Annotated in this window: 53 protein-coding genes and 1 pseudogene (2 of these 54 cut by a window edge); 34 read left to right on the top strand and 20 right to left on the bottom strand. The window is 63.3% G+C overall.

Annotated features, from left to right (window positions below; all coding sequences use genetic code 11):
• Window positions 1-559, top strand: the 3' portion of a protein-coding gene (locus AC3WLF_RS10320; protein WP_492320358.1) for a LysE family translocator. Its footprint begins 65 nt before the window's first position; only the last 559 of its 624 coding nucleotides appear in the window; the start codon falls outside the window, past its left edge; the stop codon is at window positions 557-559.
• A gap of 87 nt (window positions 560-646) precedes the next feature.
• Here AC3WLF_RS10320 and AC3WLF_RS10315 read toward each other — a convergent pair whose 3' ends face one another.
• Both AC3WLF_RS10315 and ffh read right to left on the bottom strand, forming a co-directional pair.
• Entirely contained in the window at window positions 647-1,189 is a 543-nt protein-coding gene (locus AC3WLF_RS10315) for a hypoxanthine-guanine phosphoribosyltransferase (protein ID WP_492320357.1), read from the bottom strand.
• Between the two features lie 55 nt (window positions 1,190-1,244).
• Window positions 1,245-2,639, bottom strand: coding sequence for a signal recognition particle protein (gene ffh, locus AC3WLF_RS10310; protein WP_010814737.1), 1,395 nt, complete (start codon window positions 2,637-2,639; stop codon window positions 1,245-1,247).
• A 141-nt stretch (window positions 2,640-2,780) separates the two neighbouring features.
• Between ffh and AC3WLF_RS10305 the strand changes: the two genes are divergently transcribed.
• From AC3WLF_RS10305 to AC3WLF_RS10265, 9 genes are all read left to right on the top strand, one after another.
• Window positions 2,781-3,719 carry a cytochrome C assembly family protein gene (locus AC3WLF_RS10305; RefSeq protein WP_492320356.1) on the top strand — a complete coding sequence of 313 codons (939 nt, stop codon included), beginning with the start codon at window positions 2,781-2,783 and terminating at the stop codon, window positions 3,717-3,719.
• Window positions 3,720-3,725: 6 nt separating this feature from the next.
• Window positions 3,726-4,028, top strand: coding sequence for a PP0621 family protein (locus AC3WLF_RS10300; RefSeq protein WP_492358171.1), 303 nt, complete (start codon window positions 3,726-3,728; stop codon window positions 4,026-4,028).
• Window positions 4,025-6,130, top strand: a complete 2,106-nt coding sequence (locus AC3WLF_RS10295) for a sensor histidine kinase (RefSeq protein ID WP_492358170.1) — start codon at window positions 4,025-4,027, stop codon at window positions 6,128-6,130. The genes AC3WLF_RS10300 and AC3WLF_RS10295 overlap by 4 nt, the downstream gene beginning before the upstream one ends.
• 25 nt (window positions 6,131-6,155) lie before the next feature.
• A complete protein-coding gene (locus AC3WLF_RS10290) occupies window positions 6,156-7,772 on the top strand; it encodes a sigma-54-dependent transcriptional regulator (protein ID WP_492358169.1) in 1,617 nt (538 codons plus the stop codon).
• The gene (ampD, locus tag AC3WLF_RS10285) at window positions 7,769-8,386 is read left to right on the top strand and encodes a 1,6-anhydro-N-acetylmuramyl-L-alanine amidase AmpD (RefSeq protein ID WP_010814732.1); all 618 of its coding nucleotides are present in this window, start codon (window positions 7,769-7,771) and stop codon (window positions 8,384-8,386) included. Before AC3WLF_RS10290 ends, ampD begins: the two co-directional genes overlap by 4 nt.
• A gap of 494 nt (window positions 8,387-8,880) precedes the next feature.
• Window positions 8,881-11,814 carry a ribonucleoside-diphosphate reductase subunit alpha gene (locus AC3WLF_RS10280; RefSeq protein ID WP_492358168.1) on the top strand — a complete coding sequence of 978 codons (2,934 nt, stop codon included), beginning with the start codon at window positions 8,881-8,883 and terminating at the stop codon, window positions 11,812-11,814.
• Between the two features lie 158 nt (window positions 11,815-11,972).
• Window positions 11,973-13,160: a ribonucleotide-diphosphate reductase subunit beta gene (locus AC3WLF_RS10275; protein WP_492358167.1), complete on the top strand. Its 1,188-nt coding sequence runs from the start codon at window positions 11,973-11,975 to the stop codon at window positions 13,158-13,160.
• Between the two features lie 126 nt (window positions 13,161-13,286).
• Window positions 13,287-13,565, top strand: coding sequence for a YuaX family protein (locus AC3WLF_RS10270; protein ID WP_492358166.1), 279 nt, complete (start codon window positions 13,287-13,289; stop codon window positions 13,563-13,565).
• Window positions 13,565-14,464: a TIR domain-containing protein gene (locus AC3WLF_RS10265; protein WP_492358165.1), complete on the top strand. Its 900-nt coding sequence runs from the start codon at window positions 13,565-13,567 to the stop codon at window positions 14,462-14,464. Before AC3WLF_RS10270 ends, AC3WLF_RS10265 begins: the two co-directional genes overlap by 1 nt.
• A gap of 293 nt (window positions 14,465-14,757) precedes the next feature.
• Here the strand turns inward: AC3WLF_RS10265 and AC3WLF_RS10260 are convergent, their stop codons facing one another.
• The 3 genes from AC3WLF_RS10260 to AC3WLF_RS10250 all read right to left on the bottom strand — a co-directional run bounded on the left by AC3WLF_RS10260 (window position 14,758) and on the right by AC3WLF_RS10250 (window position 17,818).
• Window positions 14,758-16,242, bottom strand: coding sequence for an AAA family ATPase (locus tag AC3WLF_RS10260; protein ID WP_492358164.1), 1,485 nt, complete (start codon window positions 16,240-16,242; stop codon window positions 14,758-14,760).
• A gap of 221 nt (window positions 16,243-16,463) precedes the next feature.
• Window positions 16,464-16,679, bottom strand: coding sequence for a SymE family type I addiction module toxin (locus tag AC3WLF_RS10255; protein ID WP_492358163.1), 216 nt, complete (start codon window positions 16,677-16,679; stop codon window positions 16,464-16,466).
• Window positions 16,680-16,975: 296 nt separating this feature from the next.
• Entirely contained in the window at window positions 16,976-17,818 is an 843-nt protein-coding gene (locus tag AC3WLF_RS10250; protein ID WP_492358162.1) for a PGN_0703 family putative restriction endonuclease, read from the bottom strand.
• A 327-nt stretch (window positions 17,819-18,145) separates the two neighbouring features.
• On the opposite strand from AC3WLF_RS10250, the gene AC3WLF_RS10245 reads away from it, so the two are divergent.
• The 3 genes and pseudogenes from AC3WLF_RS10245 (at window position 18,146) to AC3WLF_RS10235 (ending at window position 20,599) form a co-directional block, all read left to right on the top strand.
• Window positions 18,146-19,159, top strand: a complete 1,014-nt coding sequence (locus tag AC3WLF_RS10245) for a M35 family metalloendopeptidase (RefSeq protein ID WP_492358161.1) — start codon at window positions 18,146-18,148, stop codon at window positions 19,157-19,159.
• Window positions 19,156-19,620 carry a hypothetical protein gene (locus AC3WLF_RS10240; protein WP_492358160.1) on the top strand — a complete coding sequence of 155 codons (465 nt, stop codon included), beginning with the start codon at window positions 19,156-19,158 and terminating at the stop codon, window positions 19,618-19,620. The genes AC3WLF_RS10245 and AC3WLF_RS10240 overlap by 4 nt, the downstream gene beginning before the upstream one ends.
• Before the next feature lie 461 nt (window positions 19,621-20,081).
• A pseudogene (locus AC3WLF_RS10235) lies at window positions 20,082-20,599 on the top strand (DNA-binding protein).
• 386 nt (window positions 20,600-20,985) lie between these two features.
• Here the strand turns inward: AC3WLF_RS10235 and AC3WLF_RS10230 are convergent.
• The gene (locus AC3WLF_RS10230) at window positions 20,986-21,549 is read right to left on the bottom strand and encodes a hypothetical protein (protein ID WP_492358159.1); all 564 of its coding nucleotides are present in this window, start codon (window positions 21,547-21,549) and stop codon (window positions 20,986-20,988) included.
• Between the two features lie 2 nt (window positions 21,550-21,551).
• On the bottom strand, window positions 21,552-22,100 hold the full coding sequence (locus AC3WLF_RS10225; RefSeq protein ID WP_492358158.1) for a PAAR domain-containing protein: 549 nt from the start codon (window positions 22,098-22,100) through the stop codon (window positions 21,552-21,554).
• Window positions 22,101-22,396: 296 nt separating this feature from the next.
• Here AC3WLF_RS10225 and AC3WLF_RS10220 point away from each other — a divergent pair, with 296 nt between their 5' ends.
• The 4 genes from AC3WLF_RS10220 (at window position 22,397) to AC3WLF_RS10205 (ending at window position 24,635) form a co-directional block, all read left to right on the top strand.
• Window positions 22,397-22,837: a hypothetical protein gene (locus tag AC3WLF_RS10220; protein ID WP_492358157.1), complete on the top strand. Its 441-nt coding sequence runs from the start codon at window positions 22,397-22,399 to the stop codon at window positions 22,835-22,837.
• Window positions 22,838-22,943: 106 nt separating this feature from the next.
• A complete protein-coding gene (locus AC3WLF_RS10215; RefSeq protein ID WP_492358156.1) occupies window positions 22,944-23,396 on the top strand; it encodes a hypothetical protein in 453 nt (150 codons plus the stop codon).
• A gap of 56 nt (window positions 23,397-23,452) precedes the next feature.
• Window positions 23,453-24,436, top strand: a complete 984-nt coding sequence (locus AC3WLF_RS10210; RefSeq protein ID WP_492358155.1) for a phosphotransferase enzyme family protein — start codon at window positions 23,453-23,455, stop codon at window positions 24,434-24,436.
• A 31-nt stretch (window positions 24,437-24,467) separates the two neighbouring features.
• Complete coding sequence (locus tag AC3WLF_RS10205) at window positions 24,468-24,635, top strand: hypothetical protein (RefSeq protein WP_492358154.1); 168 nt, start codon at window positions 24,468-24,470, stop codon at window positions 24,633-24,635.
• A gap of 59 nt (window positions 24,636-24,694) precedes the next feature.
• Here the strand turns inward: AC3WLF_RS10205 and AC3WLF_RS10200 are convergent, their stop codons facing one another.
• Window positions 24,695-26,248, bottom strand: a complete 1,554-nt coding sequence (locus tag AC3WLF_RS10200; protein ID WP_492358153.1) for an acyl-CoA synthetase — start codon at window positions 26,246-26,248, stop codon at window positions 24,695-24,697.
• A gap of 348 nt (window positions 26,249-26,596) precedes the next feature.
• Between AC3WLF_RS10200 and AC3WLF_RS10195 the strand changes: the two genes are divergently transcribed.
• Window positions 26,597-28,807, top strand: a complete 2,211-nt coding sequence (locus AC3WLF_RS10195) for a penicillin-binding protein 1A (RefSeq protein ID WP_492358152.1) — start codon at window positions 26,597-26,599, stop codon at window positions 28,805-28,807.
• A 19-nt stretch (window positions 28,808-28,826) separates the two neighbouring features.
• On the opposite strand, the gene AC3WLF_RS10190 is transcribed toward AC3WLF_RS10195, so the two are convergent.
• The 5 genes from AC3WLF_RS10190 to dsdA all read right to left on the bottom strand — a co-directional run bounded on the left by AC3WLF_RS10190 (window position 28,827) and on the right by dsdA (window position 34,979).
• Window positions 28,827-29,120 (bottom strand): helix-turn-helix domain-containing protein, encoded by a 294-nt coding sequence (locus AC3WLF_RS10190; protein ID WP_492358151.1) that lies wholly within the window; start codon window positions 29,118-29,120, stop codon window positions 28,827-28,829.
• Window positions 29,121-29,200: 80 nt separating this feature from the next.
• Complete coding sequence (locus AC3WLF_RS10185; RefSeq protein ID WP_492358150.1) at window positions 29,201-30,385, bottom strand: IQM protein middle domain-containing protein; 1,185 nt, start codon at window positions 30,383-30,385, stop codon at window positions 29,201-29,203.
• A gap of 328 nt (window positions 30,386-30,713) precedes the next feature.
• Window positions 30,714-32,240 (bottom strand): M81 family metallopeptidase, encoded by a 1,527-nt coding sequence (locus tag AC3WLF_RS10180; RefSeq protein WP_492358149.1) that lies wholly within the window; start codon window positions 32,238-32,240, stop codon window positions 30,714-30,716.
• 33 nt (window positions 32,241-32,273) lie between these two features.
• Window positions 32,274-33,596: an MFS transporter gene (locus AC3WLF_RS10175; RefSeq protein ID WP_492358148.1), complete on the bottom strand. Its 1,323-nt coding sequence runs from the start codon at window positions 33,594-33,596 to the stop codon at window positions 32,274-32,276.
• A gap of 42 nt (window positions 33,597-33,638) precedes the next feature.
• Window positions 33,639-34,979 (bottom strand): D-serine ammonia-lyase, encoded by a 1,341-nt coding sequence (gene dsdA / locus AC3WLF_RS10170; protein WP_492358183.1) that lies wholly within the window; start codon window positions 34,977-34,979, stop codon window positions 33,639-33,641.
• Window positions 34,980-35,077: 98 nt separating this feature from the next.
• Between dsdA and AC3WLF_RS10165 the strand changes: the two genes are divergently transcribed.
• From AC3WLF_RS10165 to AC3WLF_RS10110, 12 genes are all read left to right on the top strand, one after another.
• Window positions 35,078-36,052, top strand: coding sequence for a LysR substrate-binding domain-containing protein (locus AC3WLF_RS10165; RefSeq protein WP_492351264.1), 975 nt, complete (start codon window positions 35,078-35,080; stop codon window positions 36,050-36,052).
• A 317-nt stretch (window positions 36,053-36,369) separates the two neighbouring features.
• Complete coding sequence (dapA, locus tag AC3WLF_RS10160; RefSeq protein WP_492351234.1) at window positions 36,370-37,266, top strand: 4-hydroxy-tetrahydrodipicolinate synthase; 897 nt, start codon at window positions 36,370-36,372, stop codon at window positions 37,264-37,266.
• Window positions 37,267-37,493: 227 nt separating this feature from the next.
• On the top strand, window positions 37,494-37,877 hold the full coding sequence (locus tag AC3WLF_RS10155) for a lysozyme inhibitor LprI family protein (RefSeq protein ID WP_492358147.1): 384 nt from the start codon (window positions 37,494-37,496) through the stop codon (window positions 37,875-37,877).
• A gap of 4 nt (window positions 37,878-37,881) precedes the next feature.
• Window positions 37,882-38,661, top strand: coding sequence for an N-acetylmuramoyl-L-alanine amidase family protein (locus AC3WLF_RS10150; protein WP_492358146.1), 780 nt, complete (start codon window positions 37,882-37,884; stop codon window positions 38,659-38,661).
• A 236-nt stretch (window positions 38,662-38,897) separates the two neighbouring features.
• Complete coding sequence (locus AC3WLF_RS10145; RefSeq protein ID WP_492358145.1) at window positions 38,898-39,836, top strand: LysR family transcriptional regulator; 939 nt, start codon at window positions 38,898-38,900, stop codon at window positions 39,834-39,836.
• A gap of 62 nt (window positions 39,837-39,898) precedes the next feature.
• The gene (locus AC3WLF_RS10140; protein WP_492358144.1) at window positions 39,899-40,822 is read left to right on the top strand and encodes a Bug family tripartite tricarboxylate transporter substrate binding protein; all 924 of its coding nucleotides are present in this window, start codon (window positions 39,899-39,901) and stop codon (window positions 40,820-40,822) included.
• Window positions 40,823-40,940: 118 nt separating this feature from the next.
• Window positions 40,941-42,176 (top strand): CaiB/BaiF CoA transferase family protein, encoded by a 1,236-nt coding sequence (locus AC3WLF_RS10135; protein WP_492358143.1) that lies wholly within the window; start codon window positions 40,941-40,943, stop codon window positions 42,174-42,176.
• Complete coding sequence (locus AC3WLF_RS10130) at window positions 42,173-42,988, top strand: enoyl-CoA hydratase/isomerase family protein (RefSeq protein ID WP_492358142.1); 816 nt, start codon at window positions 42,173-42,175, stop codon at window positions 42,986-42,988. The genes AC3WLF_RS10135 and AC3WLF_RS10130 overlap by 4 nt, the downstream gene beginning before the upstream one ends.
• A gap of 314 nt (window positions 42,989-43,302) precedes the next feature.
• Complete coding sequence (locus AC3WLF_RS10125) at window positions 43,303-43,776, top strand: cupin domain-containing protein (protein ID WP_492351228.1); 474 nt, start codon at window positions 43,303-43,305, stop codon at window positions 43,774-43,776.
• A gap of 359 nt (window positions 43,777-44,135) precedes the next feature.
• On the top strand, window positions 44,136-44,420 hold the full coding sequence (locus AC3WLF_RS10120; protein ID WP_492320328.1) for a hypothetical protein: 285 nt from the start codon (window positions 44,136-44,138) through the stop codon (window positions 44,418-44,420).
• 2 nt (window positions 44,421-44,422) lie between these two features.
• Window positions 44,423-44,944: a helix-turn-helix transcriptional regulator gene (locus tag AC3WLF_RS10115; protein ID WP_492320327.1), complete on the top strand. Its 522-nt coding sequence runs from the start codon at window positions 44,423-44,425 to the stop codon at window positions 44,942-44,944.
• Window positions 44,945-45,168: 224 nt separating this feature from the next.
• On the top strand, window positions 45,169-45,330 hold the full coding sequence (locus AC3WLF_RS10110; protein ID WP_492358141.1) for a hypothetical protein: 162 nt from the start codon (window positions 45,169-45,171) through the stop codon (window positions 45,328-45,330).
• Between the two features lie 58 nt (window positions 45,331-45,388).
• Here AC3WLF_RS10110 and AC3WLF_RS10105 read toward each other — a convergent pair whose 3' ends face one another.
• Window positions 45,389-45,937 carry an ureidoglycolate lyase gene (locus tag AC3WLF_RS10105; RefSeq protein WP_492358140.1) on the bottom strand — a complete coding sequence of 183 codons (549 nt, stop codon included), beginning with the start codon at window positions 45,935-45,937 and terminating at the stop codon, window positions 45,389-45,391.
• Window positions 45,938-46,284: 347 nt separating this feature from the next.
• On the opposite strand from AC3WLF_RS10105, the gene AC3WLF_RS10100 reads away from it, so the two are divergent.
• Together AC3WLF_RS10100 and AC3WLF_RS10095 are read left to right on the top strand one after the other, a co-directional pair.
• Window positions 46,285-47,619, top strand: coding sequence for an MFS transporter (locus tag AC3WLF_RS10100; RefSeq protein ID WP_492358139.1), 1,335 nt, complete (start codon window positions 46,285-46,287; stop codon window positions 47,617-47,619).
• A gap of 91 nt (window positions 47,620-47,710) precedes the next feature.
• Window positions 47,711-48,418 carry a FadR/GntR family transcriptional regulator gene (locus AC3WLF_RS10095; RefSeq protein WP_492320323.1) on the top strand — a complete coding sequence of 236 codons (708 nt, stop codon included), beginning with the start codon at window positions 47,711-47,713 and terminating at the stop codon, window positions 48,416-48,418.
• A 12-nt stretch (window positions 48,419-48,430) separates the two neighbouring features.
• On the opposite strand, the gene AC3WLF_RS10090 is transcribed toward AC3WLF_RS10095, so the two are convergent.
• The 4 genes from AC3WLF_RS10090 to AC3WLF_RS10075 form a co-directional block, all read right to left on the bottom strand.
• Window positions 48,431-49,933 carry a methyl-accepting chemotaxis protein gene (locus AC3WLF_RS10090; RefSeq protein ID WP_492358138.1) on the bottom strand — a complete coding sequence of 501 codons (1,503 nt, stop codon included), beginning with the start codon at window positions 49,931-49,933 and terminating at the stop codon, window positions 48,431-48,433.
• Between the two features lie 225 nt (window positions 49,934-50,158).
• Window positions 50,159-51,205: a TauD/TfdA family dioxygenase gene (locus AC3WLF_RS10085; RefSeq protein ID WP_492358137.1), complete on the bottom strand. Its 1,047-nt coding sequence runs from the start codon at window positions 51,203-51,205 to the stop codon at window positions 50,159-50,161.
• Between the two features lie 36 nt (window positions 51,206-51,241).
• Complete coding sequence (locus AC3WLF_RS10080) at window positions 51,242-52,012, bottom strand: class II aldolase/adducin family protein (protein WP_492320320.1); 771 nt, start codon at window positions 52,010-52,012, stop codon at window positions 51,242-51,244.
• 27 nt (window positions 52,013-52,039) lie between these two features.
• Entirely contained in the window at window positions 52,040-53,038 is a 999-nt protein-coding gene (locus tag AC3WLF_RS10075) for a tripartite tricarboxylate transporter substrate binding protein (RefSeq protein WP_492358136.1), read from the bottom strand.
• A 243-nt stretch (window positions 53,039-53,281) separates the two neighbouring features.
• Here AC3WLF_RS10075 and AC3WLF_RS10070 point away from each other — a divergent pair, with 243 nt between their 5' ends.
• Window positions 53,282-54,181: a LysR family transcriptional regulator gene (locus AC3WLF_RS10070; RefSeq protein WP_492320318.1), complete on the top strand. Its 900-nt coding sequence runs from the start codon at window positions 53,282-53,284 to the stop codon at window positions 54,179-54,181.
• Window positions 54,182-54,204: 23 nt separating this feature from the next.
• Here the strand turns inward: AC3WLF_RS10070 and AC3WLF_RS10065 are convergent, their stop codons facing one another.
• Window positions 54,205-55,197 carry a Bug family tripartite tricarboxylate transporter substrate binding protein gene (locus tag AC3WLF_RS10065; protein ID WP_492320317.1) on the bottom strand — a complete coding sequence of 331 codons (993 nt, stop codon included), beginning with the start codon at window positions 55,195-55,197 and terminating at the stop codon, window positions 54,205-54,207.
• A 283-nt stretch (window positions 55,198-55,480) separates the two neighbouring features.
• On the opposite strand from AC3WLF_RS10065, the gene AC3WLF_RS10060 reads away from it, so the two are divergent.
• Window positions 55,481-55,924 (top strand): thioesterase family protein, encoded by a 444-nt coding sequence (locus AC3WLF_RS10060; RefSeq protein WP_492320316.1) that lies wholly within the window; start codon window positions 55,481-55,483, stop codon window positions 55,922-55,924.
• A 55-nt stretch (window positions 55,925-55,979) separates the two neighbouring features.
• Here the strand turns inward: AC3WLF_RS10060 and AC3WLF_RS10055 are convergent, their stop codons facing one another.
• Window positions 55,980-56,006 carry the final stretch of a recombination-associated protein RdgC gene (locus tag AC3WLF_RS10055; RefSeq protein WP_492358135.1) on the bottom strand. It continues 873 nt past the right edge of the window, so the window shows 27 of its 900 coding nt (coding positions 874-900); the start codon falls outside the window, past its right edge; it ends in the stop codon at window positions 55,980-55,982.

Here is a 56,006-nt window from a genome sequence, read left to right as displayed (position 1 = left end):
GTCGTCGATCACCCCTGGTCCCAACAACACGATGCTGCTCGCCTCGGGCGTGAACTTCGGCTTCGTGCGCACGGTGCCGCACCTGCTCGGTGTCAGCATTGGCTTTGCGCTGATGGTGGGGCTGGTCGGGCTGGGGCTGGGATCAATGTTTCACGCCTTCCCGTGGACCTGGCAGGTGCTGCGCGTGGTGGCGACGGTCTACCTGATATGGCTGGCGTGGAAGCTGGCCACCGCCGGCGGCGTGCAGGACCAGCAGGTGGCGCGGCCGATGGGCTTCTGGGCCGCGGCGGCGTTCCAGTGGGTCAATCCCAAGGCGTGGGTGATGGCGGTGGGCGCGTGCAGTACCTACGTGCTGCACGGCAACCTGTGGCTCAACGTGCTGCTGCTGGCGGGGATCTTCGGGGTGGTGAACCTGCCCAGCGTGGCGATGTGGGCACTGTGCGGCTCGGCGCTGCGGCGCTGGCTGGCGCGTCCGCGGGTGCTGCGCGCGTTCAATATCGGCATGGCCTTGCTGCTGCTGGCCTCGTTGTGGCCGATCCTGGCGCCGCACCAGGCCTGACCAATGGGGTTGCTCCCCTCCCCATGAACCGATTGTGTGCTCCCTCTCCCGCTTGGGGAGAGGGAGCAAACCGAGAGGCGACCTAAATCACACCAGCGCGCGGATCGAGTCCAGGTTACGCCAGTAGCCCTTCGCATCCATGCCGCACCCAAACACATAGCGGTCCGGCACGGCAAAGCCGCAGAAGTCCGGATGCATGGGCTTGATCTTGGTCAGCGTCTTCTCGCACAGCACCGCGGCATGGAATTCCTTGGCGCCCATGTCCATGATGCGCTCGCGGATCGCGGCCATGGTCTCGCCTTCATCCAGGATGTCGTCCAGCACCAGCACCACGCGGTCCTTGACCGACTCGCGCGGGGCCACGCGCCACTGCATCTCGCCGCCCACGGTCTTGTTGTTGTAGCGCGAGAGGTGGATGTAGTCGAACTCCAGCGGGAAGGCCAGCTTGGGCAGCAGCATGCCGGTGAAGACCACCGCGCCGCCCATCACCGACAGCACCAGCGGGAAGGCATCGCCCATCTTGGCGGTGATTTCCGTGGCCATGCGGTCCAGCGACTCCTGGACTTCCGCGGCGGAGACGATTTCTTCGGAGTTGGCCCACAGCTCGCGGGCCTGTACGGCGCTCATCATGATGTCTTTCCTGTTCTTTTGCGGGGGAGGCAAGTCGGGGTGCGACGGACGGATTCTAGCGGTTGAAGAGGCCCTTCATGCCGCCCTTCATCGCGCCCATCTGGCGCATCATCTTCATCATGCCGCCGCCCTTGAGCTTTTTCATCATGGACTGCATCTGGTCGAACTGGTTGAGCAGGCGGTTCACTTCCTGCACCGGCACGCCGGCGCCCGCGGCAATGCGGCGCTTGCGGCTGGCCTTGATCAGCTCGGGCTTGGCGCGCTCGGTCGGCGTCATGCTGTTGATGATGCCTTCCATGCGGGCCACCTGCTTCTCGGCCTGGTCCATGTTGGCGCCCTGCGCCTGCTGGGCGAACTGCGCCGGCAGCTTGTCGACCAGGCTGCCCAGGCCGCCCATCTTCTTCATCTGGCCGATCTGGGCCTTGAAGTCTTCCAGGTCGAAGTCACCGGTCTTCTTGATCTTCTTGGCCAGCTTCTCGGCCGCTTCCATGTCCACGCCGCGCTGGGCTTCCTCGACCAGCGCGAGGATGTCGCCCATGCCCAGGATGCGCTGGGCCATGCGGTCGGGGTAGAAGGGTTCCAGGCCGTCCAGCTTCTCGCCCACGCCGACGAACTTGATCGGGCGGCCGGTGATATGGCGTACCGACAGTGCCGCGCCGCCGCGCGCATCGCCGTCCAGCTTGGTCAGCACCACGCCGGTCAGCGGCAGGGTGTCGTTGAAGGCCTTGGCGGTGTTGACGGCATCCTGGCCGAGCATGGCGTCGACCACGAACAGGGTCTCGGCGGGCTTGAGCTCGGCGTGCAGCGCGGCGATTTCCTGCATCATCAGCTCGTCGATACCGAGCCGCCCGGCCGTGTCGACGATCAGCACGTCGTGGTAGTGCTTGCGCGCCCAGTCCACCGCCGCGCGGGCGATGTCCGCCGGCTTCTGGTCCGGCTGCGACGGGAAGAAGTCAGCGCCGACTTGCTCGGAAACCGTCTTCAGCTGGGCGATAGCGGCGGGGCGGTAGACGTCGCACGAGACCGTCAGCACCTTCTTCTTTTTGTTTTCCTTGAGCCACTTGGCCAGCTTGCCCACGGTGGTGGTCTTGCCGGCGCCTTGCAGGCCGGCCATCAGGATGATGGCGGGCGGCTGCACGGCCAGGTTCAGCTCGGCTTCCTTGTTGTTGCCGCTGGCCGCGTCGGCGCCGCCGATCACGGCGGTCAGCTCGCGCTGGACCACGCCGACCAGGGCCTGACCCGGGGTGAGGCTGCTGACAACCTCCTCGCCCATGGCCTTTTCCTTCACGCGGGCAACGAATTCGCGCACGACCGGCAGCGCCACGTCGGCTTCGAGCATGGCAAGGCGCACTTCGCGCAGCATCTCGGCGGTGTTGGCCTCGGTCAGGCGCGCCTCGCCGCGCATGGTCTTGACCACACGCGCCAGGCGTTGAGTGAGATTGTCCAGCATGGCAGGAATCGGGGGAGAAGTCGGAGCAGGGCTCGGGGCTGAAATCGGAGGCAGTCTTGCACACGGGGCGGACCTGGAACACCGGTTACACCGGTTCAAGCGGGCCGCCACCGTCCGTGGGCACTAAGGTAAACTGCGTAAATGGTCATTGTACTGTATGCCCTGACGGCACTTCTCTATTGCGGCCTGGCCTTTCACGGCTGGGCCACGCGCCACCCACGCGTTGCCACCGCTGCCGGCCCGGCAGGGGGGGCGAGCTCGGCCGTGCTGGTGGCCGGCGGCGGCCCCATCCCCCCGGCGGGCGGCGCGCACGGCGAAGGGCGCCCGGCCTGGTGGCACGTGCTGATGCTGGCGGCGCTGGCCAGCCACGGCATGCTGCTGCATGAAACCATCTTCCCGGCCGAGCGCATGATGTTCGGCTTTGCCTTTGCGCTGTCGGCCATGCTGTGGCTGGGCGTGGGCATCTACTGGATAGAAAGCTTCTTCTTCTCGCTGGCGGGCCTGGGCCTGATCGTGATCCCGGTGGCGCTGGTGGCCAGCCTGATGCCGCTGGCCTTCCCCGGCTCGCAGATCCTGGGCTACGCGGCGCGGCCGCTGTTCAAGCTGCATTTCATCATCGCCAACGTGGCCTACGGGCTGTTCACGCTGGCGGCGTTCCATGCCTTCCTGATGCTGCTGGCCGAACGGCGCCTGCATGGCTTCCGGCACGCGCCGGCGCGGCCGCCGGAGCAGCAACCCAGCGAATGGCTGGGCCGCTGGCTTGACCTGCTGCCGCCGCTGCTGACGCTGGAGAAGCTGCTGTTCCGGCTGATCGGCGCCGGCTTTGTGCTGCTGACGCTGACCATCGGCTCGGGCCTGCTGTTCTCTGAAGACCTGTTCGGCCGCGCCTTCCGGCTGGACCACAAGACGGTGTTCGCGCTGATCTCGTGGGCCATGTTCGGCGGCATCCTGGCCGGGCGCATCTTCCGCGGCTGGCGCGGCAAGGTGGCGCTGCGCTGGGTCATCGCCTCGTTCGGCATCCTGCTGCTGGCCTATGTCGGCAGCCGTTTCGTGATTGAAGTCGTCCTGCATCGCCTCTGATTCCCCATGGCACGTATCCTGATCCTGCTGGCCGTGGTGCTGGGCGTCATCTGGTGGCTGCGCGCCCGCGCCGAGGCCCGGCTGGCTGAACACCGCGCACGCCAGGCCCGCGAGGCCAGCGAGCGCACTGCCGCCGCCGGCCCGGCCGACGCCACCGCCGAACCGATGGTCCAGTGCGCCCAGTGCGGCGTGCACCTGCCGCAGGGCGACGCCATTGCCTGGCGCGGCCTGCATTACTGCCGCCGCAGCCACCTGCCTGACGAAAGCCGGGCCGAGGGCAGCGACAGCAGCAGCGGCCCCCGCCCATGACAGAGCCGGCGTCGTCGGGCTGGCAGCGGCTGAACGCCTGGCGCGGCCTGGCCCAGCTGTGGCGCCAGCCCGAACCGCCTGACTTCCACTGGCGCCTGCTGCGCTATTTCTGCTGGACCCGCGTGGCCGTGGGCGTGCTGCTGGTCGGCTTTGCGCTGATGCGGCGCGGCGAGCCGGCATCCGTCACCGCCATCACGAATGCGATCCCGCCCGTGCCGTTCGACCTCGGGGGCCTGGGCGGCATCGAGCACGCGGCGGCCATGACCATCGCCGTGCCCTATCTTGGCATTGCCGTGGCGATGCTGGCCGGCACGCTGTGGCGCCGGCACTTCCACCTGCGCGTGCGGGTGCAGGTGCTGGCCGACCTGGCCCTGCTGGCGCTGGTCTTCAGCGTGCTGGGGCGGGGCGGGCAGGCCGAGGGCCTGGCCATGATCTTCCTGCTGCCGGCGCTGGAAGCCGGTGCACTGACCAGCCTGCTGTTCGCGCTGTTTGCCGCGTCGATCTCCGCGCTGGTGGTGATGAGCGGGCCCTTCATGCACACCATCCTGCTGCGCCAGGCCGATGCCGGGCTGCTGGGCTCGGGCCTGTTCGGCCTGGTGTTCATGATCGCGGCGCTGCTGATGTATATGCTGGCCAACCGCCAGATCGCGCAGGAGCGGCTGGCGCTGGCGCGCGAGCAGGAGCTGCGCCTGCAGCAGCTGGTCAACCGGCTGATGGTCAACGACATGCAGGACGGCGTGATGCTGGTGCGCGCCAACGGCGCGGTGGTGGCCGCCAACCCCGCGGCGGTGGTGCTGCTGGGCGTGCAGCCGCATGAGCGCATCTACTCGCGCCGGCTGGGTGGTGCGGCAGGTCAGGGCGGAGAAGCCGTGCTGTTCGACCTGCGCCGCATCCCGCGCCTGCAGCCGCTGATGGAGATGCTGCGCGACTGGCTGCACAGCAAGGACGACGTGCCGCGCATCCTGCAGCTGCTGCCGATGGCGTCCGGCACCGCGCTGGCCGACGGCACCATGCAGCACACCCGGCTGCGGCTGCGCTTTGTGCTGCCGGGGCTGGCAGGATTGCGCTCGACCATGGCGCATGGCCGCACCGTGCCGGCCACGCTGGATACTGCCGCCTGGAGCGAACTGTCGCCCGAAGCCGCCGGCCGCCTGCGCCTGGCCATCGCCCAGAACGAGGCCATGGCCTGGTCGCAGGAGGATGAGGCCCTGTTGCGAAACGAGATGCGCGACACCGTGCTGGTCCATATCGAAAGCTGGGAACGCATCGCCGAGCAGGTGCAGCAGGAAAAGCTGGCCGCCATGGGCCGGCTGGTGGCCAGCATCGCTCACCAGATCCGCAACCCGCTGGCGGCAATCAGCCAGGCCAGCGAGCTGCTGGGCGACTCTGGCCGGCGCGATCCCGGCGCGCAGGACCATGGCGGCGCCGACGTCGATATCGACGCCCGCCTGCTGCGCATCATCAACGACAACGTGCGCCGGCTGGACCAGGTGGTGTCAGACGTGCTGCAGATGTCGCGCCGCCCGCGCACCGGCCGCAGCACCGTGCACCTGGCGCAGGCGCTGCCCGAGATCGTCGAGCGCTGGCGCGCCGAAATGCGCTCGCGCCGCCCGCGCGCCGGCGAGACCCGCCCGGCGGGCCGGGCCGACATCAACGCCAATGCCATCCGGCTGACCGTGGACGTGGCCCAGCCGGTGGTGTTCGACGCCTCGCAGCTGCAGCAGGTGCTGGGCAACCTGCTGGACAACGCCTGGCGCTACTGCAGCCGGCTGCCGGGCTCGATCCGGCTGCTGGCGCATGCGCTGGACCAGCACCATGCCGAGCTGATCGTCTGGAACGACGGCGCCGAAGTCGCGCGCGAGCACCAGCGCAGCCTGTTCGAACCGTTCTTCACCAGCAACGCCCAGGGCACCGGGCTGGGCCTGTTCATGGCGCGCGAGCTGTGCGGCGCCAATGACGCCCAGGTGCGCTACGGCGCCATCGCCTTGCCGGCGCTGCTAGAGCGCACCGGCATGCTGGCCGCCGCCGCGCGCGATACACTGCCGGCCAAGGCGTTCGTGCTGACGCTGCGCATCGAGAGTGCCGATGCGGCCGCCGCCTGACCTGTCCCAACCCAGCCACCACCCCATGCCACCCCGAATGTCCCGAGCGCCCGATCCCATCCTGGTCATCGACGACGAGGCCGACCTGCGCGAGCTGCTGGACATCTCGATCCGCCGCATGGGCCATGACGTGGTGCTGGCCGGGTCGCTCGCCGAGGCGCGCGAGAAGCTGGCGCAGGGCCGCTACAGCCTGGTGCTGACCGACATGCGCCTGGGCGACGGCCTGGGCATCGAGATCGTGCGCCAGCTGTCGGCCGCGCCGGAGCGCATCCCGGTGGCGGTCATCACCGCCTACGGCAGCGCCGACAACGCTGTGGAAGCACTCAAGGCCGGCGCCTTCGACTACATCGCCAAGCCGGTCTCGCTGGAGCAGCTGCGCAGCCTGGTGCTGAACGCGCTGGGCCGCCAGCAGCGCGACAGCACCGATGCCGAAGCCGCCGCGGCCGAGCAGGCCGCAGACCGCGCCGCGGCCCTGCTTCCTGGCCATTCCGCCGCCATGCAGGAGGTGCGCCGCTCGCTGTCGCGGCTGGCGCGCAGCATGGCGCCGGTGGTGATCAGCGGCGAATCCGGCAGCGGCAAGGAGCGCGCCGCGCGCGCCATCCACGCCACCAGCGGCCGCGCCGCGCATCCGTTTATCGCCGTCAACTGCGGCGCCATCCCCGAGAACCTGATGGAGTCCGAGTTCTTCGGCCATGTCAAAGGCGCCTTCACCGGTGCCGACGGGGAGCGCGGCGGCTTCTTCCAGGCCGCCAACGGCGGCACGCTGCTGCTCGACGAGGTGGCCGACCTGCCGCTGCCGATGCAGGTCAAGCTGCTGCGCGCGCTGCAGGAGCGCCGCGTGCGCAAGATCGGCGCCAGCCGCGAAGACGCCGTCGACGTGCGCGTGATGTGCGCCAGCCACAAGGACCTGGCGGCGATGGTGGCGGCCGGCCAGTTCCGGCAGGACTTGTACTACCGCCTGAACGTGCTGGCGCTGCGCATGCCCACGCTGCGCGAGCGCGGTGAAGACATCCCGGTGCTGGCGCGCGCCATCCTGGACCACCTGGCGGTGCGCTACGGCGACCCGCGCCCCAGGCGGCTGTCGCCGGCGGCGCTGCAACGGCTGGTGGCCTATCCCTTCCCCGGCAATGTGCGCGAGCTGGAGAACCTGCTGGAGCGCGCCTACGCCTTTGCCGAGAGCGAAGAGATCGAGCTGGCCGACCTGGGCCCGCTGGACGCCGGCGCCGAGCGCGCCGGGCTGATGCATGCCCCCGCGCCGGCGATGGCGCCCACCAACTATTCCGCTCCCTGGGGCGCCGCAGGCATGTGGGCGCCGGTGCCGCCGGCCGCCGCGCCCGCGCCGGCCCCGGCAGAGCCGCCCCCGGCCCCGGCCAGCGCGCCCGAACCCGAGCCCGCCGGCGATCCCGCCGAACGCGCCTGCCGCGGCATCGTCTTCCCGATCGACCTGCAAGCCAGGCTGGAAGCCGTGGAGCGCGAGCTGATCCTGCAGGCGCTGGCGCAGACCAACTTCAACCGCACCGCGGCCGCGCCGCTGCTGGGCCTGAACCTGCGCCAGCTGCGCTACCGCATCCAGCAACTGGGCATCCGCGAAGCCATGGACGCCGCCGACCGTAGCACCGTGGAAGGCGAGGGCACGTCATGAGCAAGCCCGAGCACCGCTATCTGCCAGAGGCCGACGGCTGGGTTCCCGCCGCGCGCCGCGTGCCGTCGCCCAACTTTGACGAGCGCCCGGCCGGCATGCCGGTGGACCTGGTGGTGCTGCACAACATCAGCCTGCCGCCCGGCCAGTTCGGCAGCGGCGACATCGAGGCCTTCTTCCAGAACCGGCTCGATCCCAACAAGCACCCGTTCTTTGCCACCATCCACCAGGTGCAGGTGTCCGCGCACTTCCTGGTCACGCGCGAGGGTGAGCTGGTGCAGTTTGTCCCGTGCACGCAGCGGGCCTGGCACGCCGGACAGTCCGACTTCTTCGGCCGCGCCCGCTGCAATGATTTTTCCATCGGCATCGAGATCGAGGGCTGCGACGACCTGCCGTTCACCCTGGCCCAGTACGACACCGTGGCCGCGCTGGTGCCCGCGCTGCTGGCCGCCTACCCGGTGCGCGCGATTGCCGGCCACAGCGACATCGCCCCGGGGCGCAAGACCGATCCCGGCCCGCATTTCGACTGGGCGCGCTTTGCCAGGCAGGCGGGCGTGGCGCCGGGCATGTTGCCCTACCAGTGCCCGGGCGCGGCTGGCCAGGTGACGAATCCTTAACCTCATTCCCCATCCCCGTGCGCCCCGTTCCGGCGCACATGCCCCACCCCCGGGTGGGGCTATCGCAACGTCGCAACAATCAAAAAAATTTTTGTGAAATGTGCAGTTGCGAACGGTCTGACGAAAACCCTTGCGAGTACTAGGCTTGCGGGCATGTGGCGTTGCCGCATCGGCGCCACCGCCCCCGAAAAAGCGCTTGTCAAGACTGGTCATTCGGATTCGTTTCACTATACTTAGCCCAGTTTCACGCATCACACACTATATCTAGTAGTCAAACCGGGGAGCCGGCCCAAGGGTGAGTCAGGGATCACGAAGTTCGTGCATCGTCTCGAAACCGCCCGCTAAGGCCAGCGAATCACAAGAGTCCCTGGCGAAATGTCCACGCAAAGGCAGTCTGTCCGCCCCCGACTTCACGCCGGGAGGGACGTTCTTTTCGCCGCATTTCGCCAGGGACTCTTTTGTCTCTTATTTCCAGGGTAAAAACAGGAGTTCTCATGCAAACGGCCCAGAACGAAATCACCACGGGTGGCGCCGCCGCCGGTATCGCACCGACCGCGCAGCAGACCCCCGCCAACGCCGCCAATACGAACTACCCGGATCACAAGATCATTCGTCGCAATGGCGCCGTGGTGGCTTTCGAGCCGTCCAAGATCGCCGTTGCCATGACCAAGGCCTTCCTCGCCGTGAACGGCGGGCAGGGCGCCGCGTCCGCGCGCGTGCGCGAGATCGTCGAGCAACTGACTGACAACGTCGTGCGCGCGCTGGTGCGCAGCCGCCCCAACGGCGGCGCCATCCATATCGAAGACGTGCAGGACCACGTGGAACTGGCGCTGATGCGCTCGGGCGAGCATGAAGTGGCCCGCGCCTACGTGCTGTACCGCGAGAAGCGCAAGGCAGAACGCGCCAGCGCCAGCGCCGAGGCCGTGGCCCGCGTGCAGGAAGGCGGCATCAGCGTCAACGTGACCGACGGCGGCGTGACCAAGCCGCTGGACATCGTCGCCCTGCACGAGCTGCTCGACACCGCCTGCGCCGGCCTGGGCAAGGCCGTCAGCGCCGAGCCGATCCTCAAGGAAACGCTCAAGAACCTGTACGAAGGCGTGCCGATGACGCAGGTGTACGACTCCGCCATCCTGGCCGCGCGTACCCTGATCGAAAAGGACCCGGACTACAGCCAGGTCACTGCCCGCATCCTGCTGCACACCATCCGCAAGGAAATCCTGGGTGCCGAAGTGACTCAGGCCGAAATGACCACGCGTTACGCCGAGTACTTCCCGAAGTTCATCGCGCGCGGCATCAAGGCCGAGCTGCTGGACGAGAAGCTGGCCACCTTCGACCTGGCCCGCCTGGGCGCCGCGCTGGACGCCGGCCGCGACTTCCAGTTCAACTACCTGGGCCTGCAGACGCTGTATGACCGCTACTTCCTGCACATCGACGAGACCCGCATCGAGATGCCGCAGGCATTCTTCATGCGCGTCGCCATGGGCCTGGCCCTCAACGAAACCGACCGCGAAGCGCGCGCCATCGAGTTCTACCAGCTGCTGTCGTCGTTCGACTTCATGTCGTCCACGCCGACCCTGTTCAACTCGGGCACCCAGCGCTCGCAGCTGTCGTCGTGCTACCTGACCACCGTCTCGGACGACCTGGAAGGCATCTACGAAGCGCTCAAGGAAAACGCGCTGCTGTCCAAGTTCGCCGGCGGCCTGGGCAATGACTGGACCAACGTGCGCGCGCTCGGCTCGCACATCAAGGGCACCAACGGCAAGAGCCAGGGCGTGGTCCCGTTCCTGAAGGTGGTGAACGACACCGCCGTGGCCGTGAACCAGGGCGGCAAGCGCAAGGGCGCCGTCTGCGCCTACCTGGAAACGTGGCACCTGGACATCGAAGAATTCCTGGAGCTGCGCAAGAACACCGGCGACGACCGCCGCCGCACCCACGACATGAACACGGCCAACTGGATTCCGGACCTGTTCATGAAGCGCGTGATGGAAAACGGCGAATGGACGCTGTTCTCGCCGTCCACCTGCCCGGACCTGCACGACAAGGTCGGCAAGGCGTTCGAGCAGGCCTACCTCGGCTACGAAGCCAAGGCCGCCAGCGGCGAACTGAAGCTGTTCAAGAAGATCCCGGCCATGCAGCTCTGGCGCAAGATGCTGGGCATGCTGTTCGAAACCGGCCACCCGTGGATCACCTTCAAGGATCCGTGCAACATCCGCAGCCCGCAGCAGCACGTCGGCGTCGTCCACAGCTCCAACCTGTGCACGGAAATCACGCTGAACACCAATGACAGCGAGATCGCCGTCTGCAACCTGGGCTCGGTCAACCTGGTCGCCCACCTGGCCAAGCAGGCTGATGGTTCGTACGCGCTCGACCACGCCAAGCTGCAGAAGACCATCCGCACCGCCATGCGGATGCTCGACAACGTCATCGACATCAACTACTACGCTGTCGAGAAGGCCCGCAACTCCAACCTGCGCCACCGTCCGGTCGGCATGGGCATCATGGGCTTCCAGGACTGCCTGCACGTGCTGCGCACGCCGTACGCCAGCGACGCCGCGGTGAAGTTCGCCGACAGCTCGATGGAAGCCGTGTGCTACTACGCCTACCAGGCCTCCACCGAACTGGCCGAAGAGCGTGGCCGCTACGAGACCTACACCGGCTCGCTGTGGGACCGCGGCATCCTGCCGCAGGACTCGCTCAAGCTGCTGGCCGAAGAGCGCGGCGGCTACCTGGACGTGGACCTGTCCAGCACCATGGACTGGGACAGCCTGCGCGCCCGCATCAAGCAGCACGGCATGCGCAACTCGAACTGCATCGCGATCGCGCCGACCGCCACGATCTCGAACATCATCGGCGTGTCCGCGTGCATCGAGCCGACCTTCCAGAACCTGTACGTCAAGTCCAACCTGTCGGGCGAGTTCACCGTGGTCAATGACTACCTGGTGCGCGACCTGAAGGAACGCGGCCTGTGGGACGAAGTGATGGTCGCCGACCTGAAGTACTTCGACGGCTCGCTGTCGCGCATCGACCGCATTCCGCAAGACCTGCGCGACATCTACGCCACCGCGTTCGAAGTCGAGCCGACCTGGCTGGTGGAAGCTGCCAGCCGCCGCCAGAAGTGGATCGACCAGGCCCAGTCCCTGAACATCTATATGGCCGGCGCCTCGGGCAAGAAGCTGGACGACACCTACAAGCTCGCCTGGCTGCGCGGCCTGAAGACTACGTATTACCTGCGCACGATGGCTGCCACGCACGTGGAGAAGTCCACCGTGTCGCGCGGCTCGCTGAACGCGGTGTCGTCGGGCAGCGATAGCAGCTCCGCTATGGACGCCGCTGCCGCATCGGCCCCGGCCATGCCGGAAGCGGAAGGCGCGGTCTGCACGATGCGCCCGGGCGACCCCGGCTTCGAAGAGTGCGAAGCCTGCCAGTAAGGCAAAAAAAGACTACAGAGCAAAAATCCACCCCCTGTTTGCTCCCCTCTCCCGCATGCGGGAGAGGGGCGGGGGTGAGGGCCGGCGCATCAACGAAGTGAAGCGTCAAACCTGACCAACCACCGCGCCCCCCAAACCGAATCACGGAGAACCACATCATGCTGAGCTGGGACGACGACGTTCAAGCCACTCCGCAGGCCGCACCGCAGCCTGCCCTGCAACCCGCTGCATCGGCTGCCACCGCTGACCAGCAAGGCGTCCTGCCGCCGAGCGCCACGCAAGCCGGCGTCCTGGGCAACAACCCCAACGCCGCCGCCGCGCAAAGCAACCGCCGCGTCAACGCCGCCGACAAGCGCGTCATCAACGGCTCGACCGACGTCAACCAGCTCGTCCCATTCAAGTACAAGTGGGCGTGGGAAAAATACCTGGCCGGCTGCGCCAACCACTGGATGCCGCAGGAAATCAACATGTCGCGCGACATCGCGACGTGGAAAGACCCCAACGGCCTGACCGAAGACGAGCGCCGCATCATCAAGCGCAACCTCGGCTTCTTCGTCACCGCCGACTCGCTGGCCGCCAACAACATCGTGCTGGGCACCTACCGCCAGATCACCGCGCCGGAATGCCGCCAGTACCTGCTGCGCCAGGCCTTTGAAGAGGCCATCCACACGCACGCCTACCAGTACATCGTTGAATCGCTGGGCCTGAACGAAGCCGAGATCTTCAACGCGTACCACGAAGTGCAGTCGATCCGCGACAAGGACGAGTTCCTGATCCCGTTCATCGACACGCTGACCGACCCGTCGTTCAAGACCGGCACGCCGGAAAGCGACCAGAAGCTGCTGAAGTCGCTGATCGTGTTCGCCTGCATCATGGAAGGGCTGTTCTTCTATGTGGGCTTCACGCAGATCCTGGCGATGGGGCGGCAGAACAAGATGACTGGGGCGGCGGAGCAGTATCAGTACATCCTGCGGGATGAGTCGCTGCACTGTAATTTTGGGATCGACCTGATTAATCAGATCAAGCTGGAGAATCCGCATCTTTGGACGGCGGAGTTTAAGGCTGAGATTACTGAGCTGTTCAAGAAGGCGGTGGATCTGGAGTATCGCTATGCGGAGGATACGATGCCGCGTGGGGTGCTGGGGCTGAATGCGCCGATGTTTAAGTCGTATCTGCGGTTTATCTGCAATCGTCGGTGCCAGCAGATTGGTTTGGATCAGCTGTTCCCGAATGAGGAGAATCCGTTCCCGTGGATGTCTGAGATGATCGATTTGAAGAAGGAACGTAACTTCTTCGAGACGCGCGTCATTGAGTATCAGACGGGTGGGGCGTTGTCGTGGGATTGAGGTAGTAGTAGTTAATAGTAAGCAGTGTGGTGTAGGTTGAGAGTGACGAAAAATGGGGGCAGTAGGCTCCCTTTTTTCTAGTTTGACTGACGTTCCTCAATTAACAAGGGTTAGGGGTGATTCGCCATGCTAAATGGATTTGATAAGCTTCAACGTCAAATGAAGGACGCGCAAAATGTGCTGCAAGCCTTAGATGGTGACCTCTGTACTGTGAACTTCAATCCAAGCGATCCAGCAAGCATCGAGGCGGCAATCCTGCAAGTATCGAACCTGATTGATGAACGTGTCGGTGTACATGCCTCTAACCCAATTATTGGTCCATTGGCTGAGCAGATGAAGCAGAAGTACCGCGAGGCGATAATTGAACGTGCGGCGACTGCAAGGCTGTCAAATACCAAAGAGTAATGATTGGCGATATCTTTAGCAAAATTAACGATGCGGTATTGGATCTGCAGGGTGCTCAGTATCAAACATATGAGCAACCGCTAAAGAAGCTTGCACGCTTGCTTGCTGATCCGGACCTCAGAGCCGCAAATGAAACGCTAACGGCATCCGTTGACCTTGAAGCCTTCTTGGCGGCAAGCAAGCGCACGGAAAGTGGCATGGCTGGGAGTCACAAACTCGCGTGGCCTGATGATGATGAGCAGTGCCTAGGACTTACCTTGCTGCTTATCGGAAAACTCGCTGCTGATCCTTCCTATGCAATAAATTTTGGCCACTATTTTTTTGGTGGTAGTAGCAGCAAGCTAATCTCTGGGATCCATGGATTTACGGGGCAGATCGTTGTGCCTTTTGTAAGGGATTACAAAGAGTACGTTATGAGTAAAGGAGAGCGGCCGCAAAATAGATCATTGTCGCCCAATAAGGTTTTTATTGTTCATGGCCACGATGATGCTGCGTTAAATGGTTTGGCTCGTTTTATCGAGCGGCTTGGACTGACCGCAATCATCCTGAAAGAGCAACCGGATCGAGGTCGCACTATTATTGAGAAATTTGAGGACTCGGCCGGAGATGTTGGTTTTGCGGTGGTACTCCTTACACCCGATGACGTTGGAGGTGCGGTAAGGGAAGGTTCGACTGACGCCCGGGCACGTCAGAACGTAATTTTTGAACTTGGTTACTTTTCCGGGAGGCTTGGTCGGGGCCGTGTCTGCCTGCTTCGTAAAGGCGAGGTTGAAATTCCATCGGATTTATTCGGCGTCATCTATACGGAAATGGATCCGGCGGAAGGTTGGAAGACTAAGCTGGTGCGGGAATTGAAAGCAGCGAAGTTGGAATTTGATGCAGATAAACTTTGGCAGTAGACATACATTGTTGTCCAATGAGGGGCTGTGATGTTTGCTGTCGGAGATGTGGCATTTTTCCAGTTTCGAATAAGGAAAGGGAGGGTAGATCTATTTCAAAGATCCAGAAATAGATCTGCCCTCCCTTTTTTCTCTTGGCTTATGAGTATTCTTCGAGAAAAATTCGGGTCTGGTGGATTATCAAGATGGAGTTCGCAACCGATTCAGATGCAGTCTAGCGGCGAAAAGTTCGACGCCAAGCGAGATGAAGTAGCCCTAGCTGATCGGGACACCTAAAAGGCCCTTGGTCGTCACTATGGCAAAGGAGCTGTTGACGAGTTAGCCTCAAGCAGCCCCAAGGCGAGCAGAACGTCTCGGCCGATATAGTCAATGATGTTGTTGCTATTTTCCTCGTCCACCTCTCCGCTGATGCGACCAATGACCTGACCCACTACTACCTCCCACGGCGCGCGGGAGCCTAGAATGGCTGGAATCAACTGACGCACACTTTTGATTTTTGTGTTACGTCCTCTATCGCTAGAACTAAGAAGGGCGAGCAGCTTGTCGCGATCTTGGTGCTTCGGATTTTCGTCGTACCATTTTTTTCCGGCCTCGACCAGACCATCCCAATTGGAGCCCAAAGATCTGAGAACGTCATCAGTCGTCACTAGGTTTTCTACGGCGTAGCACTGAAGACGAAAACGAATCACGCAACCTACCGAGGGAAGAGCCTCCTGAACGCCATCACCATCTCTGATAGAAAACGCCTTCGGCTGATCATACATCGCGCTCAGAAGTTTGTTCGCGAAGACTTCCAGTTCAGTTTGTTGATCAACGCTGGTTGCTAGACAGGGGAAAATCTTCAATCGACCCTGAGAAGTACGGGCGGCTTGTTGCCAGACGCGCTCGTCGTCTTCGCCTTCCAGGATCACTGGCACGTCGCCATTAATAATTTGAGAAAGCGGGTGACCGAAGAAGGGAGCCATTTTCTGCAACTGCTTTGAGACAACTTCCTGTCTTACGTGCATGTACTCAAATACCTTTGACCCCAAGCTTGCGGCGTTAGAGCGACTCAACTCGTTGATTAGTGGGGTACTGTGAGTAGAGACGCACACCATTGTCTGTGCCCGAAGATCCTGACCTTGACTGTCCAGTTCGGATATCAAAAATCTCGCGAATCGGGCTTGCAAGTCTGGATGAAGGTGAACGTCAGGCTCATCGAGCAGCAAGACGTTCAGCTTGGCCGGATCGCATAACTCAAAGAAATGCAGTACTTCAGCCGCTAAAGCGATCAGTTCTGATTCACCACTGCTTAGGTCATTTGGCGTTATAGCCTGCCCGTTCTGCGTTCGGAAGATAAATTCCTGTCCATCCGCGCGGTCGATAATGATGTTTGTAAGCATGGCGTTGATCTTCGCCAACTGCATACTGGAGAAGGTCTTTGAAAAATCGGACCGCAAATCGAGGTCAGTTTCGAGACGCACTGCAAATCGCATTGCGAGATCGCGTAGCTTACCAGCAGACGCCTGCTTAAAACTGTCAGCTTGGTTCCGTATCCGCTGGCTCTCAATCCAGTTTCTATTTTGACGCTCGTTGTGCTCGATATTTGGCGAGTACTCGAACGTCCCGGCCCGCTCTGGACTAACGTACCTGACAAAAAACTGCGGCTGATCCCGCAAATTTGAGAACGCGCGAAGGAATCGGCTTTTTCCTGAACCGTTCCGGCCAACAATGATATTGAGTCGAGTAGGGTTTTCGAGTACAGCTCCGCCGCACTCGAGCCTTTCAGGTGGTGCCATATGAATCCAAATAGTTTGGTGAGGGATTGATGCGCATTGTGTCATTATTATATCCCCGTGCGACGACATCCAGAGTCTAGAGAAAGGGGACGGATCCTTTTCGGGGAAAGGGGCAGGTCTTTTTCAAGATCAGATCAGAAATCGATCGACCCCATAGTCTTGTCCTGACAGGGATTGGGGGGAACCGCAGCAAGGCATCTACGAACCCCTTTCCGCGGCAGCTATTCCGAGGAAATTACGACAACCTTGTTCCGTACTTCCACTTTGAGCGCTTGCCCGACCTTGAAGCCTGCCCGTTCCAGCCATACCCCACCTAGTCGAATCCATGGAACGCATCGCATCCCACTATAGCGGTTACCTTCAGTTGCCTTGACGCGGAAATGCCTGTAACTGGTCGTGCATGTGCGCACGTGCGCAGTGGGAGATATCTTGTGCATAGCGAACTCCTGATTCGAAACTTGGATTCGCCCGTGCAAGCTGGGCGGCCGGGCACTTGAACACCGCCCGCAGATCGGCCCGCATGTTTCCCCTTTCGGGTCTTGTATCGATGCGCGCTGCCCGGCCCTAGCAGAAAGCTATGGAAGACACTCCACGACTGTCGGACGTGGCAACGCTGCGGGAGGTGTGTTCAGCACCGAGAGCTAGGCTAAGGATTGCGGATACTGCCGGCAATGAGACAACTCTGCATTGCGGTACCGCAAGCCACGGGCTGACGCCAATCGTTCCCAGTCGCCTAGCTGATCGGCAGGCGAAAGTACCTGTCTCCCAGATAGGCCAGATAGGTCCGATGCTCTGGTCGACTAGCTGAACAAAACTCCCCAAAGATCGCCTGGTAACTGATGGCTTTGAACTTCAGTTCATCGCCAACCAGCTCTTGGAACCTCCGGATCTCGTCCCGATGACGCTCCCCGTGTGGTCCTGGCCAATCGAAGTACACATACCGCAGCACCCAACGGTCTCCGTACTGCCGAGCAAGCGCAAGGGCATGCTTAAGTAGCTGAGGCGCGCCAATGTGCCGGAACGCTTCCCGGCCGTCTTGCAGGGCTTCCGCGAGCGCCTGTGCCCGCGGCAACTCGACCTCTTCCCAGCGGCGACGCCCTTTTGCAAGGTATGGCGGCCTGAACGCCTCACCCACCTGCGTTGCCTTGCCGCGCAGCCATTCCGTGAACTTGCTCTCCACGCCGGCCATGACGCCGTTCGCCAGAGGCAGGCACACATCCAGGTTGGCGTGACTGTCGACTCCGGTGGACAGTTTGGATTCGAATAACGCTGCTGTGGGGCAGGAGGGTAGCGCCAGCGCTTTCATCAATGGCGTGGCATCCGCGCAATCGGTCCAGAAATCGAAGATGTTCGCGGCCAGCGCAGAAGACGAATGCAAGGCTCGCATCTTTGCCGGCTTGTCTCCACGCTCCAGCAGCTCGCCGCCGTCGCCATTTGCAAACGCCGCCAACGTTGCTGGCGAAAGTGGTCGCATCAGATTCAGGTCCAGATGGGGGACATAACCGCGTGCGTCAAAGGCGATGCCCCGGTTCGCTGCCCATTCCTGCTGTTCCCTGCAAATGGCTGTTACAGACATGAATCGTCTCCGTCGAGGGAGTTCCCTAGCAGACTGGCGGTCATGTAAGGAATCGTGGTTACAGATGGCGATTGTTTATCAGTCGAGAGGGGCAGGGAATCCGCCGAATGGTGGAGCGGGAAATATGCGCTGGCCGATGTCCGACATCGTCCCGCCCACTAGCCAACGTGTTATCGCGACCTCTGATCAAGGCTCCATCAACTGCGGCGCCCCCGATCAACGCAGTGCTGGCGTGCCCCTCGCGTCTTTGGGATCTTGATCTGCCGTAAAGACAGCACTAAGTACGCCACGTATAGAACCTCAGCCCAACGACGAAAGGAGAGAACCATGGCTGATGTTCGAAATGCACTCCGAGACGGGGATGCGACAAGTACCGGTGGAACGCTCATGGGTACCGGCGATATGTGGCACCACAGCGTTCGTGTAGCAGTGGAAGGCGATGTTGCTACGTGTCCGGTGTGCAAGAAGGGTGGAAAGGCATTCAACGACTGCCATCCTGCCTTTGACCTGATGGGCAAGCAGATACTCGTCGAAGGGGCGCGGGTGTATTGCTCTTGTGCCGTGAAGCCATTCGTCATTTCTTCCCAAAACAACTTCACCATAGAGGTGAATCAAGGAACATCCATTGCAGGCGCATCATGGAAAGAAGCCAACGCGCCGCAAACATTCAACAAGCTTTCGGAAGGCGTTACCGGCAACGAGCACACTTCGGATGAGGCAAGGATCTGCCCGAGTATGAGCAATGAAATGTTCCACAAGATAATGAGTCGGCTTCGTGATAAGGCGGTTCGCCTTTTAGGCGACCGCCTCGGCGAACTTGAGCGATGGAGCCGTGCGGATCAGGACAAGGTCAGTCTATGGTTCGGCTCTGCATTGCCCGAAACGCGAACTACCCTGCTCGACGGTCTCGTCCGGATCCGCGAAATTATGAAAGGCTTGACGGCAAAGAACTACGAGCGAAGCACGCCCGAAGCGCTTGCGCGGGTCGGATGTGTACCACGATCCGGGTCAGGGCAAATTCCCGCTTCTGCGAGCGTTTGCAAGCCGGACGGTACCTACACGATCTTCATCGGCGACATATTCTGCTCCCAACCAGATGAAAACAATCGCTATGACGGCATGCCTCTTGCAAAGGACTCCAAGCTGGTAACGTTGATTCACGAGGTGTCGCATTTTCCCGCTGCGATGAATACAGATGACCACTGGTACAGTATGACGCGGTCGCAGGAGCGGGCGGCTGCCCGCGATATGTTCTGCTTGAGCAATGCCGACAATATTGCCGCCTACGTGGTGAACATCCCGAACTGGAACGGGGATAAGCCGATTTGGAGGCAGCAATGAAGAGGATCCTCGTCTTGTTGGCACTCCTGCTTGCCACGCCCATACCTTCCTTCGGCTGCAGCTTGGGTAACCTGGAGCTGGATCCCATCTTCGAGCCGGGTGCTTCTCGTTTGTCTGCGCAAGAGATGCTGCGATTGGCCGACTGGCGGTCTGAACTGAGGCTCAGGTTTCCAAATGCGGGCGAGTTCTACGTTGAGGTCCAGGCAAACAAAGCTGCGGGCGTACCCGCTCGGCTTGCGGAAATCCGGCGGATACACCTAATGGAAGCCCTCCAGAACCTCGGCGTCGGGGTGGCTGATATCCAGGTGTCCAGAGTTGTCGAGAGAAGCGTTGACCCAGCGCACCTGGCAAGAACGGACCTGAAGCCGCAGGTAGTCCGCTACATCAATACTGCCGCTATTGCGATCAACCCCAGATGCCCACATGCTTGTTGTCCGGGGCCACAACCTATCCGGCACTGATCCAAGTATCAGGAGTATCGTGGACCTCGGCTTCGCTCGACGGTGTCGTGTTGCTGCATGACATATCGACATGGGTCGGCGCGGCCGAGTTCTTGGAATGGTGCACATGATTTGAGGCCCTTCACCCGGCACGGATTTCGCATCTGGAGGGGACGCGGTTCAATCCGCCGAACCTTGCGATCAGCGCTGCGTTGAACCTCCGGGGCGTGGCGATGGGGCGCACGGCTATGGTCTGTGACGAGATCAGGGGCGGACGGCTGGTGAATGTCTTTGGCAAGCACGTACGCGCGCCGACGCGCCACATGCTGCTTGCTCGTGATCCTGAGGATCGGCGTGTGAAGATCTTCTCGACGTGAATGAAGAGCGGGCACGCCTAAGGTCGCCTCTATTGCCCCCGCAATAACAAGGAATGCCGCTGCGTGAATGACGACGCCCCATACATTGCAGACCAAGAAATAGCCATGGAATACGCCTTCACTTTCAGATTCCTGCTGTCGCAGGCCGACCACGACATTAAAGCACTGGCCGAACGCCTGGGCGATGCAGGCTGTGATGACGCACTCGTGGGTACCGGCATGCCAGGACGCGTGGCGTTGTCATTTGTCCGCGAGGCAGATTCAGCGAAGGCGGCCATGGTGAGCGCGCTTGCCGATGCCCGGCGCGCCATGCCGTCCGCTACGCTGATCGAAGCGGTTCCCGATCTGGTGGGATCGATATCGCCGATGCCATCGGCATGTCCCGCCAGAACATGCGCAAGTTGATGCCCGGCTATCCCGAGTCTTTTCCGGCGCCGGTGCGTGAAGGCAGCACCACATTCTGGCACTTGCTGGATGTGCTTGTATGGCTGGATCAGCGCGATTACAGCATTGACCCGATTCTTCTGGATGTCGCCGCCACGGCCATGCAAGTCAATCTTGCCCGGTGCGCCAGTCAGGTGGTGCCTGCCATGGCGCGGGAGTTTCGGGCGCTGGTGGGGTAGGGGCAACGCACTGGAAGACACCCAAGTGTTCGACAGCCGGGGGCGGGCGAGGGAGTCGACCAAGAACGGCAAATCACTCAGCGCTTCCGAACAAACCAATTCCCAGTGGTGGATCAAACGAATCGGCTTCATCGGTCCAACCGTCGAGGTTGCCGCATTTCATCCGGTAGGAAACTACAGCTTTCGTCTCGACGTTGACCAGTCGGCATCGTGTGCCCGGCGGAACGGTTCCCTTGAAAGGCCCGTGCCGCTGCAATACGTCAAGCGGGTTATCGTGCAGCGGAACGGGGGCTACTGCCGTTCGCCCCGCGACGTCGATGACATAGCCGCTGAACCAAGCGTATGCGAGGCACAACGCAGCAGCACATGCACTCCAGATGAATACCCTACCAATTGCCGGACGCGCCACCCTCGTAACCCTTCCCGTAGAACCTACGTTCGATAAGCCTGTTTGACTTTTCCAGTGCGGCGAGCAACTCCGCAGGGGATACTGGCGTCGGAAAATAGCGGGGGTCATGCGCCATGATGCCAATCATCTCCAGCACATCCGCGACATTCGAACTACATGAGTTATTGAGCACACTATACTCTGCGTCTACCATCACCCGTCTGTCCAGTTCATCGCGGAGAATGGTCTTCTCGCGCGGGGTAACCCATAGGTACAGCCCAGCCACATCGCGCTTGACCCTTTGCGTATTGCTCTTAAGGTACTCCGAAAGCGAGCCCTTGTAGTACCGTTCATGCGCTCGGCTGTACACCGTACCGTCGATTCCTATTGCAACGTGTCCGAAGGCGGAGGCAGGGCGTGGCAAGCTATCGAAGACAAAAACTTCTACGTACTCTCGCTCGATATAGACTGACTTCGGTTCGTCATTACTGGCAGGTGTAGTCGTGCGCGTGGCGACCTTTGTCATCCGCTTGCCGTTTGGGGAAATGATCGTATCGGTCATGCTCATCCTTCCACATAAATTGCGACGTCTTCCGATTGCGCGACACTTGATACCAGGTGGGTACGGCCATCGGCATCTGTCGTGCCATGTTCAACTTCACCATTTCCTCGCTTGATCGCGTAAGCAATATTCGGAACTGGATCCTGCGAGCTCGCGTCGCGAATAACATAGCGCTCGTCATATGCAAGCCCCGAAACACTATCTTCAGATGCTCCGCCATGGACAGCGTTACTCGCAATCTGTGCTTGGCCGTACCCGCTGCGAGAGACCTCGATCGTGAAATCGTGCTGGGTATGGAGAACGACGGGCCTGTTTGCGCACCTGCAATTGACGCGGGCGCCACTCACTAGGATTTGTTTGCCGAGAATGTCGAAAGCCGGGTAGCAATCGTTCATCACCGATCCAGTTGATTTGCAGGCCGGACACGTCGCAATGTCCCCTTCCACGCCGACGCTCACGCCATGGTGGATCATGTGGTTTGTATGGGCGATGAGTTGGCCACCTGTAGTGGTTGGGTCGCCATTCTTTAGTGCGTAACGAATATCTGGCATTGGTTCCCTTCGGCTGGAAGAAGCTCCATCAAGCGTGACAGAGCGCCACCATGGGATAGAACCGCGCGAACGTTGCGACGTCAATAGAGAGAACATCTTCCGCGGCGCCCGATCAACGCAGTGCCGGTGTACCCCCACGCATCTTCGGGATGTTGATCTGCCGTAAAGACAGCACTAAATACACCGCGTATAGAGCTTCTGCGCAACTTCGAGATGAAGGCCCGGATGTGCGATCAGTTCTGCATCGCCGATGCGAACAACATTGCAGGCTATATCGTCAACATCGGAGATTGATCATGCTGCGAAGACTCACCGCTGCCCTGCTGTTCAAGTGGTGCAGCCCCACATTCCCTTGCGCGCTGATCGGCCTCGAGCACGAACTCAGCTTTGGCAACGCCGACAGCGTCTTGCCGGCAGCGGAAGTCCGCAAGCTGGCCGAGTGGAACGCAAGAATGAAGGAGAGCTTTCCCAGTGGAGGGCAATATGCCGTCTTTGTCAGGCGAGCATACAGCGGACGGCCATCGATGAATCTAGCCATGATGCGCCTGGAAAGCGCCAAGGCAGCTTTGGGGGCCATCGGTCTGGTGCCGGAGCGGATCGAGCATTCGGAAATCGATACCGCGATTCTTGAGCTTCGGACCAGTGGTAAGAGCGTGGGTCCAGTAAGCGAGGTCTATGTAGCATTTCAACCGGCCTGTCCGCATCCGTGTTGCCTTGGGCCACAGCCAATCCGGTAGAAACCAATCCCGGGACTGGAGGGACCTTCTTGTACAAAAGGAGGCCAGACAAATGAAATAATTTGCTTGCAAGATACCCGGCCTTGCCCTGTCTTCGGTGCTGCTAATGGGTGCCGGAGTCCTGGCCGTACTCCTATATCCATTCTCGCTCTCAAGCGACAATACGACGATCGATGTCATCTACATGCAGTACGCCTGCGGGGACTGCTACGTACAGTACCGCGTGCTAAGGGCTGGTGAACGAGGGGGGCAGATGCAAGCCAGAACGTTCGATAACGAGAACGATACCCCGACGCGGTTCATTGGCTGGGATGTCGTTGTTCTATACAAGGGCTCTGACCAGCCGCTTATCAAGTACGTGGACCCAAGCACCGCCTCACGCAATGACTGCATGAGCCCCGTCGTCCGGTTGCGGGGGCAGTTCAAGCGCAAGCTGATCTACATGTTCCTCTACTCCGGCGACAGATACGATGGCATCTACTTTGATGCGGACACGGCATCGATCGTCCCGAACGGCATCCACGGCTGCAGGCCGAGTCGCGGGGCGTCGATCCGATAGTCTATCGATCCGTAGGGCGCTCCCCGGTCCTTGCCATGAGACAGGTCGCATAGGCCATGACCATTGATCACGAAACCAAATCGGCTGGCGACGTCGCAATGGTGCGGCGGGCCGTCGCAACCGTCTACGGCATAGACGCGATCGAAGTGCATGAAGTCGTGCACGGGGTGAATCGAACATTCTCGCTGACGGATTCCGCCGATCGGACCTACTACCTTCGTCTGTACAGAACCCATGGACGAGGCGAAGTCGAGATCGACGCCGAGCTGCGTTTGCTAGCGCGAATCGAGCGGGATGATCTGCTGGAAGTATCGAGTGCACATTCAACGCTCCGGGGCGGAAGGCGCTTTCGTCTTGCCTTGTCGGACGGTGCTATACGTCATGCAGCTTTGTTTGACGCGGCAGTGGGACGTCCTGTGGAGATGACCTGTGATGATCTCGCTGCAGCCGCGAACGCGCTGAAGCGTCTTCATGCGCAGCCTGCGTTGGGCGAGCTCGCACCAAGCAGACATATTGCAGAGCTTGGTGAGGCATATCGGACGCTGAACCGTTTGGCCGAAGCGTTCGCCTTTGCCGGTAGCGCAGCAGCGACAGTCAGGGACCGTTGCAAGCACTTGGCGGCTGCCGGTTGGCCGCCTGCCGGTATGCCCATCGGCTTCTGCCATGGCGATTTCCGAATGGCGAATATGCGGATCGAAGGCAGGCGAGTCACGTTGTTCGACTTCGACGACTGTGGATGCGGGCCGCAATGGTTTGACCTGGCCACCATTGGATGGTGGCTCGAGACCGAAGGCCGAGGCGATTCAGCGTCTTTGTGGCGTGCGTTCGTCAATGCCTATATGCCAGCGTTGTATGGCTCCCCTGGGTTTCGCCTTTCGATCCCTGCTCTGGTCCTGCTTAACGAGATCAGGTCGATCGGCTTTCTGCTTGATTACTGTCTACTGGAGAAGACCACTTGGCGCGAGCTGTGCAAACGTGTGGATGATCTGAGCTACCGCGCAGTGTCAGGTCAGTTGGCCATTGACCGTTGGTTCGCGTAAGCAAGAAGGAAATACCAGCGAAGGGGCTCTCATGAAGATTGAGATCCGCACTGCGACGCATAGCGAGCTCGAATGGTACAAGCTTCTGCATTCCGACGAGGCGTTCAACCGATGGATCGCGCGAAGCATCAACGATCCGCAGTCCATGGAGAACGTCCCGGCCAGATTTGTCGGCGTGCGTATCGTTGGTGCTACTTGATACAGCGTTGTGCAAAGAGCCTTCCCGGCACACGTTCGGGAGGTGGGCCACCCATTCCTCTAGTTGACGTTGCGCCCCTTCCCATCCCAGTACGGCGCCCGCAACTCCCTCTTGAGAATCTTGCCCGCAGCGGACAACGGCATCGCGGTACGGAATTCCACTGACTTCGGGCATTTATAGCCCGCGATGAACTGCCGGCAGTGCTCCCTGATCTCGCCTTCGCTCACCGCTGCACCTGGCTTGGCAACAACGATCGCATGCACGGACTCGCCCCATACCGGATGGGGGATGCCAATGGCTGCGCACATTGCCACGTCGGGATGGCGGCCAATGGCATTCTCGACTTCTGCCGAGTACACGTTCTCGCCGCCGCTGACGATCATGTCCTTCAGGCGGTCGACAATGAAGATATGGCCCTCTTCATCCATGTATGCGCCATCCCCGGTGTGGAGCCAGCCGTCGCGCAGGGCGCGGGCAGTTTCCTCGGGCTTGTTCCAGTAGCCACGGGTGACGCTCGGCCCGCGAACGATCAGTTGGCCCACCGAGCCGCGGGGCAGTTCTGCGCCATCGGCATCGACAATCTTTACGGCGAGTCCGTATGCCGGCCTGCCGACCGAAAGATGCAAGCCGCGTGTGCGGGCGGCCTCGCCATGGTTCTCGGGCGGATTCGTGCAGACAATCATGGTCTCTGTCAGCCCGTATGAGTGCGCAAAGTACACACCCGGCAGCTTTGCCAATGTCTGCTCAAGTACCGATGCAATGATCGGCGATGCGCCATAGCCGATCCGGCGCAGGGTGGAAAGGTTGCGCTTGCCGAAATCCGGGTGCTGGATCAGCATCTGGATCATTGTCGGCACGAGGCCGAGATCCGTGATGCGCTCGCGTTCGATGGTCTCGAGCGCCTCGCCTGCTTCGAACGACGGCACGATGACGTGAGTCTCGCCGGCGATGAATTGCATCAGCAGCCGGTTCATCGCTGCGATATGAAAGAAGGGCCCGGAGTGCAGCACGCGGCCGTTCCGGATTGGCGGCGTATCGGCCATGCGCTGGATGCAGCCAGTCCACAGGCTCATGTGGGTCATCATGACGCCCTTCGGGAAGCCGGTGGTGCCGCCTGTGTACATCACAATGGCGAGGTCTTCGTAGCCGCGATGGGCATCGTTGGCCGGCGCCGCTTCTCGAATCAGCGTGTCGAACGACAGCATGCCGGCGGGCGCCTCGCCATCGCCGGCATGGATCAGAATCGGTGAGCGCCGGGCGGTCGTGCGGATGCCATCCGCCATGTGCAGGAAGTTGTCGTCGACGATCAGGATGCCGGTGTCGCAGTCATCGAGGGAATAGACCACTTCCGGCACGCTCCACCGCGAGTTGACCGGATTCAGCACACCGCCGCCCCACCAGACGGCCATCGCATATTCGAGATAGCGGTCGGAGTTGAGCGCAAGCATTCCGACCCGGTCGCCGCGCCCCATGCCCAGGGTCTGGAGCGCACCCGCCAGTCTGGCAACGCGGTCACCGAACTCGCGGAATGTGCGCTGGCGCCCGCGGAAGATCGTGGCCACTTTCTCCGGCGATTGCTGAAGGGATCGGTGCAGGGTATCGGTCAGGTTCACGGGAGATGCTCCGTCATGTCATGCTGCAAAGAGAAGCGATTGAACCATCGGGCACGGACTTGCGGCACAGGGTTATCCCGGTAACGAAGGCTGCCCCACCCGATCCGGGTTGGGCGAGCGTGGCATGCGTTCGTGCCGCGGGACGCAAGCAACTCTGTCCTGATCGTCGACACGCCGACGTAGGCATACGCAGGCTCTCCCAGCTCGATGCTGCGATATGTCCAGAACCTTAGCCACCCGAAACAAATGTAATCGTCTGTTAATGCCACGTGCCACCGCTCTGCTTTGGTATCAAAAGCGCGCTTCCCCTTTGGTACGATCCCGCTCTTTCCGCCAGCGCCCGCCATCGTGAATCGCCGCCATGTATCGTTGTTTCGTGAATATTGCGCACGGTGGCTCGCACGCATCCCACCGCTCTGCGCCGCCGGCAGCACCATAGCCAGACGCGGTTTCAACGGCGCGATGCGCCGCCTTCGTCACCCGACGCGACGCGGCATCGTGCTGACGCTCGCCGCATTGCCGGCGCTGTTCCTGCTATATGTGCTTGCGCTCGTGCCATTCACGCCGGGCATCGGAGACATTCGCAAAGCCCGTGTCGACCGGCCAGCGTTGATTGTGTCGGCCGACGGCAGGCTGATAGACGAATTCAAACCGGCCAATCGCGAGTGGGTGTCGCTCGGGCGGATATCGCCGTACATGGTGGAAGCGTTGATCGCAACTGAAGACCGGCGCTTCCGTGAGCATTTCGGCATCGACTGGATGCGTACTGCGTCGGCTGCGCTGCATACGTTTTCCGGTGACCGGCAGGGCGGCTCGACGATCACGCAGCAGCTCGCGCGCAACCTGTATCCCGAGGAGATCGGCCGCGCACCGACCCTCGCGCGCAAGCTCAGGGAAGCGATCACGGCGTTCAAGATCGAAGCCGTGTACAGCAAGGATCAGATCCTCGAGACGTACCTGAATACAGTGCCGTTCCTGTATAACGCCTACGGCGTGGAAATGGCCGCACGCACCTATTTTGGCAAATCGGCCCATCAGCTCGACATTCTCGAGAGCGCAACGCTAGTCGGCATGCTGAAGGCCAACAGCACTTACAACCCTGTGCTCAATCCCGATCGCGCGGTGCAGCGGCGCAATACCGTGCTCGGGCAGATGAATAAGTATGGGAAGCTCAATCCCGATGCCTATAACTGGTTGAAGCGACAACCGCTCAACGTCAATTTCGCATTGCAGACCGCGCAACCGGGCGCCGCACCGCATTTTTCGGCGCAGCTGCGCAAGTGGCTGATCGCGTGGGCCGATCGCAACGGCTACAACATCTATGCCGACGGGCTGGTCGTGCGCACTACCTTGGATTTCCGTCTGCAGGCGATGGCAACGCAGGCGGTGGACTGGCAGGCGAACCAGTTGCAATGGATCGCGAACGAAGCCTGGAACGAACGCACGGGCTGCTGGCCGGGCAACGAACTGTTCCAGGCATTCATCCGGCAAACGCCCGACTATCGCGCTGCACGCGATGCTGGCCGATCGGACCTGGCAGCACTTAGGAAGCTCGCCACGAACCCTGCCTTTGTCCGCGCGCTTTGCCGGAGCAAGACTCAGGTCCAGGCCGGCTTTGTCGCGATCGATCCACGCAACGGCGATATCAAGGCATGGGTCGGCAGTCGCAATTTCAGCGATGCACCGTTCGATCATGTGCAGCAGGCACGGCGTCAGCCGGGTTCGACATTCAAGCCGTTCGTCTATGGCGCGGCGTTCGCGGACGGGGCGCGGCCGAGCGATACGATCGTAGACCGGAACGTCGTCATTCCACTGGCCGGGGATGCGGTCTGGCGGCCTACCGATGCGGAACCGCCCACCGGCCGGCCGATGACGCTGCGCGACGCGCTGGCGTATTCGCGCAACCGCGTCACCGCGCAGCTCATGCAAAAGGAAGGCCCCGAGAAGGTCGCACGGCTCGCGCGCGCGATGGGCGTGCGCGAGAGTCCGCTCGAAGCGGTGCCGTCGCTAGCGCTCGGCACCAGCCCGGTCACGCTCAAGGAAATGGTCTCCGCGTATAGCACGATCGTGAACCGCGGAGCCTATATCGAACCGCGCATGGTCACTCGCATCGAGGATCACGACGGCAAGGTGCTCGCCGAGTTCGCGAAGGCAGTGCCGGAGCAGGCACTGCCCGCCGGTGCAGCGCAAACGCTCGTCGACGTGATGCGCGACGTCGTCAGCCGGGGCACCGGCGCGGGTATCCGGACGCGCTTCGGGATTCGCGCCGACGTGGCCGGCAAAACGGGCACGACGCAGGACAACACGGATGGCTGGTTCATCCTGATGCATCCGCAACTGGTCGCGGGCGCGTGGGTGGGTTTCGACGATGGGCGTGTGACGCTCGGCAACGATTGGGGGCAGGGCGCGCGCAGTGCCCTGCCGATGGTGGGCGCGTTCTACGACATGGCGTTGCGCGCGCGGGCGATCGATCCCGATGCGCGGCTCGGCCCCGAGAGCCGGCCGTCTCGCACGGTCCGTGCGCAACGGCATCGGCAGTTCCTCTTCTGGAGGTTCTGATGTCGGGCGTTCGCAACGCTCAGAGAATGCTCTTGAACGCTTGCCGTTCGCGACGCGATATACGCGATCTGACGCCTGGACCAGCGCATGGCGATGCGTAATCACGATTAGCGTTGGTACCGTTGCCGGACGCGTGCGAAGATTCGCGCCTCGCGTTCTGGGCCACGTAGCGCAGCACGGCTGCCTCGAAGACTTCTGCCTTGCCGGCAGAGCGGGTGTAGTAGGTTTTCTTGGAAATGCCGGCGGCGGCAATGGCCTCCACGCTGGTGGCGCCAAAGCCATGCTCGATGAAGAGCCGGGCGGCGTGAACCATGCACTACACCTCCGGCTGTGACCGCTCGGAAGCGGCTGTCCAGGGGCTTAGCCAGCTCTCAGCCATTTGTAGGCTCAACCTTACAATGGCCCGCCGTTGTCCCATCCGCGGCTCGGCTCGGCGACGGGCTCTGATTGAGGAGCGGTCGCTGGCTTCCTGCCACTCTTCCATCCGCGACTTGGCTCGGCTGCAGGCTCAAGTCGAGGCGGCGGGGCGTGGCGGTTCGCTCGCGGCCTGCCAGGCGGCGGGGTCGGAGCGGTCGCTTGCCCCGGCGCGCAAAGGGCGGCGACAGAATCGCGCTCGTCCCCTGTAGCCGTATGGACGATCGCTGTTGCTTCGTCCATGTTCAGGTCATCATCCGCTAGTACGCGCAGACATTCGATTAGATTTTCTCTGGTAGGGCGATAGTGCCCACTGGCGTTGGAGATTTCGCGAAGGATGCCATTTTCGACCACAATCTCGCCAGCGCAGATCACATTATTGCCAGCATTGAGCGACGAGTGATTGAATTGCGAGCTGACGTTGCCGACCAGGCGCCCGTTTTCGGTGCTGTTCTGCACGAACAGGTTTCCGTAGAGATCCATGGCATAGATCGTGATGCCCCTGGGCGTCGAATACCAGGCACCGTTGCGGCTAAGCCGCCCATTTGACACGGTAAGCATCGTTCCAAGGCGCTCATGCTTGCGCATATAGTGGACATACATGCTTTGGCTTGAGATGGGAGCCAGCTTCTCGTAGGCAGTGAAGTCCTCTGGCGTGAACTGATCGAACTGTCGACCTTGGACCAACGGAGATGGCTGCCTTGTGTGAGCATCATGGGCGAAGCTTCCGCCCACCGGCGAAATCGTCTGGTCCAATCCATACGTTCCCGCACGGCGAAACTGGTCCCTGGCTTGATTGAACAGCACTCGCTCGACGGAGTAGCCAGCTTGAAGGGGAACTCCTGTGCGGGGGCCGGAGAGTTGCTTCTTGCGTTCGAACTGCTCGTAGCTCATAAGTAAGAGCACCTGCTTGCGAAGGTCCCGCACAGCAACGCTTCGCAACGCGCTGTTCGTCGATTCTTTCCCCGCCTTAATCTTTATCCACTCGTCACACGCACCCAAGAGGGTGCCAAGATGCTGCATACGCCCATCTGCTGTCGGCGGTGGATTGGTCACCCATGCTTCCAGCATCATGTCGATTTTCAGTAGCTTCCTCCTGCCTCGGAAGCCGGAAAGTTTGGTCTTACTCTTAAATGCCTCCAGGCTGATCAGGGTGGGTTTCATGTGGTGCCTCTTGTGGACTGGAGTGATGAGCAGTGCGAGCGTCGGCTTTCGCGCAGCGCTATTGGCTCAGCGAAGGTAGTCCATCATGAGTCCGCGCCATGCCGTGTGCAATACCTGGAAACTGGTAATACTGAATGCACCCATTACCAGTGAGAGGACGGCAAGGCCGGGGATCAGGAGTCCGATGGCAACAAAAAGGCCGCGAGGCGGCGGGCTTTGATGGATGGGGCGCGGGTAGGGGCGTAAAATGGGTCCATCGAGGAATTCTGCATTTCATCTACCCGGACACATACCCGATTTTCGACATTCGAACGCTGGAAGCGCTCCGTTATCTTGGCGCGTCGGCATCGCCGTCGAACCGCACCTCATCCCACAAGGGCCAAAACTCTCCGACGAGCCTTTCACGCGGAAACGACGCTATCGCAGCCGTACTCAAGCCTTCACTGTCGACAGAAATGATTTGCCTGGCCACCGTCCGATATCCGGCACGGAAGTGGTTGGCGCCCTTGATTGCAATGAGCTTGTATCCATTGACATCCAGCCCGTGCAGCGCAAACGGCTCGACATCATAGATCTGCTCGGCGCGCGAAGCCACGATGACATCGACACCATGGATGATCAGGCGACACATCGCGCCCAGGTCGAAGCGAACGCCTTCGAACATCGCGCCGGAGCGATTGACGAAACGACCGTCCGTGATGCATTTCACATAGGCATCGGCCTCGATCGGCGCGCCCTGGAAGCGGCCTTGCTTGCCACCCAGCGAGACCCTGACCGTGGTGCCGACACCCGCACGCTGCGCTTGTGCAACCACGGCAGCGTCGTTGATCGACGCGAAGCAGCACGTGCCAGCGGGCGGATTGGCGTCTAGTAACGCGCGAAGCAAATGCGTGCCGTCTCCGGGTGTGCCGCCGCCCGGGTTGTCTGCGTACTCGTTGACAACGACAGGCCCCTCTGCTGCCGACAGGGCAAGGGCGACGCCCTGTGCGGGGGTCGGAAACGTCGGACGGAATTCCTCGCGATGCGACCAGATCCATTGCGCGACTTCGTCAGCGCAACGCTGCGCGAGTGCAGCGTCTCCGGTCGTAGTACACACGACCATCGGGCAGGGTGCCGCGATATCCGCGTAGGGGAAGCCATGGAACCACGAGCAGTCGATCACGCCCGGCTGGGCGGCCAGCTTCTGGCAAACGTCATTGACCTCCGCCGGGACAAATCCGTCTTGTGTCGTCACGATGTACGGCAGCATCGGCAGGCGTCGCGTTGCGGTGACCGGTGTGAGCCTTCCCCGAATCATCTCAAGCAGCAGCTCGACGGCTTCGACGCCCCGTTCATGGAAGTCGGTATGCGGATACAGCTTGCACGGTAACGTCAGGTTGCAGGCATCCTGCATCGCGTCCGTCATGTTGCCGTGCAAATCGTAGACCGCGGCAATCGGAACACCTGGCCCGACCAGCGCGCGAACGGCAAGCGCCAGATCGCCTTCGACGTCTTCAGTGCCGTCGGCGACACCGGCGCCATGCAGGGCTAGTAGCACGCCGTCAACCGGCAGCGCAGCGCGGATGCCTTCGAGGATGTCTTGCTTCATGGCGGCATACGCGCCGGCTTCGATCGTGCCCGACGGCGTCGCCTGCCCGACATAGGTGGGGATGAGCGTGGCGCCGGTCCTGCGCGCGCCTTCGATAAAGCCGCCGACCTGATGATTCGATTTGTCGAACGTCGCCAGGATTTCGTCGCCCCGATACTGCTCGAATGCGCGCAGTGATGTCATGCCCGCGAATTCGGCGGCGTACGTGTTGGTCTCGTGGATGAGTCCGGCAACAGCCAGGCGGACGGGCGATTGGTCTGAAGTCACGGGAATGCTCCGGAATGTAGGTTTCGCACGCGATCAGCGGTTGACCTTCTTTGGATCAAAGCTTAGGGCGATCAGGGCGCCGGCGACAAGTGCGCCGGCGATGATGAAGATGGCCGGGGCGGTGCTGTGGTACGTATCGCGGATCCAGCCGATCAGGTACGGGCTGACAAAGCCCCCAAGGTTCGCCAGGCTGTTGATCGCGCCGATGCACGCCGCGGCCGCCGCTCCGCCGAGGAATGCCGTCGGCAATGTCCACATGATCGGCGAGAAGCTGATGATCCCCGCCGCCGCGATCGACAGCGAGATCACGGCGAGTACGAGATTCTGTCCGGCGAACACGCTCGCCACGAGCCCAAAGGCACCCACCAGCATGATGCCGGCAAGGTGCCAGCGACGCTCTCCATGTCGATCCGAACTCCGCCCCACCAGCACCATGGCTACCACGGCCACGCAATACGGAATCGCGCTGAGCAGGCCGATCTGCACGCCACTGACCGCCCCGGCGTCCTTGATCAGCGTGGGCAGGTAAAAGCCGAGCGTGTACAACGCCATCATCGCCGGAAACGTCATCAGGATGATCTTGCAGATCCGCATGTCGCGCAGAATGCCGGTCAGCGGCATGTGCTCCCGGCCATGGTCATCCTGCGCGATATCGTTCTCGATCAATTGGCGTTGCGCCGGTGTCAGCCATTTGGCGTCCTTGACGCGATCCGTCAGGATCCACAGCACGCCGATGGCCAGCGGCAGCGTCGGCAGGGCTTCGAGCACAAACACCCATTGCCAGCCGGCGTGACCTCCTACCAGGTGAAAGCGCTCCAGAATCCAGCCCGACAAAGGGCTGCCGAGCAGGCCGGCGATGGGAATGCCCGCCTGAAAGATGGCCGTGACCTTGGCGCGGCGGCGATTCGGAAACCAGTAGGTCAGGTAGAGGATCACGCCGGGGTAGAAGCCGGCTTCGGCGACGCCGAGCAGGAAGCGCACCGTGTAGAACTGCCCCGGCGTCGTGACAAATGCCATGAGTCCCGAGAGCAGGCCCCATGAGATCATGATCCGGGCAATCCAGCGTCGCGCGCCGACGCGATGCATGATGAGGTTGCTCGGTACCTCGAACAGCATATAGCCGATGAAGAACAGCCCTGCGCCGAGCCCGTAGGCCGCCTCGCTGAATTGCAGGTCGGACAGCATGTTGAGCTTGGCGATGCCGATGTTCACGCGATCGAGATACGCGACGACGTAGCACAGCATCAGGAACGGGATGAAGCGCAGGGCGACCTTGCGGTAGGTGGCGTCTGCGAATGCGTAGGTGTCCTCAGGCCGCGTCTGAATATCGGGCGAAAGCGTGGCGTGATGCTCCATGAAAGTGTCTCCTTGTTTGTTATGGGCGCGACGACGAGAGGGTCAGACTACTTGTTGCATCGCGCCGGACTCATGGCCTGCCAGCGTCTCTGCGTAAGCCTGGAACTTGCGAAGCTCATCACTCGGAACCAGCGAGCCACCGGTGGCCCAGATCACATGCGTTGCATCGCGCATGTCGAGGCCGTGATCGCGCACATACGCCTGGCCTTCGGCTGCGCCGCCCAACCAGCCTGGGCCACCTATGCCGGCCGCCGCTGAAGGTTCGACTTCCACGCCCATCGACGTCTTGAGCGCGAGCAACTGAACGTAGAGTTGATCGTCGGCGACGGTGAACACGCCGGCGAGCTGGGACGCCATCAACGGGCTGACCAGATGGGATGCCTGTCCGACGGCGAGGCCATCGGCATCGGTCCGGTTATCGAGGCCGATGTCGTAGACGGATACGGGCGTGTCCGCACCTGAGGCCAACTGCACCAGTACGCACGGCGAGGCCACGGGCTCGGCAAAGAAGCAGTGCACATGTTCGCCGAACAGCGCCTTGAGCCCGTAAGTGATACCACCCGGTGCGCCACCGACACCGCAGGGCAGATAGACGAAGAGCGGATGCGCGGCATCCACGACGCGGCCGGCTTCGGCCAGCTGGCGCGCCAGGTGGCGTGCCGCGGCAGCGTATCCGAAGAAGAGTAGGGGGGAGCGCTCGTCATCAACAAAATGGCAGCGCGGCGCTGCCAGCGCCTGCTCCCGGCCAGCTGCCACGGCTTCAGCGTAGTCGCCTTCATGTTCCACGACGCGTACGCCGCGTTTGCGCAGGCGATCCTTCTTCCACGCCTTGGCGTCCGCGGACATATGTACAACCGCATCGAACCCGAGAGCAGCCGCCATCACGCCGATGCTCAAGCCGAGGTTGCCCGTGCTGCCGACCGTCACCGAGTATTGCGAGAACAGCGCGCGCGCTGCCGGCGTCGCCAGCAGGCGGCGATCACCCTCCGGTTCGAGGACACCGTGCTCGATTGCGATGGATTCGGCAATCGCCAGCACTTCATGAAAGCCGCCGCGAGCCTTGATGGAACCGGCAATCGGCAGTTCGTCGTCCCGCTTGATGAACCATGCCCCCTCGGCGCCATCGTTGCCGACGATCGCGTGTTGGAGTGCGGTGGCCGGCATCAACTGCGATTCCACTTGCCCATGGCTTGAACCCAGTTCGGGAAACAGCGTCGCCATGAGCGGTTCACAGCGCGCCAGGCGCGCCTCGGCCGATGCGATCAGTTCCGTCGATGGGGCGGAAGCCGGCAGGGGTTGCCCCAGCCTCGGATTCAGCCAAAGCAGCGGCTGTCTCGATTGAAGTATTGCTAATAGATCACGAGTGAGCGGCAGGGTGGCCATCACGTCCTTCTCCAAGGAATTCCTTATGAACCGTGATCGTAGACGCTGTAATCGTGTAAAAATAGCGATCGTTTCTAACGCATGCATTAGTCAGGCTAATACGAATGCAGCTCGATTCCTCTGTTCTCGGCGCGCTGCGGTGTTTCGAAGCCGCGGGGCGCTTGCTGAGCTTTACCAAGGCCGCCGAATCGCTGAGCCTCACCCAAAGCGCGGTGAGCCAGCAGATTCGCCATCTGGAAGAGCGTCTCGGCTACATGCTCTTCGTGCGCCAGCCGCGCAACTTGAAACTGACGCCAAAGGGTGAGGCTCTGTTCGAGACGACCACGCGCGCACTGCACGAGATTCAGCAGACGATCCATCGACTCGGCCTGCCAAATGCGCCCTTGCAGGTCAATTGCCTGCCGTCGTATGCGCTGCAATGGCTGATGCCGCGCCTGACTGAGTTCCACCGCGAGCAGCCGGACGTATCCGTGCGCCTGAAAGCCGAGTTCCAGGCCCTGGACAGGCAATCGATGGAGGCGGAAGACATTGACGTGGCGGTGCGTTACGACCCCGTCCGCTACAGCCAGTTGCAAGCTGACGTTTTGCTGGACGAGTATCTGATTCCGGTGGCCACACCCGAGTATCTCACCCAGCATCCTGGGCTATCTGACGGGGCTTCGCTCGACGGCGTCGTGTTGCTGCATGACGCATCACCATGGGTCGGCGCAGCCGAGTTTGTGGAGTGGCGGACATGGCTTGAGGACTTTCACCCGACATGGATTGCGCATCTGGAGGGGCCGCAATTCAATCTGTCGAGCCTTGCCATCAGCGCGGCGTTGAACCACCAGGGGGTGGCGATGGGGCGTACGGCCCTGGTCTATGACGAGATCAGGAGCGGACGGCTGGTGAATGTCTTCGGCAAGCACGTACGCGCGCCGGCGCGCTACATGCTGCTTTCTCGTAATCCTGAGGATCGGCGCGTGGCCATTTTCTCGACGTGGCTCAAGGCAGAGTGTGCGCGCTTCAATACCGCGCGAATGGAACTGCTTTCACTGGATGGAGTACCGCGAAGAGCCGGGTTGGGGCGTTGATTCGGTAGCCCCTTGGAAGAGAGCCCTTCCAGGCCAGGCTTGACGAGCTTGCCGAGAAGCGGATAGATTGACGCAACCATGAGCCGCCGCCCAGCCTCCCTCTCTCTTGATCTCACTGCGAACCAGCCGCAGTGGGGCGCGCGCGCCAAATCCAAAAAACAGTCGCTCATCTGACCGGAGCGTGCTGTTCCGTCAGTTGAGCGACGGAACAGCATCAGTGTAGAAGACGGTCTGCCAATCCCCCCTTACTGTCTCGAGCGCCTCTTGCTCTGTCGCTTGCCTGTGCGGTTTCCGAATCGGTCGATCCGGAGCATGCAATGCAAGAAATGGAGTATCTCTATCGTGGTATCTGGCTACCCTTGGTCACCCCTTTTCACAACCATGAGGTGGATCACGTCGCGCTGCGGCGGCTAGTGGCTCATTACCGCAGCAGCGGCTTGGCGGGGTTGGTCGTGTGCGGCAGCACCGGCGAAGCCGCCGCGCTCGATGAGGCGGAACAGTTGGCCGTTCTGGATACCGTGCTGGACGAGGCCGGGGAGCTGCCGGTCATGATGGGCTTGGCTGGCAACAATCTCCGGCATGTGCTGAGCCGTCTGGACAGGATTGGCGAACGTCCACTGGCGGGGGTCTTAGCGCCTGCACCGTATTACATAAGACCGTCGCAAGAAGGATTGAAGGGATACTTTCGCGAGCTGGCCGATAGATCTCGGGCACCACTGGTGCTGTATGACATCCCCTACCGAACCGGTGTAACGCTGAGCACCGAAACGCTGCTCTCGTTGGCGAACCACGGCAATATTCGAGGTATCAAGGACTGCGGCGGTAACGCAGAAACTACACAGGCGTTGATCGCCGATGGCCGCCTGGATGTCCTCGCGGGAGAGGACCACCAACTGCTTGCCACGCTGTGCATGGGCGGTCAGGGCGCAATCATTGCGTCCGCGCATATTCGGCCTGATCTCTTCTCGGCGTTGTGGCGCGCAGTGGCTGAGCAGCGCTTGACCATCGCACGCCAGCTTTTCCATGCCTTAATGCCCCTGATTCGACTCATGTTTGCAGAACCTAACCCAGGTCCGGTCAAGACATTACTGGCCAGGCATGGCTGGCTGTCTGATGAACTGCGTTTGCCAATGACGTCGGCTTCAACCGCGCTCGCCGAGCAATTGGTGATGACGTATGAGTCCTTGGACTCGGTACACGCGAATGCGTTGTAATTGCGCAGGTTAAAGATAGGCGTACGGCCACTGCCGTATGCCTGCCATATTCAAGGCAGCAGGTCGGCAGAGACGTGTCTGAGTTGAGAGCTGCGCGTATGAAAGGCACCACAGCACCAGATGCGGCGGCAAGTTGCCGCAGATACACTATGCGCACCCGTTCAGCCAGCCAGGCGGTATCGCTCGGGTGCATGCAGGAAATCCAACCTTTTCTCCATACGAAACCGATGAAAGCCATCCTTTCTGCTCTGACTCTTGCTCTGCTGGCCCCGGTCGCTGCCCAGGCCGCCAACGAATGCGACAAGTACCGCACCAGCTACGACAAGACCTACTGCTTCGCCAAGCTGTTTCTGGAATCCGACAAGGAACTGAACGGGAGCTACAACGAACTGCGTGGCATGGTTGGAGACAGCGTGAAACAGAAGCTGAAGGACACTCAACTGGATTGGATCAAGTACCGCGACGCGTCATGCGAGTCGGGCGGCGCGATTGACGTGGATTGCAACTACCGCGTGAACCGCGAGCGTGCTGAATACCTGCGCGACCGGGTGCGCGAATGCAAGGCGGGCACCTGCCGCAACGACATGATCGCCAAGAAGGCCTGGAACTGATCCGATGGCGCCGGTGATCTCCGCCAGGCGCCGCGCGGTGCTGGCATGGCTGGCAGCTTGCCTGCCCGCCCTCGCCATCGCTTCGCCGCCAGCCATCGGCACGCGTCCGGCCCGCATCGTCATCGATCCCGGCCACACACCGGCGCAGGGCGGCGCACTGGGCGTGCGTGGTATCCGCGAGGTCCGCTACAACGACGGCCTCGCTTCGCTGCTGGTACAGGCGTTCACACAGGCCGGGTTCGACGTGGTGCTGACCCGCGGGCCGGGCGACAACGTGTCGCTGGAAGAGCGCGCCCGCTTCGCCAACGAGCGGCAGGCCGACCTGTTCCTGTCGATCCACCACGACTCGGCGCAGTTGCAGTACCTCGAAAAGGTCGCAGTCGGCGACCACGACGCGTATCGGACCACCCGGCCCATTTCCGGCTATTCGATCTTCGTGTCGCAACGCAATGCGCACTACGCGCAAAGCCTCGCCGTCGCGCAGATGCTGGGGGCGGAAATGCACAAGCTGGGCCGGCCACCGACGCTGCATCATGCGGAGCCAATCGAAGGCGAGTCACGGGAGTTGCTGGTGCCAGATCTCGGCATCTACCGCTTCGACGATCTGGTTGTCCTCCGAAAAGCCGAGATGCCCGCCGTGCTGTTGGAAGCGGGTGTCATTGTTGATCCCGCAGACGAGGGTTACGTTAGTGATCCGGGAAATCAGGTCCGCATTGTCCATGCCATCGTCACGGCGGTGCGGGGGTATCTAGCGACGGCTCGGATCGGCTACGTACAACAGTGACAAGGCAGCGGCTGCGGTTTTGGGGGATTTGGGCAACGACTCCGTCTTCGGCCTTCCGAAATGCGGCATCACGCCGCGGCCCTCATGGCTGTAAGGCGCCTGGCGGGGCATCGATTCGATAGCCGTTTTTGCTCGCGAGGTTACGTGGGAAATCCATAATTGTCTGCGTCGGTGGATAAGTGGAGAATCGCCATTGCCCCCCCCCCGCCACGCCGCCCACCTAAGCGCCGACCATCGTGACGTCCACCGCTCCTTCGCGCACTACCCGCCTGCACTTCGACCTCACCACCGTCCAGCTCTTCATCGCCGTATCCGACTTCGGCAGCATCACCCGCGGCGCCCAACGCCTCCACCTGGCCCCCGCAGCCGCGTCCCGCCGCATCCTCGAACTGGAAGCCCAACTGGGCGTCTCCCTCTTCGAACGCCTGCCCCACGGCATGGCCCTGACCGAAGCCGGCCGCGCATTGCTGGCCCACGCCCGCGGCATCACCCACACCGTCCAGCGCATGCAAGACGACGCCGCCTCCTTTGTCGGCGGCGACCTGGGCGTAGTGCGGGTAGCCGCGCCCAAATCCGCCGTCATCCAGTTCCTCCCCTTCGACATCCAACGCTGCGCCACCGCCTGCCCCGGCGTGCGCATCGACCTGCAGGAAATGAACAGCGCGGAAGTCCAGCAGTCGCTGCGCCGCGGCACCGTTGACATCGGCATTTACGACGGCAGCCTGGGCGTGATCGACCTGCCGACCGCGCCCTATCGCAATGATGAACTGGTGCTGGTGGTGGCGCGCGGCCATGCGCTGGCGCGGCGCCGCAAGGTCACGCCGGACGACGTGCTGGACTGCGACCTGATCGTGCTCAGCGAGAGTTCGGCGATCTCGATCGTGCTGGAGCGGCTGGCGGAAGAGGCCGGCCGCGTGCTGCGCATGCGCATGCGCGTGGGCGGTTTCGACAGCATGGCCGCGCTGGTGGCGCAGAACCTGGGCGGCGGGGTGATGCCGGAGGCGATCGCGCGCGAGGTGGCGGCCGGCAGCCGCTTTGTGCGGCTGCCCATTGCCGCGGCCTGGGCGCAGCGGCAGTTTGTGCTGTGCCATCGGCCCCATGGGGCACTTTCCTCGGCGGCGCTCAGCGTGCTGGCGGTGCTTGCGCAAAACGCGAAACCAGAATCCCCCAAATAGCGATAGCCCGCGGCGGGTGCATTGCGGATGATGGCTCCATAACTACAGGACGGAGACACGCAATGCAGCGCAGACAATTCATTGTGGCGGCAGCGGCCGGGCTGGCGATACCCAGCCTGGTGCGCGCCGCCGACATCGCCGGCCCGGTGCGCATTGTGGTGGGCTTCGCCCCCGGGGGCGGCACGGATGTGCTGGCACGCGTGATCGGGCAGAAGCTGGGGGGCATGTGGAACACCAGCGTGCTGGTGGAGAACAAGCCCGGCGCTACCGGCGCCATCGCCGCCGCCTATGTGGCCAAGCAGCCGCCTGACGGCACCACCTTGCTGATGGCGCATGTGAACAGCCACGCGATCGCCCCGGCGCTGCTGGACGTCAAGTACGATCCGCGCGCCGACTTCACGCCGATTTCGATGGTGGGCGTCACGCCCAATATGCTGACCTGCCGTCCGGAACAGAAGGTGCGCAGCGTTTCGGACATCGTGGCGCTGTGCCGGCAGAAGCCGGGGAAGATCTCCTTTGGTTCGTCCGGTATTGGTTCGGCGCAGCACCTGGCGCTGGAGATGTTCCGGTTGCAGGCCAGGCTCGATGTGGTGCACGTGCCTTACAAGGGCTCGGGCCCGCTGGTCGCGGACCTGATCGGCGGCCAGATCGACTATGCGTTCGACACCATGACCGCCGCCACGCCGTTTATCCAGCAGGGCAAGGTGATCGCGATTGCGCAGACCCGCCTGAAGCGCGCGGCCAGCCACCCCAATGTGCCGATGCTGGCGGAGTCCGGCTTCCCCGGCCTGGACGCGGCGTCGTGGTACGGCCTGGTGGGCCCGAAGAACATGCCGCCGGCGCTGGTGCAGCGCATGAACGCCGACGTCAACCGCGTGCTGGCCATGCCCGATGTTGCCGAGCGGCTCAAGAGCTTTGGCGCCGAGGACTCAGGCGGATCGAACCAGCAGTTCGCCGCCTTCATCGCCTCTGAGTCCACCAAGTAGGCCAAGGTCGTGAAGGACGCCGGCGTAAAGGCCGAGACCTGAGCGCCGCAAGCCAATGGCCGAGAGCCGACGCACGCGCGCACGCTGCCCCATCCATCTATCCAGGAAGAAGCATCCCATGACAGATTTCCGCGACTCGGGCGCACAGGCGCCTGCCTCCACCTTGCCGCTGGCCGGCGTGCGCGTGCTCGACGTCAGCCAGGTCATGGCCGGGCCCTACGCCTGCATGCTGCTGGCTGATCTGGGCGCCGACGTGATCAAGATCGAACCGCCCGATGGCGGCGACCAGACGCGCGGCGCGATGGGTTTCAAGATGAAGGGCTCGGACAGCATGGGCTTCCTCAACATGAACCGCAACAAGCGCAGCGTCACGCTGGATCTGAAGACCGATTCCGGCCGGCAGGTGCTGTATCGCCTGGCGGAAACGGCCGACATCCTGGTGGAGAACTACCGCCCCGGCGTGATGAAGCGCCTGGGGATCGACTACGAGACCCTCGCCAGGATCAATCCGAAGCTGGTCTACTGCAGCATCTCGGGCTTTGGCCAGAGCGGGCCGTGGGCCGCGCGGCCGGGCTTTGACCTGATGGCGCAGGCGATGTCGGGCGTGATGAGCGTCACCGGCTACCCGGGCGGCGCGCCGGTGAAGGCGGGCGTGCCGGTGGCCGATATCGGCTGCGCGCTGTTCGCGACCTACGGCATGCTGTCTGCCTACATCGGCGCCAGGGAGACGGGCAAGGGGCAGTATGTCGATGCGTCGCTGTTCGACTCCGCGCTGGCGTTCTCGGTATGGGACACCTGCGAATACTGGGGCACGGGCCGCGAGCCCGAGCCGCTGGGCACGGCCAACCGCATGAGCGCGCCTTACCAGGCGATGAAGTCCGCCGACGGCTACTTCGTCATGGGGGCCACCAACCAGAAGCTGTGGCAACTGCTGTGCAACACGCTCGACCGGCCCGACCTGCTGGCGGACGAGCGCTTTGCCACCGTGGCGCTGCGCCTGGCCAACCGGCAGGCACTGATCGCGATGCTGGAGGAGAGCTTCGTCAAGGAGCGCAGCGACTACTGGATCGAGCGCCTGCTCGGCGTCGGCATCCCGGCCGGGCCGATTCTGACCTACCCGCAGGCCTTCGACAGCGAGCACGGCCGCCACCGCCAGATGCGCATCGAAATCGATCATCCGATCGAGGGCAAGGTGCCCAATATCGGCTTCGCGGTGAAGATGGGCGGCACGCCCCAGCAGGTACGGCGCCCGCCGCCGCTGCTCGGCCAGCACACGGAAGAAATCCTGGCGGAGCTGGGTATCCCGAAGGACGAACAACAGTCGCTGGCTGTAGCCGGCGCATTCGGATCATGAAGCCCGCGCTGCCGCCGGAAGGCGGTTCCGGCAACGACGGACAGGTCACACTCACGATGCAGGGGCAGGTCGCAACGCTGACGTTCGACCGTCCCGCCGCCCGCAATGCGATGACGTGGGCCATGTACGAGCAACTTGCCACGCATTGCCGCGCGCTTGCAGCGCAAGGCAATGGGGGTGCGCGCGTGGTGGTGCTGCGCGGCGCGGGCGGAGAGGCCTTTGTCGCAGGTACTGACATTGCGCAGTTCCAGCAGTTCTCCAGCGGCGAGGACGGGGTGGCCTACGAAGCGCGCATCGACGAAGGCGTCCGCCTTGTCGAGCAACTGCCGATGCCAACGGTAGCGGTTATCGAAGGCTGGGCGGTGGGTGGCGGCCTGGCCATCGCTACGGCGTGCGACTTCCGTGTCGCGACGCCCAAGGCCCGCTTTGGCGTGCCGATTGCGCGCACGCTGGGCAATACGCTGTCGGCGCAGAACCTTGCCAAGCTGCGTGCGGCCTGGGGGCTGCAGCCGGTGCGCCGCATGCTGCTGCTGGCGCAGATCCTCGACGCCGAGGCCGCGCTCGCGTGCGGGTTTCTTGAGGGTGTGTACGCTGCCGACGCGCTGGAGGCCGAGGTCGTCTCGCTATGCGACCGGCTTGGCGCGCTGGCGCCTGTCACGCAGACGGTGGTCAAGGAGGCGTTGCGGCGCCAGACCGTGCAGTCGGTGGCCGACACGGATGACCTGGTGCGGTTGTGCTACGGCAGCGGTGACTTCCGGGAAGGGGTGGATGCGTTCGTGAACCGGCGCCCGCCGGTATGGAAAGGGAGTTGAACGTCGGGGCCTGGTACGCCAGCCGCCGGTGTTTCACAATTGAAACCATCCGGCTGATTTACCGTGCAACCGACACATCGCGCGAGCGTCACGCGCCCGCTCGTCAGCCTCCCGCCACGGGTGGCCCGCGATATGCATCACATTATTGCTATGGGCGATAAAGACGCTCGAGCCTGCATGCCTGAACCTGTGCCATGCAGTGGGTGTCACCAGCGCGGCTGGCGGTGGAATCGGTGCAAGATGGCATCTGTAAGGTCTGTGCCATCGCCGCGCCGCTTCTACCGTCTGGTTGCCCTCTCAGGAAGGAGCGCGCCATGAAGAACAAGCTTCCCCCGATTGCCACACTGGCCTTCGGCGTCTGCCTGACGATGTCTGTGGCATCGGCTGCCCCGCCGGGCGACATGGTCATGGTCACCGCCGACGAGGTCAAATGGGCGGACCTGCCACTGATACCGGGTGCCAAACTTGCCGTCCTCGAGGGGAAAATGGACAAGAAAGCGCCGTTCACGGCCCGGATCAAGCTGCCCGCGGATGCCAAGGTGCCGGCGCACTGGCACCCAGGCGTGGAGCGGGTGACCGTGCTTTCCGGGACGTTCAACTATGGCATGGGCGACAAGCTCGAACCGGAAAAGACCTCGCCGCTCGGCGCCGGCAGCCTGATTGTCATGCCACCCAAGATGCGCCACTTTGGCTGGACCAAGGAAGAAACCATTATCCAGATCAATGCGTCGGGGCCCTGGGCTTTCAACTTCGTCAACCCGGCTGATGATCCCAGGAAGAAGAAGTAATGCCATGTTGCATGGGCTATGGATGTCTCTGCCATGACATGTGCGCGATTCAACGGCTGGCGGTGAGCCTTGCACACCGCCAGCTACTCGCGCAAGTTTGTCGAAGGCGCGAAATCCGAAGGCCTGGTTGAGGCGGCGCTCGAACGCGCCGCGTTGCGCGGAGTCGTTGCCACTCCGCGTGAATAGTATGCCCTGACACCTGCATCACCCGGCTACGACTTCGTTTCCGCCGTTTCCAGAGTCCTCTCAATGCCCGCTCGGGCACGTCCAAAGACAATGCTCCGATCCACTCGGATTGTGCTTATTTTCTGGTTGTCACTTGACAACCAGTCATTGCGCATCTAGTCTCGGAGACACGAATGACCCGCGCCAGGCACCCAAAGAAGGAGATTGAGGCCGCACTCAGGCATGCAGAGCTGCATGGCTGGCGTGTCGAGCAGGCGAAGGGCAACGGTCATGCGTGGGGCCGTATCTACTGCCCCGACAACGACAAGGAATGCCGCTGCGGCGAGTTCTGTGTATCCAGCGTCTGGAGCACGCCGAAGAATCCGGGCAACCACGCCAACGCCATCCGGCGGATCGTGGACAACTGCTCGCATCAGCGGGAAGTGACAACGCTGCGCGTGCTGCAATTCAGGACATGACCATGGAATACGCCTTCACCCTCAAATTTCACCTGTCGCAGGCGGACGGCGATACCGATGCGCTGGTCGAACGCCTGGCCGAGGCGGGGTGTGATGATGCGCTGGTGGGCACTGGCCTGCCGGGCCGCGTGGCGCTGGCGTTTGTCCGCGAGGCGGAGTCGGCGCGGGCGGCCATGGTGAGTGCTCTTGCCGATGCCCGCCGCGCCATGCCATCGGCCACGCTGATCGAGGCGGCGCCGGACCTGGTCGGGCTGACGGATATTGCCGAGATGGTTGGCGTGTCTCGCCAGAACATGCGCAAGCTGATGCTTGGCTACCCGGATTCCTTCCCGGTGCCGGTGCATGAAGGCAGCAGTTCGCTGTGGCACTTGCTGGACGTGATCGTGTGGCTGGGGCAGCGCGGCTACGACATCAAGCCGGAGCTCCTTGAAATCGCGGCCACGGCGATGCAGGTGAACCTGGCCAAGTGCGCCAGCCAGGTGGCACCGGCGACGGCGCGGGAGTTCCGGTCGCTGGTGGCTTAGCGGTCGGCCGTCGACTCCGCTTCCCGGCCCATCCTTTTCGGGTGGTGGTACGAATCCCGGCCTTTGGCCGAGATGCCCGGACAACCGCCCTAGCCGGGCACCACAACCAGAAGTGGAGACAAGATGGCCGAATCAGACGTGAAAGCAGTGATGGGCGAGTTCTTCGCCGTGATGAGTCCGTCTGGACCCTGCCCACCGGCGAATCCGACCCGCATGGACGGGTTGTGCGCGGCAAGGCTGCCGCCACGGCATACCTGAGGCAGCGCTTCTTTGAAGACAAGGCCAATGCGCCGGTGCTGTCCGGGGTCAAGCTTGAGTACACCGGTGATCTGATCCGCTCGAAGGAGGCCTACTGGAAGCAGGTCTCCTGGCCGGACGTCAAGTAAGCGCGACGGGCTGCAACGGCCCTGCTGCAACCGCGGCCTGTCGCGGTCGCCTCCACACTCACGCGGCGTGTAGCGCCGACGGGAGTTCCAGTAGCAACGGCTGCGCCAGCGTGCACTCCTCGCAGTTGTTGCCATCCCCGCCGCGATCGATCACGGCAAAGCGCGCCGGCGCGCCCACGGCCAGCAGCATGTGGTGCCAGACCCCGCGGCGGTAGTTGATGCCCTGCCGCCCGTTGGTGATGAAGGCGCGCAGCGAAGCGGGATCCAGCACGTCACCAGCTGGCGCCACCACTATCACGAAGGGCTGCTCCGATAGCGGGATAAAGGCCTGGCTGCCGAGCGGATGGCGTTCCAGTATTGCGATCTCCAGCGGATACGCGTAGGGCTTGGCCTCGAACAGGTTGATCAGGGCCCGGCCACCTTCCAGTTCCACGGCAGCCAGGTCATGGTGCCGCGTGACCATGCCGCCGTTGATCGGAAAGGCGCCGGGGTCGCCGGCGGGGCGCGCCTCGATCACGTCACCGAACGGCGCAAAGGCGGCCGCGCTCAGCGGCTGCGCAAGCAGGCGCACCAGGACTGATTCCATGAGCGGGGGCGTCGTATCCATCAAAGTCTCCTGAACTGAAGGTCGGGGCCGGCAAGCGGTGGTCTGTGCTGTGGCACGCATCATGCGGTCCATCCGTAACTGGTCAGACCGGTTTGGCCGGATTTTGCAGCAAGTCACGTTTCCGCACAAGTAGCTGTTGTCGGCAGGAACTCAGCCCCAACCGTGGCTTCCGCCCGAATTGTCATGCAGATTCGGGCTTTCCCCAGTCCAATCGATCCTTGACACCGGCTTGGTGCCTCCCTACCATTCGGCATCAACTGGTCAGACCGGTATGACTATAGGGCTTCATGCCGAACGCGATCCAGGCCGTGCCATGCCGATGACTCGAACAAACCAAGGAGACTTCCATGATTCCGACTGAAACCGCCCATGCCGGGCCGGATGCGATTTCCGTGCCGCAGGCGCAGGCACAGGCCAGGGAGGACGCGGTGTACCGCAAGGTTGCCTGGCGGCTCCTGCCGTTCCTGATGCTGTGCTACGTGGTGGCCTACCTGGACCGGGTCAACGTGGGCTTTGCCAAGCTGAGCATGCTGGCCGACCTGCAGTTCAGCGAGGCGGTCTACGGGCTGGGCGCCGGCCTGTTCTTCATCGGCTATTTCTTCTTCGAGGTGCCCAGCAACCTGCTGATGCACCGCATCGGCGCCAAGGCCACGATCTCGCGCATCATGATCCTGTGGAGCCTGATCTCCGCGGCGATGATGTTCGTGCAGACCAGCACGCAGTTCTACGTGCTGCGCTTCCTGCTGGGCGCGGCGGAGGCGGGCTTCTATCCCGGCATGATCCTGTACCTGACCTACTGGTTCCCGTCGCACCGGCGCGCGCGCATGGTGGCGCTGTTCATGGCGGCGATTCCCATCTCTGGCATCTTTGGCGGGCCGCTGTCGGGCTGGGTGATGGAGGCCATGCATGGTGTCAACGGCCTGCGCGGCTGGCAGTGGATGTTCGTGATCGAGGCCGTGCCGTCGTTGCTGGTGGGCGTGGCCGTGCTCTGGTACCTGGACAACAACATCCAGTCCGCACGCTGGCTGACGGCCGATGAAAAGGCGCTGCTGGAGCGCAATATCGCCGCCGAGAATGCGCAGAAGTCCGCCCATATGTCGCTGCGCACGGTGGTGACGGACCCGCGCGTGCTGAAGATGACGATGATCTGCTTCTGCACGGTGATGGGCCAGTACGGGCTGACCTTCTGGCTGCCCACGCTGATCAAGCAGACCGGCGTGAAGAGCGTGCTGGACGTGGGTCTGCTGACCGCGATCCCGTTTGGCGTGGCGGTGTGTTCGATGATCCTGGTCAGCCGCAGCTCTGACCGCATGCGCGAGCGCCGCTGGCACCTGATCGTACCGTTCTGCTGCGCGGCCACGGGCCTGGTGCTGAGCGCCGTGTTCAGCCACAACACCGCGCTGTCGCTGGCCGCACTGGCGCTGGCCGCCGGTGGCAGCCTGGCCACCTCGCCGCTGTTCTGGAGCCTGCCGACCTCCATCCTGTCGGGCGTGGGCGCGGCGGCGGGCATTGCGCTGATCAACTCGTTCGCCAACCTGGCCGGCTTTATCAGCCCGTACATGATCGGCCTGATCAAGGATGCCACCCAGAGCACGGACGCCGCGATGTTCGTGCTGGCGGCCGTGCTGCTGTGCGGCGCGCTGCTGACCTATTCGGTGCCGGCGAAGCTGGTCAACAAGTAAGGGGCGGGGCAGGCCGGTTTGTCGGCTAGAATTTCCGGCAACCGGCTTCGCGCCCCTTGTGCGTCACCTCTTACTGGTCACCCCTTCACGTATGACAGGATCTTCCACCTCCGTCGCCAACCAGGCTGTCAGCCTTATCCAGCAATGGGTGCGCGACGGCACGTTCCCCGCGGGCACGCTGCTGCCGGCGCAGCGGGAACTGGCGGAGAAGGTCGGCATCAGCCGTGCGTCACTGCGTGAGGCGATCTCTACCTTGCAGGGGATGGGCGTGGTGGTGTCGCGCCCGGGCAAGGGCGTCTACGTGACGGCCGCCGGCGACAGCGCCGCGGCCACGCCGCCCTGGCGTTTTGCTGCCACGCATTCGCTGATCGATATCTACCAGCTGCGCTTTGCGCTGGAAGGGCTGACCGCACGCCTGGCAGCGCTGGCCATCTCTGAAAAAGAGATCGAACAGCTGCGCCAGAACGCGGCCACGATGCAGCGCGCGATCGAGGCGGATGCGTATGACGAAGCCTCGCAGCTCGACTACGAATTCCACACGCTGATCGTCACGGTGTCCGGCAACCAGGTCATCCGCGAGATCCTGCGCGAAAGCGCCGAGGTGATGCGCGAGAGCCAGCGCCTGCCGTACTATCGGCGCGGCGCGCGCAATGCCACCTTCACCGAGCACAGCGCCATCATCGAGGCGCTGGCCGCGCGCCAGCCGGAGCAGGCGCAGCGTGCGATGGAGCGCCACATCATGCTGGCGGCGCGCCGTGCCGGCGTGCATTTCCCCACGGGGGACGAGAAAGAGGATTGAGGCGAGCGGGCGCTAGCCCAGTCGGAATACGCCCACCGCCCGGTTCAACCCCTCTGTCTGCTCCCGCTGCACCCGCGCAGCTTCGGCCGCACCGGCCACCAGTTCCGCATTTTCTTCGAACGCCGCCTGGATCTCCGCCACGCGCCGTGCCATCCCCTCGATGCCGCTGCGCTGGTCGTCGCCCAGCGTCGCGAGTTCTTCCACCAGCGTGGCGAGCCTGCCGATGCTGGCCACCACCTCGTTCATGGTCTCGCCGGTATGGCCGACCAGCTCGGTGCCGGCGTGGGCGCGTTCGACCGAGGTATTGATCAGGCCGCGGATTTCCTTGGCCGCGGCGCCGCAGCGATGCGCCAGTTGGCGGACCTCGCCGGCCACCACCGCAAAGCCCTTGCCGTGCTCGCCCGCGCGCGCGGCCTCCACGGCGGCGTTCAGCGCCAGGATATTGGTCTGGAAGGCAATGCTGTCGATCACGCCGATGATCTCGGTGATGCGCCCGCAGGCCTCGTTGATCTCGCCCATGGTGTGGATCACCGACAGGATCTCGCCGCTGCCGCGCGCGACCACGGTGCTGGAGGCCCCGGCCAGTTCGCAGGCGCCGCGGGCCTGGTCGGCGCTGGCGCGGGCGGCCTGGGTCAGCGCCTGCATGTCCTGCATGGTGTGCGCGACGGTGCGCGCCTGTTCGTCGGCCCGACGGGCCACGGTGGCGCTGGTGTCCAGGATGTTGCCAGCCGCGTCGGCCACGGTGCCGGCGGTGTTGCGCACTTGCAGCAAGGTCTGGCGCACGGTGTCCAGCGTCTTGCGGAAGGCGCGGGCGAAGTCGCTGTCCGGGTGGGTGCCGTCGGCGGTCAGCGTCAGGTAGCCGGGTTCGCCCTCGATGCCCGCGGCCAGAGCGCTCAGCTCATCGGTGGAATGGGCATCGCGCTCAAGCCGCCACGCGATCACGCACAGCACGCCGGTCTGCACGATGACGAAGGCGGCGTGGAACAGCACCATATTGAAGCTGGGGTCGGTGAAGCAGATGGTGTTCCAGCCCCACTGCTGGAAGAAGTTGAAGCTCAGGTGATGCAACGCGATCACCGCGGCCGCCAGCAGGATCACGCGGAAGTCGCGGTAGGCCAGCAGCAGCGACAGCGAGACGAACACCAGGAAGTGGAATTCCACCTGCCCGTGCGCCTGGTGGATCAGCAGTGCGACGAAGAGCATCAGCAGCACGGCCAGCGCCAGCCGCGTCGCCAGGCGGGCGGGCAGGGTGACCGCCATCAGCGTGCCGAGCAGCGCCATCGGCAAGCCCAGCGTCAGCGTCAGCGCGGTCGACCCATAGTGATTGCCGACGATCAGCGACAGCAGGCCCAGCACCCACAGCATGGCCGTCATCAGTTGGTCTGCGCGATGATGCACGCCTTGCAGCAGCGGGGTGTGCGGCGCGGCTGGCGCAGAAACGGAACTGCCCGCGGCACGGCGGGCAGGGATGGTCGCGGACAGCCGTCCGGACAGGGCGTGGTCAGCGCTGGTCATGGTTCCCTCGCAGCGTAAGTCGAGAAGACGCTGCACCCCGTCCCGCCTGATGGCTTATTGTTTTAATGTCTTAATTTATGGTGTTGCGCGGCTGATTATATCGACGCCTGCCGGCTGCGACAGACCATGGCGCAGCCACGCAACACTGCGGGCAAATTGCTGCAATTGAGTGATGTTCGGGGCCGGCGCCAGGCGCTACGATGTCCCGGCGCGGCCCGCGGCGCTTTAATCCAGCAGCGCCACCTGGACGTCGCGCGTGCCCTGGTACGGGTTGCGGCCGTGCCAGACCTGCAGGTTGTCCAGCACCATCACGTCGCCATCGCGCCAGGGCCAGCAGTAGGTGGCCTGGTCGCACAGCTGGTCGATATGCGCGCGTTCGGCATCGGTCAGGCGTTCGCCATTGCCCAGCGTGGCGCCGGTCGGGTACTTCTGGCGCTTGCGCCGTTCCAGGTCCTGCTCGGGGTTCTCCACCTGCGGCACCATATGCAGGATCGACCGGTACAGCTTGCGGCCGGTCTGCGGATGCACCACCAACGGCTCCAGCGCATTGAGCACGGTCAGGCTGCCGTCTTCATGCCAGACCGGTTCCAGCCCGCGCTCGGCGCACAGCCGGTTCACCTCGGCCGGGTCCTCGGTATGGAAGGACTGGTTCCAGCCGCGCTCGTCCATATGCGCGTAAGAGGCATCGTCGGCATCGCGCCGCGGGCCGAAGTTGATCGCGGTGCGGCTGCCCAGCGTGGCGAGCCTGCCGGCCAGTTCCGGATCCATGCGCTCGGCCAGGTGGCGCACATCGGTGATCAGGGTTTCGCCGCCCACCTCGGCGGTCTTGCGCGAGAAGAAGGCGATGCGGCGCGGGTAGTCGCGGCGGTAAGCCATTTCGGAATGCACCGCCAGGCGCACGCTGGCCGACAGCCGCGTGGCTTCCATCACGCGGCCGCTGATGGTTTCGCGCGGGGCGCGGCCGCCGGCGTAGCCACCGTCGAAGGCCGGAAACTGCTCGATGAAGTCGGCAAAGTCCTCGGTGCCGGCGGTCGGGAAGCCGCGCAGCACGATCCCGCCATGTTCCAGGATCAGCGCGTCCAGCGCCGGGCGCACCGTGCGCGACCACTGGCGGAACTGCGCGCGGTCCAGCAGGCGTTCGCCGGCCGGTTCGATGAACAGCGGCGGGCGGCCGGGCTGCAGCACGTGGCAGCGCACATCGGGGCCAAGGGCGGGAACGGCTACTGCGAAGGTTGCCGCATCGGCGGCGGCGGCGGCGGTGGCTTGGGTCATGTTGTCTCCAGTCTTGTGATCAGGTCGAAGGCGGGGTCAGTGCCGGTAGGACGGGTCGATGCGATCCAGCTCGCGCCGCACCGCCGCCCATTCGCGGTCGCCGCGGATGGCAACGCGGCCGAAGGCCTTGCGGCTGGCTTCCAGCGATGCCTGCGACGGCATCACCAGTTCACCGCCGGCCATGGCATCGACCTGGATCTTGCAGGCCGATTCCAGCCAGTAGATATTGAAGAAGGCTTCGGCGATGGTGCGCCCGCATACCAGCAGGCCGTGGTTGCGCAGGATCATCGCGTTGTGCTGGCCCAGGTCCTGCACCAGCTGGCCCTGCTGGGCCAGGTCGACCACCGGGCCGGAGAAGTCGTGGTACGCAATGCGCCCGTAGAACATATGCGCGTGCTGCGACACCGGCAGCAGGCCGCAGGCCATCGCCGATACCGCCGACGATGCGCGCGTATGCGTGTGCAGCACGCACAGCGCGTCATGGCGCGCGGCGTGCACGGCGGTGTGGATCACGTAGGCGGCGGGGTTCAGGCCCAGCTCTCCGGCATCGCCCTCGGGCTGGTGGACGATGTCGCCGTTCAGGTGGATCTTGTACAGGCTGGACGCGTTCACTTCCTGGTACAGCAGCCCGTAGGGGTTCAGCAGGATGTGCTCAGGCTCGCCCGGAACGCGCGCGGTGATGTGGTTGTAGATCAGGTCGGTCATGCCGTACCGGTGGATGGCGCGGTAGAGCGCGGCCAGCTCGATGCGGGTGGCCCATTCGGCGTCCGAAATGGCGGCGGGACGGATGGGATCGGCTTCGCTCATGCGATGGCTCCTTTGCGTGCGTAGGGCTCAGTCCAGCCGGATGCCGAGTTCGGCCACCAGCCGCTTGTCGCTGGCGAATTGCGAAGCGGCGTAGTGCTGGTAGTCGGCGGTATTCATATGGCGGTTGGGCATCGATTCGGATTCGAGCGCGCGCAGGTAGGCCGGGTCCGATGTGGCCTGGCGGAAGGCATCGTGCAGCGTGGCGACCACCGCGGGGTCCAGCGCGCGCGGGCCGGCGATGCCGACTTCGGACTGCACCGTGATGTCGTAGCCCAGCTCGCGCAGCGTGGGCACGGCCTGCCAGCGCTTCAGGCGCTGCGGCTCGGCCACGGCCAGCAGGCGTACCTTGCCGGCTTCGGCCATGGCGCCCCAGCCGGCTTCGATCATTACGTCGACATGGCCGCCCAGCAGCGCGGACAACGCATCGGCGCCGCCCTTGAAGGGGATGAAGTTGAGCTTGATGCCGGCCTGCTGTTCCAGCCGGCGCACGGTGATCTGGCCGAGCGAGCCGGTGCCGACCGATGCCACGTTGACCTTGCCGGGGTTGGCGCGCGCGTGCCCGACGAAGTCGCCAAAGCGCGTCCAAGGCGAGCCCGCTGGCACCGAGATTCCATACACATAGCTGGTCAGGCCGATGATGTAGGTGAAGTCCTTGATCGCGTCGTAGTTCACCGGCTGCAGGTGCGGCAGGCGGAACAACGCCGGCGTGATCAGCGCCAGCGTGTAGCCGTCGCGCGCCGCGCTGCGCGCCATCGCGGCGGGCCCGAGCGTGCCGCTGACGCCGGGCTGGTTCTGGATCACGATGGGCTGGCCCAGGGTCTTCGATGCCGCCAGGCACAGCGCGCGCATCTGCACGTCGGTGGCGCCGCCGGCGGTGAAGGGCACGATCAGGGTGATGGGGCGCGCGGGCCAGGCCTGGGCGCGCACAGTGGCGGGCAGGCTGAGCATGGCCAGGGCGGGGGCGAGCGCGGCGGCCGGCATGGCCTTGAGCAGCGTGCGCCGGCGGGCGTCGGGTTGGCGGGGCATGTGGTCTCCTTGTTGGTCTACGGCAGTACAGGTGCCGGCGTGGTTGCCGGATGCGTTCGAGGTGTCCCGTGTGTCCGGGCTCTGATCGATCGCCGACTTGTGCGGCCGCGGAAAAGTCTATGGCGCAAGCCCGCGCGCATTGATGCCGGCGCCCGGCAAATCGATTCCGAACGGGAATCGCGGACTAAAATGCTCCCGCCATCGCGGCAACATCGCGCTATATCGGCCAACCACTGGAATCGCATGAAGACCGAAGACCTCAGACTGTTCCTGGCGGTGGCCGAGCACGGCAACCTGCACAAGGCTGCCGGCACGCTTGGGCTGACCCAGTCGTCGCTGTCCAAGGTATTGGCGCGGCTGGAGGGCGAGGCCGGACTGCAGCTGTTCGAGCGCATGCCGCGCGGCGTCATGCTGACGCCGGTGGGCCACAAGCTGCTGGCGCACGCGCGGCGCATCGTGCTGGCCAATGACGATATGGAGAACGAGATCAACGACGAGCGCCAGGCGCGCGTCGGCCAGGTACGCGTGGCGACGCTGCCGCACGTGGTGCCGTCGCTGTTCTCGCCGCTGCTGGAGCAGTTCCTGGCCAGCCGGCCGCTGGCCAGGTTCTCGATCAGCACGCACCTGAGCCCGCAGCTGATGGCCGCGCTGCAGGGCGGCGAGGTGGACCTGGTCTGCGCCGCCATGCCGGACGGCGAAACCGATGGCGTCGAGTACCTGCCGCTGGGCGCGCTGACGCTGCAGGTGGTGGCGCGCACGGGGCATCCGCGGCGGGCGCGCTTCCGCTCGCTGGCCGATCTGGTTGACGAGCACTGGGTGGCGCCCGCCACCTCGCTCTATGTGCGCAGCGGCTTCGAGGGGCGCTTCACCAGCCGGGGCTTGCCGCCGCCGCGCGTGACCGTGGAAAGCACCAGTTCGTCAGTGTCATTCGCGGACCTGCTGCGCAACACCGACCTGCTCGGCATCATGCCGCAGCGGCTGCTGGGCCAGGCGGTGGCGCAGGGCCTGGAAGCCGTGGAGGGCGACGGCATGTGCTGGCAGTATGAGCTGGCCGTGTTCTGGCGATCCAGCGCCTACCTGTCGCCGCTGTGCCGCGACTTCCGCGACGCGCTGGTGCGCTGGTGCGGGGAAGCCGGCATCTGAGCCGATGCCGGCAGCGCCATGCCTCAATCCAGCCGGATATTGTTCTCCTTGATCACGTTGCCCCAGTAAGCCTGGTCCGCTCTGGCCGTTGCCGCGAACGCCGCCGGCTGCGTCGTCTTGACGATCAGCCCCAGCTCGGCCAGGCGCTGGCGGATGTCCGGCGCGGCCATCACCGTTTCCACATCGGCCGAGACCTTGTCGACGATGGCCTGCGGCGTGCCGGCGGTGGTGAACAGGCCCAGCCAGGCCGGGCCGTCCAGCCCCTTGTAGCCGAGTTCCTGGAAGGTCGGCACATCCGGCAGCATCGGCGCGCGGGTATTGCCGGTGACCGCCAGCGGCTGGAGCTTGCCGGTGCGCGCATGCTGGCGCACCGTCATCGGCGACAGCGTTCCCAGCGAGATCTGGCCGCCGATCAGGTCGGTGGCGATGGGGGCTTCGCCCTTGTACGGGACATGGACCAGTTCGGCGCCCGCTCCCTTTAGGAAGACCTGCATGTAGAGATGGGCGCCGGTGCCAATGCCATAGGTGCCATAGGAATACTTGTCGGGCTGGGACTTGGCCAGGCTGACCATCTGCGGCAGCGTGCGCGGCATGGCGCTGCTGGCGGTCAGCACCAGGCTCGAGGTGCACAGCTGGCAGATGGCGGTCAGGTCGCGCAGCGGATCGAACGGCGGCTTGGCCACCATATAGGGCGTCTGCACCAGGCTGGGCAGGCCCAGCAGCAGCGTGTAGCCGTCCGCCGGCGCCTTGGCGACCACGTCGGCGCCGATCATGCCACCCACGCCGGGGCGATTCTCGACGATCACCGGGCGCTGCCACAGCTTGCTGAGCGGATCCCCCAGCGCGCGCGCCAGCACGTCGGTGGCACCGCCGGGCGGGTAGGGCACCACCAGCCGCACCGGGCGCGACGGGTAAGCCTGCTGGGCCCACGCCCGGCTGATTCCAAGAGTCGAGGCGGTGGCTGCCAGGGAACCTGCTCCCAGCCAGTGCAGGGCTTTGCGGCGGTCGGCTTGCATGGTGTTTCCTCCAGTCGTTGACATCGTGTCGGTGCGCGGTACGGGTGCGCCAGGGCGCCAGTGACCACGGCAACCCGCAGCCTACGAGGCAGCGCCATGGCGGGGCATCGGCGGGATGGACGAAAAGAGTGGGGAGTACTTACCCGGGGACATGTGCGGGAGGGTTTATGCGGCAGTGCCGCAATCCGAGCCGGCATTTCCCTTATGATGGGCGCCGCCGCGTCTCTGCCGCTTGCCTGCCTGATCCCGTGCGGCGTCCGATCCATTTCTTGCTTGATCCATCATGGCCCGCCTCAAACTCGACCTGCCTGCCGACCAGTTCTGCTACGCCACGCACCTGACCGTGCGCGTGACCGACATCAACTCGGCCAACCACCTTGCCAACGATTCGATGATCTCGATGATCTCCGAGGCGCGGGCGCGCTTCCTGTATGAATTCGGCAGCGAGGACGTGCGGCAGGAAGGCGTCGGCATCATCGTGACCGACCTGGCCACGATGTACCGCAACGAGGCGCATGCGCGCGACCAGCTGCAGTTCGAGGTGGGGGTGATGGACTTCAACAAGTACGGCGGCGACATCATCTTCCGCATCACGCGGCCGGCCGACGGCACGCTGATCGCGATGGCCAAGTCGGGCTTTGTCTTCTTCGACTACGTGGGGAAGAAAGTGGTGGCGATGCCGGCGGGGTTTGCCGGGCGGTTCCCGAAGGTGAACTGGGTGGAGTAAGCGCCTGCGTGGCGCTGTCCTTCAACAGCGCCACGGTTCCTGCAAGAGATTCGGCTTACGCCTTGCGCTCGCCGCCCAGCGC

Source organism: Cupriavidus sp. FW306-01-F10A, from assembly GCF_058782785.1.
The sequence above is the reverse complement of the archived record's forward strand: the minus strand, read 5'-3'. Positions and strand labels throughout refer to the sequence as shown.

Bases quoted from the DNA above. Each gene is read 5' to 3' on its own strand.
- AC3WLF_RS10130 (WP_492358142.1), top strand. From the start codon at position 42,173: ATGAAGCCCGCGCTGCCGCCGGAAGGCGGTTCCGGCAACGACGGACAG.
- dsdA (WP_492358183.1), bottom strand. From the start codon at position 34,979: ATGGCCACCCTGCCGCTCACTCGTGATCTATTAGCAATACTTCAATCG.
- AC3WLF_RS10190 (WP_492358151.1), bottom strand. From the start codon at position 29,120: ATGGTTCACGCCGCCCGGCTCTTCATCGAGCATGGCTTTGGCGCCACC.
- AC3WLF_RS10295 (WP_492358170.1), top strand. From the start codon at position 4,025: ATGACAGAGCCGGCGTCGTCGGGCTGGCAGCGGCTGAACGCCTGGCGC.
- dapA (WP_492351234.1), top strand. From the start codon at position 36,370: ATGCAAGAAATGGAGTATCTCTATCGTGGTATCTGGCTACCCTTGGTC.
- AC3WLF_RS10125 (WP_492351228.1), top strand. From the start codon at position 43,303: ATGAAGAACAAGCTTCCCCCGATTGCCACACTGGCCTTCGGCGTCTGC.
- AC3WLF_RS10250 (WP_492358162.1), bottom strand. From the start codon at position 17,818: ATGTCTGTAACAGCCATTTGCAGGGAACAGCAGGAATGGGCAGCGAAC.
- AC3WLF_RS10220 (WP_492358157.1), top strand. From the start codon at position 22,397: ATGCTGCGAAGACTCACCGCTGCCCTGCTGTTCAAGTGGTGCAGCCCC.
- AC3WLF_RS10255 (WP_492358163.1), bottom strand. From the start codon at position 16,679: ATGCACAAGATATCTCCCACTGCGCACGTGCGCACATGCACGACCAGT.
- AC3WLF_RS10120 (WP_492320328.1), top strand. From the start codon at position 44,136: ATGACCCGCGCCAGGCACCCAAAGAAGGAGATTGAGGCCGCACTCAGG.
- AC3WLF_RS10240 (WP_492358160.1), top strand. From the start codon at position 19,156: ATGAAGAGGATCCTCGTCTTGTTGGCACTCCTGCTTGCCACGCCCATA.
- AC3WLF_RS10085 (WP_492358137.1), bottom strand. From the start codon at position 51,205: ATGACCCAAGCCACCGCCGCCGCCGCCGCCGATGCGGCAACCTTCGCA.
- AC3WLF_RS10060 (WP_492320316.1), top strand. From the start codon at position 55,481: ATGGCCCGCCTCAAACTCGACCTGCCTGCCGACCAGTTCTGCTACGCC.
- AC3WLF_RS10280 (WP_492358168.1), top strand. From the start codon at position 8,881: ATGCAAACGGCCCAGAACGAAATCACCACGGGTGGCGCCGCCGCCGGT.
- AC3WLF_RS10275 (WP_492358167.1), top strand. From the start codon at position 11,973: ATGCTGAGCTGGGACGACGACGTTCAAGCCACTCCGCAGGCCGCACCG.
- AC3WLF_RS10135 (WP_492358143.1), top strand. From the start codon at position 40,941: ATGACAGATTTCCGCGACTCGGGCGCACAGGCGCCTGCCTCCACCTTG.
- AC3WLF_RS10070 (WP_492320318.1), top strand. From the start codon at position 53,282: ATGAAGACCGAAGACCTCAGACTGTTCCTGGCGGTGGCCGAGCACGGC.
- AC3WLF_RS10100 (WP_492358139.1), top strand. From the start codon at position 46,285: ATGATTCCGACTGAAACCGCCCATGCCGGGCCGGATGCGATTTCCGTG.
- AC3WLF_RS10075 (WP_492358136.1), bottom strand. From the start codon at position 53,038: ATGCCCCGCCAACCCGACGCCCGCCGGCGCACGCTGCTCAAGGCCATG.
- AC3WLF_RS10175 (WP_492358148.1), bottom strand. From the start codon at position 33,596: ATGGAGCATCACGCCACGCTTTCGCCCGATATTCAGACGCGGCCTGAG.
- AC3WLF_RS10290 (WP_492358169.1), top strand. From the start codon at position 6,156: ATGCCACCCCGAATGTCCCGAGCGCCCGATCCCATCCTGGTCATCGAC.
- AC3WLF_RS10065 (WP_492320317.1), bottom strand. From the start codon at position 55,197: ATGCAAGCCGACCGCCGCAAAGCCCTGCACTGGCTGGGAGCAGGTTCC.
- AC3WLF_RS10270 (WP_492358166.1), top strand. From the start codon at position 13,287: ATGCTAAATGGATTTGATAAGCTTCAACGTCAAATGAAGGACGCGCAA.
- AC3WLF_RS10245 (WP_492358161.1), top strand. From the start codon at position 18,146: ATGGCTGATGTTCGAAATGCACTCCGAGACGGGGATGCGACAAGTACC.
- AC3WLF_RS10315 (WP_492320357.1), bottom strand. From the start codon at position 1,189: ATGATGAGCGCCGTACAGGCCCGCGAGCTGTGGGCCAACTCCGAAGAA.
- AC3WLF_RS10230 (WP_492358159.1), bottom strand. From the start codon at position 21,549: ATGACCGATACGATCATTTCCCCAAACGGCAAGCGGATGACAAAGGTC.
- ampD (WP_010814732.1), top strand. From the start codon at position 7,769: ATGAGCAAGCCCGAGCACCGCTATCTGCCAGAGGCCGACGGCTGGGTT.
- AC3WLF_RS10260 (WP_492358164.1), bottom strand. From the start codon at position 16,242: ATGGCACCACCTGAAAGGCTCGAGTGCGGCGGAGCTGTACTCGAAAAC.
- AC3WLF_RS10185 (WP_492358150.1), bottom strand. From the start codon at position 30,385: ATGAAACCCACCCTGATCAGCCTGGAGGCATTTAAGAGTAAGACCAAA.
- AC3WLF_RS10115 (WP_492320327.1), top strand. From the start codon at position 44,423: ATGGAATACGCCTTCACCCTCAAATTTCACCTGTCGCAGGCGGACGGC.
- AC3WLF_RS10150 (WP_492358146.1), top strand. From the start codon at position 37,882: ATGGCGCCGGTGATCTCCGCCAGGCGCCGCGCGGTGCTGGCATGGCTG.
- AC3WLF_RS10265 (WP_492358165.1), top strand. From the start codon at position 13,565: ATGATTGGCGATATCTTTAGCAAAATTAACGATGCGGTATTGGATCTG.
- AC3WLF_RS10140 (WP_492358144.1), top strand. From the start codon at position 39,899: ATGCAGCGCAGACAATTCATTGTGGCGGCAGCGGCCGGGCTGGCGATA.
- AC3WLF_RS10210 (WP_492358155.1), top strand. From the start codon at position 23,453: ATGACCATTGATCACGAAACCAAATCGGCTGGCGACGTCGCAATGGTG.
- AC3WLF_RS10155 (WP_492358147.1), top strand. From the start codon at position 37,494: ATGAAAGCCATCCTTTCTGCTCTGACTCTTGCTCTGCTGGCCCCGGTC.
- ffh (WP_010814737.1), bottom strand. From the start codon at position 2,639: ATGCTGGACAATCTCACTCAACGCCTGGCGCGTGTGGTCAAGACCATG.
- AC3WLF_RS10305 (WP_492320356.1), top strand. From the start codon at position 2,781: ATGGTCATTGTACTGTATGCCCTGACGGCACTTCTCTATTGCGGCCTG.
- AC3WLF_RS10300 (WP_492358171.1), top strand. From the start codon at position 3,726: ATGGCACGTATCCTGATCCTGCTGGCCGTGGTGCTGGGCGTCATCTGG.
- AC3WLF_RS10215 (WP_492358156.1), top strand. From the start codon at position 22,944: ATGGGTGCCGGAGTCCTGGCCGTACTCCTATATCCATTCTCGCTCTCA.
- AC3WLF_RS10095 (WP_492320323.1), top strand. From the start codon at position 47,711: ATGACAGGATCTTCCACCTCCGTCGCCAACCAGGCTGTCAGCCTTATC.
- AC3WLF_RS10080 (WP_492320320.1), bottom strand. From the start codon at position 52,012: ATGAGCGAAGCCGATCCCATCCGTCCCGCCGCCATTTCGGACGCCGAA.
- AC3WLF_RS10105 (WP_492358140.1), bottom strand. From the start codon at position 45,937: ATGGATACGACGCCCCCGCTCATGGAATCAGTCCTGGTGCGCCTGCTT.
- AC3WLF_RS10225 (WP_492358158.1), bottom strand. From the start codon at position 22,100: ATGCCAGATATTCGTTACGCACTAAAGAATGGCGACCCAACCACTACA.
- AC3WLF_RS10205 (WP_492358154.1), top strand. From the start codon at position 24,468: ATGAAGATTGAGATCCGCACTGCGACGCATAGCGAGCTCGAATGGTAC.
- AC3WLF_RS10090 (WP_492358138.1), bottom strand. From the start codon at position 49,933: ATGACCAGCGCTGACCACGCCCTGTCCGGACGGCTGTCCGCGACCATC.